Annotated in this window: 53 protein-coding genes and 1 pseudogene (2 of these 54 cut by a window edge); 41 read left to right on the top strand and 13 right to left on the bottom strand. The window is 37.1% G+C overall.

The window, feature by feature from the left end:
- The 3 genes from glmU to IGL93_RS00270 form a co-directional block, all read left to right on the top strand.
- Positions 1-1,138, top strand: partial view of a bifunctional UDP-N-acetylglucosamine diphosphorylase/glucosamine-1-phosphate N-acetyltransferase GlmU gene (gene glmU / locus IGL93_RS00260; RefSeq protein ID WP_002356067.1) — the 3' portion only. 248 nt of this gene lie to the left of the window's left edge; 1,138 of the gene's 1,386 nt are visible here — the last part of the coding sequence; its start codon lies off the left edge, out of view; its stop codon occupies positions 1,136-1,138.
- 440 nt (positions 1,139-1,578) lie between these two features.
- Positions 1,579-5,640, top strand: a complete 4,062-nt coding sequence (locus tag IGL93_RS00265; protein WP_430600015.1) for a 5'-nucleotidase C-terminal domain-containing protein — start codon at positions 1,579-1,581, stop codon at positions 5,638-5,640.
- Between the two features lie 135 nt (positions 5,641-5,775).
- Complete coding sequence (locus IGL93_RS00270; RefSeq protein WP_002361487.1) at positions 5,776-7,455, top strand: peptide ABC transporter substrate-binding protein; 1,680 nt, start codon at positions 5,776-5,778, stop codon at positions 7,453-7,455.
- A 46-nt stretch (positions 7,456-7,501) separates the two neighbouring features.
- Here IGL93_RS00270 and IGL93_RS00275 read toward each other — a convergent pair whose 3' ends face one another.
- A complete protein-coding gene (locus IGL93_RS00275) occupies positions 7,502-7,726 on the bottom strand; it encodes a DUF896 domain-containing protein (RefSeq protein ID WP_002356070.1) in 225 nt (74 codons plus the stop codon).
- Positions 7,727-7,740: 14 nt separating this feature from the next.
- Complete coding sequence (locus IGL93_RS00280; RefSeq protein ID WP_010775472.1) at positions 7,741-8,727, bottom strand: LLM class flavin-dependent oxidoreductase; 987 nt, start codon at positions 8,725-8,727, stop codon at positions 7,741-7,743.
- A 400-nt stretch (positions 8,728-9,127) separates the two neighbouring features.
- Here IGL93_RS00280 and IGL93_RS00285 point away from each other — a divergent pair, with 400 nt between their 5' ends.
- The 3 genes from IGL93_RS00285 (at position 9,128) to ruvB (ending at position 11,992) form a co-directional block, all read left to right on the top strand.
- Positions 9,128-10,102, top strand: a complete 975-nt coding sequence (locus tag IGL93_RS00285) for an Abi family protein (protein ID WP_002407578.1) — start codon at positions 9,128-9,130, stop codon at positions 10,100-10,102.
- A 246-nt stretch (positions 10,103-10,348) separates the two neighbouring features.
- The gene (gene ruvA, locus IGL93_RS00290) at positions 10,349-10,963 is read left to right on the top strand and encodes a Holliday junction branch migration protein RuvA (RefSeq protein WP_002359241.1); all 615 of its coding nucleotides are present in this window, start codon (positions 10,349-10,351) and stop codon (positions 10,961-10,963) included.
- 12 nt (positions 10,964-10,975) lie between these two features.
- Complete coding sequence (gene ruvB, locus IGL93_RS00295) at positions 10,976-11,992, top strand: Holliday junction branch migration DNA helicase RuvB (RefSeq protein WP_002383488.1); 1,017 nt, start codon at positions 10,976-10,978, stop codon at positions 11,990-11,992.
- Positions 11,993-12,118: 126 nt separating this feature from the next.
- On the opposite strand, the gene IGL93_RS00300 is transcribed toward ruvB, so the two are convergent.
- The gene (locus tag IGL93_RS00300; RefSeq protein ID WP_025192084.1) at positions 12,119-12,556 is read right to left on the bottom strand and encodes a hypothetical protein; all 438 of its coding nucleotides are present in this window, start codon (positions 12,554-12,556) and stop codon (positions 12,119-12,121) included.
- Between the two features lie 212 nt (positions 12,557-12,768).
- On the opposite strand from IGL93_RS00300, the gene IGL93_RS00305 reads away from it, so the two are divergent.
- From IGL93_RS00305 to IGL93_RS00315, 3 genes are all read left to right on the top strand, one after another.
- Complete coding sequence (locus tag IGL93_RS00305; protein ID WP_002370615.1) at positions 12,769-13,467, top strand: N-acetylmannosamine-6-phosphate 2-epimerase; 699 nt, start codon at positions 12,769-12,771, stop codon at positions 13,465-13,467.
- Between the two features lie 178 nt (positions 13,468-13,645).
- A complete protein-coding gene (gene ygjK, locus IGL93_RS00310; RefSeq protein WP_284954723.1) occupies positions 13,646-15,985 on the top strand; it encodes an alpha-glucosidase in 2,340 nt (779 codons plus the stop codon).
- A 545-nt stretch (positions 15,986-16,530) separates the two neighbouring features.
- Positions 16,531-17,448, top strand: a complete 918-nt coding sequence (locus IGL93_RS00315) for a helix-turn-helix domain-containing protein (RefSeq protein WP_010713649.1) — start codon at positions 16,531-16,533, stop codon at positions 17,446-17,448.
- A 45-nt stretch (positions 17,449-17,493) separates the two neighbouring features.
- On the opposite strand, the gene IGL93_RS00320 is transcribed toward IGL93_RS00315, so the two are convergent.
- The 3 genes from IGL93_RS00320 to IGL93_RS00330 all read right to left on the bottom strand — a co-directional run bounded on the left by IGL93_RS00320 (position 17,494) and on the right by IGL93_RS00330 (position 18,905).
- A complete protein-coding gene (locus IGL93_RS00320) occupies positions 17,494-17,931 on the bottom strand; it encodes a type II toxin-antitoxin system HicB family antitoxin (protein WP_010707936.1) in 438 nt (145 codons plus the stop codon).
- A gap of 33 nt (positions 17,932-17,964) precedes the next feature.
- The gene (locus IGL93_RS00325; protein WP_002367585.1) at positions 17,965-18,147 is read right to left on the bottom strand and encodes a type II toxin-antitoxin system HicA family toxin; all 183 of its coding nucleotides are present in this window, start codon (positions 18,145-18,147) and stop codon (positions 17,965-17,967) included.
- 104 nt (positions 18,148-18,251) lie between these two features.
- Positions 18,252-18,905 (bottom strand): Crp/Fnr family transcriptional regulator, encoded by a 654-nt coding sequence (locus tag IGL93_RS00330; RefSeq protein ID WP_002356081.1) that lies wholly within the window; start codon positions 18,903-18,905, stop codon positions 18,252-18,254.
- A 273-nt stretch (positions 18,906-19,178) separates the two neighbouring features.
- Here IGL93_RS00330 and IGL93_RS00335 point away from each other — a divergent pair, with 273 nt between their 5' ends.
- From IGL93_RS00335 to IGL93_RS00370, 8 genes are all read left to right on the top strand, one after another.
- A complete protein-coding gene (locus IGL93_RS00335; RefSeq protein ID WP_010775474.1) occupies positions 19,179-20,072 on the top strand; it encodes an SDR family oxidoreductase in 894 nt (297 codons plus the stop codon).
- A gap of 12 nt (positions 20,073-20,084) precedes the next feature.
- A complete protein-coding gene (amaP, locus tag IGL93_RS00340; RefSeq protein ID WP_002381343.1) occupies positions 20,085-20,657 on the top strand; it encodes an alkaline shock response membrane anchor protein AmaP in 573 nt (190 codons plus the stop codon).
- Positions 20,658-20,669: 12 nt separating this feature from the next.
- Positions 20,670-20,861: a DUF2273 domain-containing protein gene (locus IGL93_RS00345; protein WP_002356087.1), complete on the top strand. Its 192-nt coding sequence runs from the start codon at positions 20,670-20,672 to the stop codon at positions 20,859-20,861.
- 12 nt (positions 20,862-20,873) lie between these two features.
- Positions 20,874-21,386, top strand: a complete 513-nt coding sequence (locus IGL93_RS00350; protein ID WP_002383483.1) for an Asp23/Gls24 family envelope stress response protein — start codon at positions 20,874-20,876, stop codon at positions 21,384-21,386.
- Between the two features lie 58 nt (positions 21,387-21,444).
- Positions 21,445-22,005, top strand: a complete 561-nt coding sequence (locus IGL93_RS00355) for an Asp23/Gls24 family envelope stress response protein (protein ID WP_002356090.1) — start codon at positions 21,445-21,447, stop codon at positions 22,003-22,005.
- Between the two features lie 23 nt (positions 22,006-22,028).
- Complete coding sequence (locus IGL93_RS00360) at positions 22,029-22,271, top strand: GlsB/YeaQ/YmgE family stress response membrane protein (RefSeq protein WP_002356092.1); 243 nt, start codon at positions 22,029-22,031, stop codon at positions 22,269-22,271.
- A gap of 366 nt (positions 22,272-22,637) precedes the next feature.
- Positions 22,638-23,873 carry an MFS transporter gene (locus IGL93_RS00365; RefSeq protein WP_002356101.1) on the top strand — a complete coding sequence of 412 codons (1,236 nt, stop codon included), beginning with the start codon at positions 22,638-22,640 and terminating at the stop codon, positions 23,871-23,873.
- Between the two features lie 20 nt (positions 23,874-23,893).
- A complete protein-coding gene (locus IGL93_RS00370) occupies positions 23,894-24,073 on the top strand; it encodes a hypothetical protein (RefSeq protein WP_002381345.1) in 180 nt (59 codons plus the stop codon).
- A gap of 155 nt (positions 24,074-24,228) precedes the next feature.
- Here IGL93_RS00370 and IGL93_RS00375 read toward each other — a convergent pair whose 3' ends face one another.
- Positions 24,229-25,713 (bottom strand): helix-turn-helix domain-containing protein, encoded by a 1,485-nt coding sequence (locus IGL93_RS00375; RefSeq protein ID WP_010775475.1) that lies wholly within the window; start codon positions 25,711-25,713, stop codon positions 24,229-24,231.
- Positions 25,707-27,194 (bottom strand): helix-turn-helix domain-containing protein, encoded by a 1,488-nt coding sequence (locus IGL93_RS00380; protein WP_010775476.1) that lies wholly within the window; start codon positions 27,192-27,194, stop codon positions 25,707-25,709. The genes IGL93_RS00375 and IGL93_RS00380 overlap by 7 nt, the downstream gene beginning before the upstream one ends.
- A 728-nt stretch (positions 27,195-27,922) precedes the next feature.
- Here IGL93_RS00380 and IGL93_RS00385 point away from each other — a divergent pair.
- The 7 genes and pseudogenes from IGL93_RS00385 to IGL93_RS00415 all read left to right on the top strand — a co-directional run.
- Positions 27,923-28,363, top strand: a pseudogene (locus IGL93_RS00385) (SpaA isopeptide-forming pilin-related protein); the annotation flags it as partial.
- Between the two features lie 273 nt (positions 28,364-28,636).
- On the top strand, positions 28,637-29,551 hold the full coding sequence (locus IGL93_RS00390; protein WP_010707947.1) for a diacylglycerol/lipid kinase family protein: 915 nt from the start codon (positions 28,637-28,639) through the stop codon (positions 29,549-29,551).
- A gap of 81 nt (positions 29,552-29,632) precedes the next feature.
- Entirely contained in the window at positions 29,633-31,138 is a 1,506-nt protein-coding gene (locus IGL93_RS00395) for a helix-turn-helix domain-containing protein (RefSeq protein WP_010775478.1), read from the top strand.
- A 344-nt stretch (positions 31,139-31,482) separates the two neighbouring features.
- Positions 31,483-31,722 (top strand): hypothetical protein, encoded by a 240-nt coding sequence (locus tag IGL93_RS00400; RefSeq protein WP_002356115.1) that lies wholly within the window; start codon positions 31,483-31,485, stop codon positions 31,720-31,722.
- A complete protein-coding gene (locus IGL93_RS00405) occupies positions 31,719-34,751 on the top strand; it encodes a glycosyl hydrolase family 28-related protein (RefSeq protein WP_010775479.1) in 3,033 nt (1,010 codons plus the stop codon). Before IGL93_RS00400 ends, IGL93_RS00405 begins: the two co-directional genes overlap by 4 nt.
- Before the next feature lie 176 nt (positions 34,752-34,927).
- Positions 34,928-35,689, top strand: a complete 762-nt coding sequence (locus IGL93_RS00410; RefSeq protein ID WP_002389593.1) for a formate/nitrite transporter family protein — start codon at positions 34,928-34,930, stop codon at positions 35,687-35,689.
- Positions 35,690-35,844: 155 nt separating this feature from the next.
- Positions 35,845-36,630 carry a lipoprotein gene (locus IGL93_RS00415; protein ID WP_010713639.1) on the top strand — a complete coding sequence of 262 codons (786 nt, stop codon included), beginning with the start codon at positions 35,845-35,847 and terminating at the stop codon, positions 36,628-36,630.
- A gap of 58 nt (positions 36,631-36,688) precedes the next feature.
- Here IGL93_RS00415 and IGL93_RS00420 read toward each other — a convergent pair whose 3' ends face one another.
- On the bottom strand, positions 36,689-37,309 hold the full coding sequence (locus tag IGL93_RS00420; RefSeq protein ID WP_002383467.1) for a helix-turn-helix transcriptional regulator: 621 nt from the start codon (positions 37,307-37,309) through the stop codon (positions 36,689-36,691).
- Positions 37,310-37,625: 316 nt separating this feature from the next.
- Between IGL93_RS00420 and IGL93_RS00425 the strand changes: the two genes are divergently transcribed.
- From IGL93_RS00425 to serS, 4 genes are read left to right on the top strand one after another with little or no spacing between them, the layout of a single operon-like run.
- On the top strand, positions 37,626-38,732 hold the full coding sequence (locus tag IGL93_RS00425) for a PTS sugar transporter subunit IIC (protein ID WP_002383466.1): 1,107 nt from the start codon (positions 37,626-37,628) through the stop codon (positions 38,730-38,732).
- Positions 38,719-39,414 (top strand): L-serine ammonia-lyase, iron-sulfur-dependent subunit beta, encoded by a 696-nt coding sequence (sdaAB, locus tag IGL93_RS00430; protein ID WP_002387470.1) that lies wholly within the window; start codon positions 38,719-38,721, stop codon positions 39,412-39,414. Before IGL93_RS00425 ends, sdaAB begins: the two co-directional genes overlap by 14 nt.
- Positions 39,415-39,428: 14 nt before the next feature.
- Positions 39,429-40,322 carry an L-serine ammonia-lyase, iron-sulfur-dependent, subunit alpha gene (gene sdaAA / locus IGL93_RS00435; protein ID WP_002356122.1) on the top strand — a complete coding sequence of 298 codons (894 nt, stop codon included), beginning with the start codon at positions 39,429-39,431 and terminating at the stop codon, positions 40,320-40,322.
- A 26-nt stretch (positions 40,323-40,348) separates the two neighbouring features.
- Positions 40,349-41,620: a serine--tRNA ligase gene (gene serS / locus IGL93_RS00440; RefSeq protein ID WP_010775481.1), complete on the top strand. Its 1,272-nt coding sequence runs from the start codon at positions 40,349-40,351 to the stop codon at positions 41,618-41,620.
- Between the two features lie 36 nt (positions 41,621-41,656).
- Here the strand turns inward: serS and IGL93_RS00445 are convergent, their stop codons facing one another.
- The gene (locus tag IGL93_RS00445; RefSeq protein ID WP_016618549.1) at positions 41,657-42,607 is read right to left on the bottom strand and encodes an alpha/beta hydrolase; all 951 of its coding nucleotides are present in this window, start codon (positions 42,605-42,607) and stop codon (positions 41,657-41,659) included.
- Between the two features lie 212 nt (positions 42,608-42,819).
- Here IGL93_RS00445 and IGL93_RS00450 point away from each other — a divergent pair, with 212 nt between their 5' ends.
- The 5 genes from IGL93_RS00450 (at position 42,820) to IGL93_RS00470 (ending at position 46,955) form a co-directional block, all read left to right on the top strand.
- A complete protein-coding gene (locus IGL93_RS00450; RefSeq protein ID WP_002367605.1) occupies positions 42,820-42,969 on the top strand; it encodes a hypothetical protein in 150 nt (49 codons plus the stop codon).
- Between the two features lie 86 nt (positions 42,970-43,055).
- Positions 43,056-43,517, top strand: a complete 462-nt coding sequence (locus IGL93_RS00455; RefSeq protein ID WP_010713637.1) for a hypothetical protein — start codon at positions 43,056-43,058, stop codon at positions 43,515-43,517.
- Between the two features lie 15 nt (positions 43,518-43,532).
- Positions 43,533-44,210, top strand: a complete 678-nt coding sequence (locus IGL93_RS00460; protein WP_002383460.1) for an ABC transporter ATP-binding protein — start codon at positions 43,533-43,535, stop codon at positions 44,208-44,210.
- Positions 44,207-44,839 carry a hypothetical protein gene (locus tag IGL93_RS00465; protein WP_010713635.1) on the top strand — a complete coding sequence of 211 codons (633 nt, stop codon included), beginning with the start codon at positions 44,207-44,209 and terminating at the stop codon, positions 44,837-44,839. The genes IGL93_RS00460 and IGL93_RS00465 overlap by 4 nt, the downstream gene beginning before the upstream one ends.
- On the top strand, positions 44,832-46,955 hold the full coding sequence (locus IGL93_RS00470; RefSeq protein ID WP_010775483.1) for a peptidase domain-containing ABC transporter: 2,124 nt from the start codon (positions 44,832-44,834) through the stop codon (positions 46,953-46,955). The genes IGL93_RS00465 and IGL93_RS00470 overlap by 8 nt, the downstream gene beginning before the upstream one ends.
- A 155-nt stretch (positions 46,956-47,110) precedes the next feature.
- On the opposite strand, the gene IGL93_RS00475 is transcribed toward IGL93_RS00470, so the two are convergent.
- Entirely contained in the window at positions 47,111-47,590 is a 480-nt protein-coding gene (locus IGL93_RS00475; RefSeq protein ID WP_002356125.1) for an arginine repressor, read from the bottom strand.
- 218 nt (positions 47,591-47,808) lie between these two features.
- On the opposite strand from IGL93_RS00475, the gene IGL93_RS00480 reads away from it, so the two are divergent.
- From IGL93_RS00480 to IGL93_RS00505, 6 genes are all read left to right on the top strand, one after another.
- A complete protein-coding gene (locus IGL93_RS00480) occupies positions 47,809-48,321 on the top strand; it encodes an arginine repressor (RefSeq protein ID WP_002387472.1) in 513 nt (170 codons plus the stop codon).
- A 296-nt stretch (positions 48,322-48,617) separates the two neighbouring features.
- The gene (gene arcA, locus IGL93_RS00485) at positions 48,618-49,844 is read left to right on the top strand and encodes an arginine deiminase (RefSeq protein WP_002356129.1); all 1,227 of its coding nucleotides are present in this window, start codon (positions 48,618-48,620) and stop codon (positions 49,842-49,844) included.
- 26 nt (positions 49,845-49,870) lie between these two features.
- Positions 49,871-50,893, top strand: a complete 1,023-nt coding sequence (gene argF, locus IGL93_RS00490; protein WP_161299076.1) for an ornithine carbamoyltransferase — start codon at positions 49,871-49,873, stop codon at positions 50,891-50,893.
- A 105-nt stretch (positions 50,894-50,998) separates the two neighbouring features.
- A complete protein-coding gene (gene arcC, locus IGL93_RS00495; protein WP_002356132.1) occupies positions 50,999-51,931 on the top strand; it encodes a carbamate kinase in 933 nt (310 codons plus the stop codon).
- A gap of 24 nt (positions 51,932-51,955) precedes the next feature.
- Positions 51,956-52,648, top strand: a complete 693-nt coding sequence (locus IGL93_RS00500) for a Crp/Fnr family transcriptional regulator (protein ID WP_002363490.1) — start codon at positions 51,956-51,958, stop codon at positions 52,646-52,648.
- 47 nt (positions 52,649-52,695) lie between these two features.
- Positions 52,696-54,147: a YfcC family protein gene (locus tag IGL93_RS00505; protein ID WP_002383451.1), complete on the top strand. Its 1,452-nt coding sequence runs from the start codon at positions 52,696-52,698 to the stop codon at positions 54,145-54,147.
- 90 nt (positions 54,148-54,237) lie between these two features.
- Here IGL93_RS00505 and IGL93_RS00510 read toward each other — a convergent pair whose 3' ends face one another.
- On the bottom strand, positions 54,238-54,918 hold the full coding sequence (locus IGL93_RS00510) for a type 1 glutamine amidotransferase domain-containing protein (protein WP_010707958.1): 681 nt from the start codon (positions 54,916-54,918) through the stop codon (positions 54,238-54,240).
- A complete protein-coding gene (locus IGL93_RS00515; RefSeq protein WP_010775484.1) occupies positions 54,915-55,250 on the bottom strand; it encodes an ArsR/SmtB family transcription factor in 336 nt (111 codons plus the stop codon). The genes IGL93_RS00510 and IGL93_RS00515 overlap by 4 nt, the downstream gene beginning before the upstream one ends.
- Before the next feature lie 180 nt (positions 55,251-55,430).
- Here IGL93_RS00515 and IGL93_RS00520 point away from each other — a divergent pair, with 180 nt between their 5' ends.
- Both IGL93_RS00520 and IGL93_RS00525 read left to right on the top strand, forming a co-directional pair.
- Positions 55,431-56,447 carry an NADP-dependent oxidoreductase gene (locus tag IGL93_RS00520; RefSeq protein WP_010775485.1) on the top strand — a complete coding sequence of 339 codons (1,017 nt, stop codon included), beginning with the start codon at positions 55,431-55,433 and terminating at the stop codon, positions 56,445-56,447.
- 209 nt (positions 56,448-56,656) lie between these two features.
- Positions 56,657-57,671, top strand: partial view of an EndoS/ChiA family endoglycosidase gene (locus IGL93_RS00525; RefSeq protein WP_010775486.1) — the 5' portion only. It continues 1,493 nt past the right edge of the window; only the first 1,015 of its 2,508 coding nucleotides appear in the window; it begins with the start codon at positions 56,657-56,659; the stop codon falls past the right edge of the window.

Here is a 57,671-nt window from a genome sequence, read left to right on the forward strand (position 1 = left end):
GCATGCAGTCATGCAAGCACAAGAGTTATTAGGTGGTAAACAAGGAACAACATTAGTTATTACAGGGGATACGCCGTTATTAACTGCGGAAACCTTGAAAAATTTATTCGATTACCATCAAGGTAAGAATGCAAGTGCGACTATTTTAACAGCGCATGCGGAAGACCCAACAGGCTATGGTCGAATTATTCGTGACCATGTGGGCATTGTTGAACGAATCGTGGAACAAAAAGATGCCAGTGAAGAAGAAGCACGTGTTCAAGAAATTAATACAGGAACCTTCTGTTTTGATAATGAATCATTGTTTGAAGCGTTAGCGAAAACAGATACAAACAATACACAAGGGGAATACTATTTAACAGATATCATTGAAATTTTGAAAAAAGAAGGCAAAGCTGTCGCTGCTTACCAAATGGCAGACTTTGACGAAGCAATGGGTGTAAATGATCGCGTCGCTTTATCCACTGCTAATAAAATTATGCATCGTCGTTTAAATGAAATGCATATGCGAAATGGTGTTACATTTATTGATCCAGATACAACGTATATTGATGAAGGCGTGGTAATTGGTTCAGACACAGTCATTGAAGCGGGAGTCACTATCAAAGGAAAAACAGTGATTGGCGAAGATTGCTTGATTGGCGCACATTCAGAAATCGTTGATAGTCACATCGGCAATCAAGTGGTTGTTAAACAGTCTGTGATTGAAGAAAGTGTGGTTCGCGAGGGGGCCGATGTGGGTCCGTATGCACATTTACGTCCTAAAGCAGATGTGGGGGCAAACGTACACATTGGTAACTTCGTGGAAGTAAAAAATGCAACAATCGATGAAGGAACAAAAGTGGGCCATTTAACATACGTTGGTGATGCAACATTAGGCAAAGATATTAATGTCGGTTGCGGCGTTGTTTTTGTTAATTATGATGGCAAAAATAAACACCAAACAGTCGTGGGTGATCACGCGTTTATTGGCTCTGCAACGAACATTGTTGCGCCAGTCACGATTGGTGATCATGCGGTGACTGCTGCTGGTTCAACCATCACAGAAGATGTCCCTTCAGAAGATTTGGCGATTGCCCGGGCACGTCAAGTGAATAAAGAAGGCTATGCTAAAAAGTTACCTTATATGAAGGATTAACCTCAAATAAAAAAGAACGCTCTTTTGCTTAAGCAAAAGAGCGTTCTTTTTCCTCCTTAAAGACTAGACCAATTGCTGCTAGTATTTGTTTAGAGACATTCAAGGGCTAGACCAATGCTGTTTATTCGGTATTTTTAGTTATTTTTTTCAAAAAAATAGTTTTTGTTCCGCTTTTCCAATATAAAAAGACTTTCTTTTTTATAAAGTTCGTGTTTTGGTCAAAATGACTATTTTTTTCACAAACAAATTCGCTATATTGTCCAAAAATAAAAACAATTTACAGGAAAAACATCTTATTTTAACGGAATTTACTGTTTTTTATTTAACGGATATATTATGATAGGAAAAGAAGAGCAGCGTGATGGGGGAAGGCTCTTTTTGTTGTTTGTTACTTTGACAATTGTTTGTTGCAAATGGGTTGAAACACAAGGAGGAAATTTGTGAAAAAGTTGAGCTTTAAAAAAGTGAAGTGGGGCATGCATTTTTTAATGGCTGTTGCGTTGATAGCGCCAAGCGTTACTAGTACGGCATATGCAGTAGAAACAACGAGTCAACAAAGTTCAGAAGCAGTAACAAGTACCACCGATTCAAGTAGAAAACAAGAACCAATCATCACACAGGAAACAACAGACATCAAGCAAGAAGCACCAAATCAGGCTACGAGTGACAGTGTCAAGCAGTCACAAGAAACCACAGCACCAACAGAGACGACGAATTTAGAAACGTCAACCGCTGAAAAAGAAGAAGCGAGCACGCCGCAAAAAATAACAATTTTAGGTACGTCAGATGTTCATGGTCAATTATGGAATTGGTCTTATGAAGATGATAAAGAACTACCAGTTGGTTTGTCCCAAGTAAGTACAGTCGTCAACCAAGTCCGGGCACAAAACCCAGCAGGCACCGTTTTAATTGATAATGGCGACAATATTCAAGGCACTATTTTAACAGATGACTTGTATAATAAAGCGCCTTTAGTGAATGAAAAGACCCATCCAATGATCACCGCCATGAATGTCATGAAGTATGATGCAATGGTTTTGGGAAATCATGAGTTTAATTTTGGTTTACCGTTAATCCAAAAAATTCAAAAAGAAGCCGCTTTTCCAATTTTGTCTGCGAATACCTACAATAAGGAAGATGGTCGTCGTTTTGTTAAAGGGACTACCACGAAGGAACTTGATTTTAATCAAGATGGGCAGCCAGATTTAAAAGTTGGGATTATCGGCTTAACAATCCCGCACATTCCTTTGTGGGATGGCCCTCGTGTTACTTCGCTTAATTTTTTACCTTTGAAAGAAGAAGCAGAAAAAGCAGTTACTGAGTTGAAAGCTAACGATCAGGCTGACATTATTGTTGCCTCGATTCATGCGGGACAACAAAATAGTGATCCGGCTGCCAGCGCCGACCAAGTAATTGAAAATGTCGCGGGGATTGATGCGTATATTCTAGGTCATGACCACCTTTCTTTTACCAAGCAAGGAGCAGCGCCGAATGGAAAAACTGTACCGGTAGGGGGACCGAAAGATACGGGGACAGAAGTTGTCAAAATTGATCTTTCAGTTGCTAAAAATGCCGATAAGTGGGAAGTGCAAGAAGGTACAGCAACGATTGTACCAACAACGAATGTTCCAGCAGATGAAGCAGTTAAGGCAGCGACAAAAGAATACCATGAGCAAACGCGAGCGTTTATTCAGGAGGAGATCGGCACAGCAACAGCTGATTTTTTACCAAAACAAGAAATTAAAGGAATTCCCGAAGCACAATTACAACCAACAGCGATGATTTCTTTAATTAATAACGTTCAAAAAGAAGTAACAGGTGCACAATTAAGTGCGGCAGCGCTGTTTAAATACGACAGTAAATTACCTGCGGGGAAGATTTCCTATGCCACGATTTTTGATATCTACAAATACCCGAATACCTTAGTGAGTGTTCCCATTAACGGTGAAAACTTACTGAAGTATTTAGAAAAACAAGGGGCGTACTATAACCAAACACAGCCAGATGATTTGACCATTAGTTTTAATCCAAACATTCGTGTATATAACTATGACATGATTTCTGGAGTGGACTACAAGATTGACATTTCAAAACCAGTGGGTGAACGAATTGTAGATGCGAAAATTGACGGCCAACCGCTGGATCCTGCCAAAGAATATACGATTGCTATGAATAATTATCGTTACGGCGGTTTAGCTAGCCAAGGGATTCAAGTAGGGGAACCTATTAAAAATTCTGATCCAGAAACCTTACGAGGAATGATTGTTGATTATATTAAGAAAAAAGGAACGCTTGATCCAGAACAAGAAATCGAACGAAATTGGTCAATTATTGGGACAAATTTTGATGAAAAATGGCGTACCAAAGCAATCGAATTAGTGAATGACGGCACTCTTCAAATTCCGACTTCTCCTGATGGACGTACACCAAACGCCGCCGCTATTACGAAACAAGATGTCCGTAATGCGGGCTTTGATTTAGATAATGCATATACCATTATGCACACAAATGACGTTCATGGCCGACTAGAAGCAGGGAAAGGCGAATTAGGTATGGCGCGTCTAAAAACCTTTAAAGACCAAGAAAACCCAACCTTGATGGTGGATGCAGGAGATGTTTTCCAAGGATTACCAATCTCCAATTTCTCCAAAGGCGCGGATATGGCCAAAGCAATGAATGAAGTTGGTTATGATGCCATGGCGGTGGGAAATCACGAGTTTGATTTTGGTTTAGAGATTGCACTAGGTTATAAAGACCAACTGAATTTTCCGATTTTATCTAGTAATACGTATTACAAAGATGGCAGTGGACGGGTTTTTGATCCGTATACAATCGTAGAAAAAGCTGGGAAAAAGTTTGCCATTGTAGGTGTGACGACCCCAGAAACAGCAACGAAAACACACCCGAAAAACGTGGAGAAGGTAACATTTAAAGACCCGATTCCAGAAGTAGAAGCAGTGATTAATGAAATTAAAGAGAAGTACGCGGATATTCAAGCTTTCGTGGTTACTGGGCATTTAGGCGTAGATGAAACGACGCCGCATATCTGGCGTGGTGATACGCTAGCAGAAACCCTTAGTCAAACATATCCTGAGTTAGATATCACTGTGATTGATGGACATTCGCATACAGCCGTCGAAAGCGGCAAACGTTATGGCAAAGTGATCTATGCTCAAACAGGTAATTATTTAAATAATGTTGGGATCGTCACAGCACCAGAGAGTGAACCAACTAAGAAAACAGCAAAATTGATTTCAGCAGAAGAGTTGCTAGGATTGCCAGAAAACCCGGCAGTTAAAGCCATCGTTGATGAAGCACGAACGAATTTTAACGCTGAAAATGAAAAAGTAATTGTCGATTATATTCCATTCACATTGGATGGACAACGAGAAAATGTGCGCACACGAGAGACCAACTTAGGGAATTTGATTGGTGATGCGATTATGTCATATGGCCAAGACGCGTTTAGCCAACCTGCTGATTTTGCAGTAACCAATGGTGGCGGCATTCGCGCTGATATTAAACAAGGGCCAATTAAAGTTGGGGATGTCATTGCTGTGTTACCTTTTGGCAATAGCATTGCGCAAATTCAAGTAACCGGCGCTCAAGTTAAAGAAATGTTTGAAATGTCTGTTCGTTCGATTCCACAAAAAGATGAGAATGGCACAATTTTACTAGATGATGCTGGCCAACCAAAACTTGGCGCAAATGGTGGTTTCCTACATGTTTCAAGCTCCATTCGTATCCACTATGATTCCACAAAACCAGGTACTCGCTTGGCTAGTGACGAAGGCAATGAAACAGGACAAACGATTGTCGGTAGTCGCGTATTAGGAATAGAAATTAAAAATCGGCAAACGCAAAAGTTTGAACCATTGGATGAGAAGAAACAATACCGGATGGCTACCAATGATTTCTTAGCTGCTGGTGGTGATGGTTACGATATGCTAGGTGGTGAACGAGAAGAAGGGATTTCACTAGATGCTGTCTTAATTGAATACTTGAAAAGTGCAACCAGCTTGCGGTTGTATCGTGCAGCAACGACGATTGATTTAGCACAATATAAAGAACCATTCCCAGGCGAACGAATTGTTTCTATTTCGGAAGAAGCTTACAAAGAGTTAATCGGTGGAGGAGAGACGCCAAAACCAGATCCAAAACCAGATCCAAAACCAGATCCAAAACCAGATCCAAAACCAGATCCAAAACCAGATCCAAAACCAGATCCAAAACCAGATCCAAAACCAGATCCAAAACCAGATCCAAAACCAGATCCAAAACCAGATCCAAAACCAACACCAGAAACACCAGTAGCAACTAATAAACAAAACCAAGCGGGAGCAAGACAGAGCAATCCATCCGTAACAGAGAAGAAAAAGTATGGCGGCTTTTTACCTAAAACGGGTACAGAAACAGAAACGCTTGCATTATATGGTTTACTGTTCGTTGGACTTTCTTCTTCTGGCTGGTATATTTATAAACGACGTAACAAAGCTAGTTAGTCATTTTTTAAGAACCGTCCTTCGGGATTGGTTCTTTTTTTATTTTAATGCTTGCCATTTGTTTTTAATTTTAGTATTATAAGAATATTCTAAAAATTAAAAAATGAAGAGTTTTTTCTGTGAAGGGAGAAAGGCATGAAAAGTAAACGTATAAAAGGACTTATCGGGTTAAGTTTAACAACGCTGTTAGTTTTAGCTGCTTGTGGTGGTGATGGGGGAGCTGGCGCCGAAAAAGCAAAGGGCGGATCAGAGAAAACTGCCGCTAAACAAGAATTTAAAGTAGTAGTTCAACAAGAAATGCCTTCTGCAGATTTATCTTTAGGAACAGATACAATTAGTTTTACGGCACTGAATAATGCGTATGAAGGAATTTATCGTTTAGATGATAAAAGCAAGCCGCAACCAGCAGGGGCTAAAGAAAAAGTGCAAGTCAGTGATGATGGTCTGACGTACACAGTGAAACTAAGAGAAGAAGCAAAATGGTCCAATGGTGATCCTGTCACAGCTGCCGATTATGTTTTTAGTTGGCAACGTACAGCAGATCCTCAGACTGGCGCTGAGTATGCTTATTTTCTAGAAATGATTGAAAACGGTGCAGATATTGTAGCTGGTAAGAAACCAGTCTCTGAATTAGGCATTAAAGCAAACGGAGATTACGAGCTAGAAATTAAACTGGCAAAACCAACACCATATTTTGATTATTTACTGGCCTTTCCACTATTTTTCCCGCAACATCAAGCAACCGTAGAGAAATATGGCAAAGATTACGCTGCTTCCAGTGAAAAAGCAGTCTATAATGGTCCGTTTGTCTTAGCTAACTTTGAAGGGGCTGGCTCAGATACCAATTGGACTTTGGAAAAAAATGAAAACTATTGGGATAAAGACAATGTCAAATTAGATAAAATCAATTTTGATGTCGTCAAGGAGGCACCAACTGCCTTGAACTTATTCCAAGATGGTCAAGCAGACGATGTTATTTTAAGTGGCGAATTGGCCCAGCAAATGGCGAAGGATCCAGAATTGGTTATCGAAAAAGAAGCACGAACCAGCTATTTGGAATTTAATCAGCGAGATAAAAATTCACCGTATAATAATGTGAATTTACGCAAAGCAATTTCAGCAGCGATTGATCGCAACGCATTAGTAGATAAAATTTTAGGCGACGGCTCAGTAGTCGCTACCGGCTTAATTCCAGAAGGGATGTCGTATTCGCCGACAGATGACAAAGATTTTGCTGATGAAAATAAAAAAATTGTTGAATATAGCCCAGAAAAAGCAAAAGAATATTGGGCAAAAGCGAAGAAAGAATTGGGCATAACAACACTCAAAATGGATATTGTTGCCGATGATGTCGATTCTACGAAAAAGTTAGCGGAATATATTCAAGGTACGTTAAAGGATACTTTAGAGGGCATTGATGTAACAGTGAGCCCAGTGCCGTTTTCAGTTCGAATTGATCGAGGTAGTCGCGGCGATTTTGAGACAATCTTAGGTGGTTGGGCTGCGGATTACGCAGATCCAAGTAGTTTCTTAGACCTTTTTGTTACTGGTAATAACTATAATCGCGGGCGTTTTTCAAGTAAAGCCTACGATGAGTTGATTGAGGCTTCAGCTACAAGAGATGCTTCAGATCCTGAAAAACGTTGGGAAGACATGGTTAAGGCTGAGAAGTTATTGATTGGTGAAGAGACCGCTTTGGCACCACTTTATCAAAAGGCGACTGCCCATCTACGCAGTAAAGAAGTGAAAGGCGTCGTTGCCCATGGTGCTGGCGCACAATATGATTATAAGTGGACATATGTGACAGAAGAGTAGTTAAAAAGAGACACAGAATAGTCAAATCGACTGTTCTGTGTCTCTTTTAATCAAAATATTTCTGCTGTTCTTCTTTTAATTTTTCTGGGGTCACATCTTCACCAGTAGGATCATAAATAGTGACGCCCATTAATGTTTTATTGAATTGTTCACGAATGGTCCGCAAATATTCTTGTCGCAAATCGACACGAAGAGCTTGTTCTTCAGATGTTAAACCTTGTTCACGCTCTTTTTGTGCAAGCGTATTAATTCTTTTTAAAACCTCTAACATTTCTCATTTCCTTTCTATAATAATTCTTTTGCTAGGCGTTCAAACGATTGAAAGCGCGTTTGTTTGTCATAACCTGGGGTGATTAGCATCGCTTCTGTCAACCCTAGTTCTTCTTGTTGGTGGAAAAACTCCGCAACTTCTTGGCTACTGCCAATGACAAAGCGTTGTTTATTTTGTTCTAAAACCAGTTTGTCCATTTCACTGTAAGGGAAAGCTAGGGCTTCTTCTGGCGATAAAAATTTATTTGGAAGCCCATGTTCGGTGGCAAAGATATAATGCTCGAAACTAGCCGCATGGTATTCTGCTTCTTCTTTCGTGTCGGCGGCAAAAGTGAAATACGCAGCGCTCACTTGAGGCTCTTGTTGTTCAGTTACTGGTCGGAAATACTTGTAATATGCTGACAATACTTCTTTGGGCAAATGTCCATGAATAAACTGCGCAAAGGAAAAATTAATGCCATATTCACCAGCTGAACGTGCGCTTTCTTTACTAGCACCTAGTAACCAGGGTTGTGGTAATAGAACTTCCCGCGGAACAGCTGAAATTTTAGAATATAAATGATCTTCAGGAAATTCCTCTCTTAAAAAGAGTAAAATTTCAGGTAATTTATCAAATTGGTCTAGCTGAGGTGGCTGACCATTATTTAACGCCAACGTAGTTAAAGGGCTGCCACCAGGCGAGCGGCCCATGCCTAAATCGATTCGATCAGGATATAAAGCTGCTAACGTTTTAAACGTTTCTGCGACTTTAAATGGCGCATAATGCATGGTCATGATGCCACCCGCGCCAACACGAATTTTTTCGGTGGCACTAGCAATATGTGCAACTAAAATTTCTGGCGTTGCACTGGCAAAGGCGTCTGAGCCGTGATGTTCGGCATACCAAATTCTTGTGTAGCCAAGTTTTTCCGCTAATTGAGCGAGCTCTTTGGCTTCTTGTAATGTGTCGCTTGCTGATTGATTTTTAGGAACCGTTAATTGATCTAAGATACTTAATTTCATGTATGTAGTCTCCTTTTTGGTTATTTTTTTTGAAGCTACCGCTATTATTACGCAAGCATGTTAAAAAAAACAGTACGCACTTTTTAATTCCCTAGTGAGCGAAAAGTAACAAATAGATGTAGCCAAGGTCGATGATAAAAAATTCTCCGCTATGGCTGTGTGCATTTTGATTTTTTGGACAATGTATAGAAATATATTTAATATTTTTTCTGTTTTTATACAACGTATTGTATTTTTTAGTATAAAAAGCATTTTCTTTAGAAAGTTGGGCTATTGACTAGCTACAAAACAAATGATAGCATAGAGATAACCTTAAAGAAGAGCTGCTGTGCGGCTAACCAAGAACGTCTATTAGTTTTTCTAATAGACGTTCTTGTGCTAATTAATAGGAGAACAGTATATGAAGCCTTTTAAAACATTAGATGAACAATTAGCTATTTTGGAAGCTCGAGGATTGGTTTTCTCGGATAAAGAAAATGCAAAAAAGAAATTATCTTTTTATGGCTATTATGAGATTATCAATGGCTATAAAGACTTCCTTTTGGAAAAAAAGCAAAAAATAACTGACCATCAAGAAGAATGTTTTATAGAAAACAGTACATTTGATCATATTTTTTCTTTATTTATGATGGACAAAACAATAACTTCATCTGTAATTGATGCGACATGTGATGTTGAGATGTATGTAAGAGCAGCTATTTCTTACGTTGTCAGTAAAAATATAGGTGAACAACAAATAGACTATTTGAATAGACGTCATTATCAAAGTGGAAAGAAAAACAAAAACGGACAAGGATATAAAGTTGATCAGCTAATTACAAAGTTTAAAAAGATTATCTACGATGATATAGAACCCATGAAACACTATCGTGGTTATCATGGAAACGTTCCACCTTGGATTATGTTAAAAGGAACAACATTTGGAAACCTGGCTAATTTTTATAAATTACAAAAAAGTGAAAATAAAAAAGAAGTTATAGCGATGATTCTAGGAATACCTAAAGAAATCGTGGATGAAGGGATTACCAATATGTTTACTGACATTATCTTTTTATGTCATAGTTATAGGAATAGAGCTGCACATGGTGGACGAATGTATAACTATCGGTCGGCTAAAGCAGTTATTAGATATAGTGAAAATTTTCATCCCCGAGCAAATATTACTCAGGCAGAGTATAGAAAAGGCAAAGGAATATCCTGTTTAGGTACCCTATTTCATGCATTGACATGGATGGATAATAAAGTAGCTTTAGCAAGGTTACAAGCAGGGGTATCTGTTGCGTTAGATCAGCACTTAAAAGTTTACCCAGAAGATTATGATTTAGTTTTGTCTGAAAGTAATATCAATCCTAAATTTTTACAGCTTTCTAGATAGAATTATTAGACTGAGTTGTACATAAAATTATTGTCTCTACTAGGGAGAGCGTGTTAATCTGTCTTCTGTTAGTTATTAATTATTGTTTGCTTCATCAATAGAAAGCTGTTTTATAAAGAGTGTTTTCAGGCTATTAGTATAGATTGCTCATAGGAATATTTGCAAACGATGAAGATATCGCTTAAAATAAATGAATCAAGTAAAATGGAACATATGTACGCAATCAGCAATTGGAAAGGTGACAACATGTACGAATATATTATTGGAAAAGTAACGTTTGTTAGCCCATACTATATTGTCGTTGAAACAAATGGCATTGGCTATCAGATTTCAGTCGATAACCCGTATCGCTATTCAGGAAAAATGGATACGGATATTAAACTATATCTTCACCAAGTCGTGCGGGAAGATGCACAACTTTTATTTGGTTTTGGCAGTTTAGAAGAAAAACAATTGTTCTTAAAATTAATCAGTGTCTCTGGAATTGGCCCTAAAAGTGGCTTAGCTATCATGGCTTCTGTGGCTGATCATGGTGGTTTAATCAATGCAATTGAAGGGGAAGATGTTACATATTTAACGAAGTTCCCAGGTGTTGGCAAGAAAACAGCCCAACAAATGATTTTAGATTTAAAAGGAAAATTAGGCGAATTAGAGTCTTCCGAAGCAGCGGTTGCGGCCATGACCGCAACCGAAGCGGTGACAACAAGCAATCAAGCATTGGCAGAAGCGTTAGAAGCATTAAGTGCCCTAGGCTACAGTGACCGAGAGATTAAGCGTATCACTAAGCAATTGGAAGCGTTAGGTGAGACAACGACAGATGTTTATTTAAGCAATGCGTTAAAATTCATGATGAAACGCTAAGGAGGAATAACGATGACAGAAGAAGAACGGTTGCTTTCAGCTGCAAGTCAAGAAGCAGAAGCTTCAATTGAAAAATCGTTACGTCCACAATTTTTAGCACAATATATTGGTCAAGACAAAGTAAAACAAGAACTAACGATTTATATTGAAGCGGCGAAAAATCGGAATGAAGCGTTGGATCATACTCTTCTTTATGGTCCGCCAGGTTTAGGGAAAACGACAATGGCGATGGTCATCGCCAATGAAATGAATGTGAACATTCGTACCACAAGTGGACCAGCCATCGAACGGGCGGGAGATTTAGTCGCTATTTTGAACGAATTAGAGCCTGGTGATGTGTTATTTATCGATGAAATTCATCGTTTGCCGCGAGTGGTGGAAGAAATGCTGTATTCCGCAATGGAAGATTTTTACATTGATATCATGGTCGGTCAAGGAACCACGGCACATCCCGTTCATTTTCCGTTACCGCCTTTTACTTTAGTGGGCGCTACCACACGGGCAGGGATGCTTTCAGCGCCATTACGAGATCGTTTTGGGATTATTTCTCACATGGAGTATTATCAAGAGCAGGATTTAAAAGAAATCGTTCTCCGTTCCGCGGATATTTTTCAAACGGAGATTTTTGAGGAAGGTGCCTTTGAAATTGCGCGCCGCTCAAGAGGAACCCCCCGAATTGCTAATCGTTTGTTAAAACGTGTCCGTGATTTTGCCCAAGTCCAATCAGATGGCAAAATCGACCGAGCGATTGCAGACAAAGCGTTAACCTTGCTGCAAGTGGACCATCAAGGCTTGGATTATGTCGATCAAAAATTGTTGAAAACAATGATTGATTTATACGGCGGCGGTCCAGTTGGTTTAAGTACCTTGTCTGTAAATATCGGTGAAGAAACCGAAACGGTGGAAGATATGTATGAACCCTATCTTATTCAAAAAGGTTTCATTAAACGAACACCACGAGGACGAATTGCAACGCCATTTGCGTATGCACATTTTGGGTATGATTATTTAGAGGGTCATAAAAATTAAAGGGTTAAATAAGAGAGAAGGGCCTTCAACAGGATATAGTATGTTGAAGGTCTTATTTTTCATTTTTTCAAAGTTTATGTAACGGAATAAATATTCTTTTTTTTTTGATAGACCACTATAAGTATATTAACGAATAATTTTTAAAAGTTTCATCTCTTGATAATATAAATCTTTGTAAGATAAATCAGACAGTGTACGAGTAACTATTTTTGATATCGGTTTGTTTTCAAAACCATTTAAAGCGGACAAAATATATAACTTAGTTGTGCAGGTATTTTTAAAATGATTTCGGATGTAGCCAAGAAGAGCGACTGCTGAGGGTGTTTCAATATTTTGATTATCTGACGGTAGAGAACACATAGAGCAAACCTGATAATTCAATGTTTTTAAATAGTTGCTGTATGAAAATTTACCTGGTGACTCACCTTCAAAATCATTTATAAAAAAGAAGAACTCTTTATTTAATAGATTGCCCGTGTGATTGCTCAGTCCATTTAAAGTTATACTGCCTGTAGATAAAGGTTGCTCGCTAGCTAAGTAGATGTATTCTGTCAATTTTATCACCTCTTTCTTATCGATATGAATTATCGTATCATGATATAATCAAATCCGCTATATTTTAAGGTGAAATGCTAAATGGGAACAAAAGAAAGAAAGCCTTAACCGCTTGCTTTCTTTTGTTTCACGTGAAACGTTTGTTCTTATTTGGGAGAGTGGCATATTTCAGCTGTTGTAGGTATACTGTGTTTGTAATCGCTTTTAAATTGGAGGGATCAATGTTGAATAAAGAAATCAAAGGGGCATTAATTGTTTCTTGCCAAGCGTTGGCAGACGAACCGTTGCATAGTTCTTTTATCATGTCCAAGATGGCTTTGGCCGCTAAACAAGGAGGGGCTAAAGGCATTCGAGCAAATTCTGTGGTAGACATTCGAGCAATCCGGAAAGAGGTAGATTTACCAATCATTGGGATTATTAAACGAGATTATCCTGACGCAGAAGTATATATTACCGCAACTATGCGTGAGGTAGATGAATTAATGGCTGTTCAGCCAGAAATTATCGCTCTCGATGCAACCCATTCGAAACGACCAAATGGCGAAACGTTAGCCACATTTTTCAAAAGAATAAAAGAAAAGTATCCTAACCAAGAATGGATGGCAGATTGTTCCACGCTGGAAGAGATGATTGAAGCGGCGGAGTTAGGCTTTGATTATATTGGCACAACGTTAGTCGGCTATACGCCGCAAAGTGAAAATCAGCGGATTGAACAAAATGATTTTGAACTGTTAAGAGAAGCAAAGAAGCATTTTACTACACCAATCATTGCAGAAGGAATGATTGATACGCCAGCAAAAGTCCAACGTGTTCTGGAGCTAGGTGCTTATAGCGTGGTGGTGGGATCTGTTATTACACGACCGCAAAAAATTACTGAAAAATTTGTGGAAGCTACGAAAATAAAACAGAATCAAGCATAAACTAAATACACTATCGATACACTCGTTATTTTTTGATCAATACACTTCGATACGGTCGCTTTTTTTCTAGAGAAAGTTGAATCTTTCAATAATAAAAAGGGATACACTCCATTTGGCATAGTCCTTGCTGATAATAAATCAGTGTATAAAGCGCTATCATTTTTATAGGAGGGGTTTTATGAAGGGTTTATCAAAAAAGAAACGGGTGTCTACTTGGTTAGCGTTAGGAATCACCGTAGTCAGCTGTTTTGCGTTAAGCGGGGAAGTGCAAGCAAGTGTTGAAAGAACAAAAGTTGATGAATTTGCGAATGTTTTAGATGTGAGTGCATCACCAACCGAACGGACGAATGGCGTATACGATACCAATTATTTTAATAATTTTTCTGATTTAGGTGCATGGCATGGCTACTATTTACCTGAAAAAAGCAATAAAGAGCTACTGGGTGGTTTTGCGGGGCCATTGATTATTGCGGAAGAATATCCAGTAAACTTGGCGGCAAGTTTAAACAAATTAACGGTCAAAAATAAAAAAACGGGAGAAACCTATGATTTAAGCCAAAGCAACCGCATGGACCTGTCTTATTATCCTGGGCGCCTAGAGCAAACCTATGAATTAGACGATGTAACGATTCATTTAGCTTTAATTTTTGTCAGCAATCGAACGGCGCTTATCCAAACGACACTTGAAAACACTGGTGAAGATCCCTTGTCACTTGAAGCAAGCTGGACAGGTGCGGTCTTTGACAAAATTCAAGAGGGAACGGAAACCTTAGATATTGGTACTCGTTTAACTGCTAAAGACAATGACATTCAAGTGAATTTTGGTGAAGTCAGAGAAACGTGGAATTATTTTGCTACGAAAGACACAAAATATACGATTCATCATGCGGATAAAGTTTCAACAAAAATTGATAATCGGAATTATACAGCGACCGCTGAACCAATTGAATTGAAGCCTAAACAAACGTACAACACCTATACGACAGAAAGCTATACTTTTACAAAAGAGGAAGAGGCAAAGGAACAACAACAAGCACCCGAATATACCAAAAATGCGGCGCGCTATTTCAAAGAGAACAAGCAAAGATGGCAAGGATATCTAGATAAAACGTTTGATCAAAAGAAAACAGCAGAATTTCCTGAATATCAAAATGCGCTAGTCAAATCGATTGAAACGATTAATACCAATTGGCGAAGTGCGGCAGGTGCCTTTAAGCATGACGGGATTGTTCCGTCCATGTCTTATAAATGGTTTATTGGTATGTGGGCTTGGGATTCGTGGAAAGCGGATGTAGCAACGGCTGATTTTAATCCTGAGTTAGCTAAAAATAATATGCGGGCCTTGTTTGATTATCAAATTCAAAAAGATGATACTGTACGTCCACAAGATGCAGGAGCGATCATTGATGCTGTCTTTTACAATCAAGACAGTGCGCGTGGTGGTGAAGGTGGCAACTGGAATGAACGAAATTCTAAACCACCATTGGCTGCATGGGCAGTTTGGCATATTTATCAAGAAACCAAAGATAAGGAATTTTTAAAAGAAATGTATCCCAAACTTGTGGCTTATCATAATTGGTGGTATACCAACAGAGACCACAATAAAAATGGGATAGCAGAATATGGAAGCATGGTCAGTGATGCTCACTGGCAAAAAGACGACAAGGATCAAATCATTAAAGATAAAAATGGCCAACCTAAAGTGGATGATGATGCTGTTATTGAAGCAGCCGCGTGGGAAAGTGGCATGGATAACGCTACACGGTTTGACAAAGAAGGTGTGGGCAAAGGCGACGTTGGAGTTAAAGTTTTTGAAAATAAAAATAAAGGAAAAGTAGTGGGGTATTCGATTAATCAAGAATCAGTGGATTTGAATGCGTATCTCTACGCTGAAAAGGGCTATTTAGCTTCGATAGCAGAAGAACTAGGCAAAAAAGAGGACTATAAGAACTATCAAAAAGAAGCGAAGAAACTAAAAAAATATATTCAAGAAAATATGTTTGATGAAAAAACAGGCTTCTTCTATGACTTACAAATAAATGAAGACGGCTCGAAAACAAAATTGTTAGTCAATCGTGGCAAAGGAACAGAAGGCTGGTTGCCGCTTTGGGCAAAAGTAGCGACCAAAGAACAGGCGGCGGCAGTTAAGAAAAACATGATGAATCAAGAAATGTTCAATACCTTTATGCCATTCCCAACAGCATCCAAAGACAATGAAAAATTTGTTGCAACGAAATATTGGCGGGGACCAGTTTGGCTTGATCAAGCCTTGTTTGGTGTAGAAGCTCTTCAAAACTATGACTATACAAAAGAAGCGAAAGAAATGACACAAAAACTCTTCTTACATGCCGAAGGATTGATGGGAGAAGGACCTATTCATGAAAATTATGATCCACTAACAGGGAAGGGCCTAAGTACGAAAAACTTTAGTTGGTCAGCGGCAGCGTACTATTTACTGTATAAAAACACCTTATTAAGTAATAACCCCACAACGCAAACCGCTTTTGAAATAAAATAGAAAAACAGCTCTTGAGAAAATATCACTCAAGAGCTGTTTTTTTCTTCACTTGCTACAATCTGTTTCCTTCTGATTTAATTGAATGTAATTTATTTGTTTTAATAAATATATTTCATTTAATTAAAGAAAATATCCGAAAATAAAAATATATGTACTTTTATTAAAAATGTTATTTAATAAAAATGAAATAGATATTCAAGGAAATTGATTGTACAATGGTTAGTGAAGAGTGGGTTTAACGGAACCGAGTAATAAGAAATAAACTAATATTGAAACCAAACATTGCGACACCTCCTGCTCTGAGTTATATTGAATTTCATTATAAGACAGATATCTTAGTTTCTTCAAGAACGAATTAGAAAAGTTTTTTTAAAATTTGTTGATGTCTAACAATTATAATGTGCGAAAAAATAATTCAAACAAATATATTATTCGATTATTTGATAATATTAAAGTTCATAGAAATAATTTTTTAGAAAATAGTATATTTTAGTTAATAAAAAAATAACACTTAATATTAACTTATTAATAGAAAGGAGCATATTATGGATGTGTTAGAGGCATTAAAGTATTTTAGAAAAAAGAAAAAAATTGCTCAGAAAGATGTTTTACCAAAAAAAGGGAAACAAACCTATCGAAGAATCGAAATTGGTGAAGCCAAGCTAAGTTACGAGGATTTAATGACAGCATTACAGTCACTTGGGATTACCTTTAATGAATTTTTTCATATGGTCTCTGAAACAAGAAGTACGGCTTCATCTAAAATTATGCATCAAATTGAATGTTGTCAAATGGGGTTGAACAATACAAGTGAAAAAAAGAACCTGATTCATTACTTTTATCAATTAGAGCGCAATCCCCAAAAAAACGCAGTAGAGATGTCTATTTATACAGATATTAAGCTAACTTTCAGTAATGATTGGGAGGAAATTCCAGAATTTGATGAAACTGATCGAATGGCAATTCTCGCACTTATCTCTAGCAAAAGCTACTATACATATTACGATTATCAAATGGTGACTAATACAGGGGCGTTATTTTCTGAAAACGAAGTCCTTCAGATTCTTGAGCAGATGTTTCCTGTCAAAGATGCTGAATTACGTGATACCCAAACATTAAATGTCGCCTATGGTTTTTACCTAAATATCATTACAGCGCAACTTTATAAGAAAAATTATGCGAAAGCCCGGGAATATTTAGCGCTAATGAGTGTTACCACGATTCCTGCCGAAATCTACTATATTCATTTTAACTTACGTTATTTAAAAAATCTTACGTATTATCTGTACACTGGCAAAATGAGATATTATAAAGAAGTAATCACCGTTATTGATATGATTGAAAGTTTTGGGGATGCACGTTTGGCGGAAGGCATGAAAAAAGAAATGCTTCAGCTGACGGCTGGTCGGACATTTAATTTAGATTATGGACAATTTCCTGTGAATATTGTCACTGAAAAATAAAAAACACCCCCGCAAGGTCAAGCGTGCGGGGGTGCTTTCTCAAGGCTACTTTAAAACATGTAGCGACTTTTCAACGATGGCATCGGTCAAGGTTTTAGAAAAATTCAATTTATTTTTTTTCCCGAGTTCATCAGACCACTTGGGAATGGTGACGGTTTTTTTGACTAACGTATTTGTTCCTAAATAATCATTTAGTTCTACATTTACCATAGAAACAAACGAGTCTGCAAGGTTAAAATTAAAGTCATCGTCATCTCTAAAGGGATTATTATCTTCTAATGACAACGTATTGATAGGAGATGGCTGGTGGATTGTTCTTTGATGTTCAATATCATCAGATAACATCATACCTAAATAATCGGAAGCCATCGCAATTGCATCAGGAATTGTATCTCCTTGCGTACCAGAACCACCTATATCTGGGAAATAAACATAGTAACCATTCTCGACACTGTAGAAACATGCAGGATAACTAATTAGCATGAATGATGCCTCCTTATCAATCATTGAGGAAGGCTATTTCAGCCCTGCCTCTTTTAAAATCCCTATTTCGGTTCCTTTTTTCAATTCTCCGTGTGGGATAATGATGGGTCTTTTGCCAGACATCTCCATTTTTATATGGGAGCCTTTTCCACCATCGGTTGGTAACCAACCGTGCTTTTTTAGCAATTTGACCATTTGTTTTTGTGTCATTGGCATGTGCACAATACCTCCTGACAGGATATATTTTAATACGTGTAATACGTGTTGTCAAGTGGATGAAAAAGTACCCCCGCAAGGTCAAACTTGCGGGGGTACTGATGTTAAACAATAATGTTATCTCTAATCATATCTAAATCTTTAATCAAAATTTTGCGGTTACGTAGTTCAATTGCCCCTAACTCTTTTAGTTGCTGCATCATCCGGTTAACGCTACTAGCAGAAGTTATCCCGCAAAAATGCGCAATTTCTTCATTGGTCACCACGAAATCAATTAAAATACCTTCCTCTGTTTCTACGCCAAATGAATCGTACATTTCATAGATTTGTGTACAAACGGCCCCAAATTTGCCATTCATCAACATTTGCTGCATCTTTTTCATGGAATGCATTAAACGGTCCCGATAGTATTCTTTGACATACATTTGCAAGTCTTTACTATTATTGATATCCCGCCAAAATTGAACACGGTCGATTTGGTAAAGTTCTGCTTGTGGAGATTCGATGCGAATATTAAAAGGTGCATCAATAAATTCTGAATATTCATCACGTAGCAATGAAACAATTTCCAAATTGTTGATATAACGTAAATTAAATTCACGACCGTCTTTGGAAATAACGCTAGTTTTGATGATGCCACTTTTTAAAATATAGGCATAACGATCTTGCAGTCCTTCATAAGTTAAATAATTTTTCTTCTTTTTTACAACGACTCGAAAGGAATGTTCATCTAAGTAGTCTTGTAAAACATTTCTCATTGGCGGTAACTCCTCAATTATCTCTAAATATTTTTGTTTTTGCCTGTTGGGCTTCTTTCTTATTTAAGCGAATTGGACATCATATGTCAATAACAAATGTTGATAAAAAAGGTCAATTAAACGCTATTTTGAAAAATAAAATCAGCTTTTAGATAATTTTGCCAAAAATTTCGCTTAATGAGTATTAAAAATATTTTTTTTATTTTATGTGCTCAAATATTTTTCAAAAAGAAAAAATTGTATTAAGGTAATAGTAGAAAGGGAGGAGATTTAATGACAGAACCAAACTTAAAAGACCCAAGAAAGTTATTTTATAGTGATGGATTTCCGCAACAAGATCAAGAAACTCCCGCATTACAGGACAAAATGGTCCCTAAACCAGATTGTGGGGAAGACAGCTATGTCGGAAATCACAAATTAGAAAATCGTCGGGTATTAATTACAGGCGGTGATTCTGGGATTGGACGAGCTGCGGCGATTGCTTTTGCTCGCGAAGGCGCAGATATCGCCTTACATTTTTTCCCAGGTGAAGAAAAAGACGCCGAAGAAGTGGCGCACTATATACGAGAAGCTGGCCGAAAAGTCATTCTTTTGCCAGCAGATTTAAGAGATAAACAGGCACCTGAAGAATTGGTTGCACAAGCTCGTGAAGCATTAGGCGGCTTGGATACCCTTGTTTTAAATGCTGCCCAACAAATTTCCTGTGCCGCTATTGAAGAATTACCAATGGAACAAGTGATAGACACTTTCCATGTCAATATTATTGCGATGTTTGGCATTGTCAAAGCAGCAGTGCCTCACTTGCCTGCCGGAAGTAGTATTGTGACAACGACTTCCGTCCAAGCCTTTAATCCCAGTGAGCATTTGTTGGATTATGCAGCAACGAAGGCATCAATTGCCAACTTTACCGTTGGTTTAGCAAAACAACTGGCACCAAAAGGCATTCGGGTAAATGGCGTGGCTCCAGGACCAATCTGGACACCGTTACAGTTAGATCATGGACAACCAATTGAAGAGTTGCCAGAATTTGGGCAACATTCTTTACTGGAACGTGCGGGCCAGCCTGCTGAATTAGCCCCTGTTTATGTTTTCTTGGCGTCCAATGATGCAAGTTATGTTACGGCTCAAGTTTATGGCGTAACTGGTGGAGAAGCAATTAATCTTTAGGAGGGATGTTCCGTGAATAAAGTTGTTAAAATACTTTTGCTTCTAGGTTCACTGATTTTAATGGCATTATTTGGCGCGGTGGCCATTACCACTTGGTCAGCCGATACAGCTTGGCAACCACCAGATAATGTCCAATGGTTCTTGCAAGACAACGAGTACGCACGTCAAGCAATTTTTTGGGTAGCGCTGGTTTTACTAGGAATTATGCTCTTTCTATTTTTATTCATTCTTTTATTCCCAAGAAGAAAAGGCACGTTTGAATTAAAAGAAGAGCAAGGAAAGTTAGTGTTACACCGTAAAGCCATCGAAGGATTTGTACGCTCTAGCTTGCAAGACAGTGACTTTCTGGAAGCACCAACCATTCGTGTAAAGGCGACAAAACGGCGCATTAAGGTCAATGTCAAAGGCACACTGAAACGAACGGCAGATTTAATTGGACAAACAGAAGCTTGGTCAAAAACAATGGAAGAACGGCTTGCTCGTTTGGTGGGGACTGGTCACAAGATTACGATTGATGTTCATTTTGAAGATATTCAATCAATGAAACGACCACAACAACAGCAAACACAAGCACGTGTGGAGTAGGAGGGATGTACAATGGTTGAATGGATAAAACAATATGCCGTTCCGTTAATTGGTGGCCTAGTCGGCTTGGTTTTTGCAATCTTGTTTCTGTCAATCGGCTTCTTTAAAACATTGTTAGTAGTACTCCTGACAGGACTAGGTATTTGGCTAGGTTTGTATTTGGAACAGACAGGCATTGTCAAAAATTATTTTCATCATAAATAGGAGGTTTTGGCTATGGAAAATGCAAATGTATCGATTGTTAAAGGTGAGTTGACGTTTGAGGATAAAGTAATCCAAAAAATTATTGGCATTGCTTTGGAAGAAGTCGACGGTTTGTTAACTGTGGACGGTGGTTTTTTCTCGAATTTACGAGATAAAATGATTAACAGTGAAGATGTTACAACAGGCATTCACACCGAGGTCGGCAAAAAACAAGTCGCAGTGGATATGGACATTGTAGCCGAATATGGGAAAGATATCGAGACCATTTATGATCAAATGAAAGAGGTTATTACTCGTGAAGTCCAACAAATGACTCACTTGGAAGTAATCGAAGTCAATGTCAACGTAGTAGATATCAAAACACAAGCAGAGTACCAAGAAGAAAGTGAAACAGTCCAAGATAAACTTGGCAACGCCGCTGAAGCGACAGGTAGTTTTATGTCAAAACAAACCAATAAAGCCAAACATGCGGTAACTAAAGGCAAGACAAAAGTCAAAGAAAACACGGCACCTCGTGTTCAATAATTGGTTATTATTTTATTAAAAATAAAGCAATAATAGAAGAAACTAGGAGGAATGAACCATGAGTAACGAAAAATTCAATAATGTACCAAAACCAGCAGGAAACGGACCACACACACCAGAAGATCATGCAATCAAAGGTGAATTAACATTTGAAGATAAAGTCGTTCAAAAAATTATCGGTTTAGCCTTAGAAAATGTCGATGGTCTATTAACAGTCGATGGCGGCTTTTTCTCAAATATTGCTGAAAAATTAGTAAACACAGATAACGTCACAGCTGGTATTGATACCGAAGTTGGTAAAAAACAAGTCGCTGTTGATATGGATATCGTGGTAGAATACGGCAAAGATATTCAAGACATTTACGAAAAAATGAAAGAATTAATCAGCCGTGAAGTGAAAAAAATGACCCACTTAGATGTGATTGAAGTGAATGTTAACGTAGTTGATATCAAATCAAAAGAAGAATACGAAGAAGATAGCGAAACGGTTCAAGATAAAGTCACAGGCGCTGCCAAAAGTACCGGTGAATTTGCTTCTGAACAAACAGAAAAAGCAAAAAAAGCTGTGAATAAAGGAACAGAACAAGTCAAAGAAAATATGGAACCACGTGTAGAATAAACGGTTAAAGGGAGGAAACAATCATGGGCTTTATTTGGGCATTAATTGTCGGTGGGGTCATTGGGGCAATCGCTGGAGCAATTACTAAAAAAGGATCATCGATGGGCATTATTGCCAATATTATTGCAGGGTTAGTTGGTTCAACAATTGGTCAAGCCATTTTAGGCACATGGGGACCAAGCTTAGCTGGGATGGCTATTGTGCCATCGATTATCGGGGCAGTGATTTTAGTTGCCATCGTTTCATGGATTTTAGGACGAAAATAGAGAAAGTTTAAAAAAATAGGGCATAAGTCGTTTCGGCTTATGTCCTATTTTTCTTTTTCTATGTATGAGGAAGTTTCGTATGAAAAGTAAATTTTGAGCAATTAGCCAAGAGCTTATTTTAATTAAAATCATTAGTCATTTTGGCTTTTCAACAAAAATCAACAACATTTGTTGAAGTTATTTGTAGATAACGTTTATCATTCACAAATTTACATTTTTTTGTAACGGATATCTCGTATAGTAATAACTGCAAATGAATTTCAGAAAATTTTTTGATAAGTCATCAAAGTGAGGGGATAGCGGTCTTTTATTGAAAAATAGCAACACAAAATAAACAGAACAAAAGAGAGAGGAATTCAAAGAATTATGACAGAACAAACACCAACAAAGCTTTTGAATAAAGGCTTTATCAGTATTACAGTGATTAATTTCATTGTCTATCTTGTTTATTATTTATTAATGGTTATTATTGCGGTGATTGCGCAAGATAGCTTACACGCTACTTTAGGTCAAGCGGGTTTGGCCTCAGGAATTTACATCATCGGGACATTGCTTGCACGACTTTTCATGGGGAAACTCCTTGAACTGATTGGGCGCAAACAAGTCTTACGTTATGGGGCTTTGTTTTATCTTTTAACGACTGTTGCGTATATGTATATGCCAAGTATGGGCATTCTTTATCTGGTCCGTTTTTTAAATGGGTTTGGTTACGGAACCGTTTCGACAGCGACCAACGCAATTGTTACCGCCTATATCCCTAAAAATAAAAAAGGGGAAGGGATCAATTATTATGGTTTGAGTACTAGTTTAGCAGCCGGCATCGGGCCATTTATTGGGATGTTATTGTTAAATGTTTCCAACTTCCATGTCATTATTAACTTTTCAATTATTTTAATTTTGTTAACAACCATTGCTTGCTTCATTTTCCCAGTGAAAAATATTGAGTTAACACCTGAACATCGTGAAGCTTTATCTAAATGGAATTTTGATAGTTTTGTTGAAAAGAAAGTTTTATTTATTACATTTATCGCCTTTTTAATGGGGCTTGCTTATTCAAGTGTCTTATCTTTCTTATCTTCTTATGTCAAAGTAATCGATTTAGTTGACGTCAGCACCTTCTTCTTTATCGTCTATGCAGTCGTGATTACCTTAACACGTCCATCGACAGGTCGGATTTTCGATGTCAAAGGGGAACGCTACGTCATGTATCCGAGCTACATTTTCTTAACACTAGGCCTGTTCTTATTAAGTATGACTACGTCGGGTTGGATGTTATTAGTTTCAGGTGGGTTAATTGGCTTAGGTTATGGGACTTTCATGTCAAATGGCCAAGCGGTTTGTCTTCAAGAAAGCCCAAGTCCTCACCGTATCGGGATTGCTTTATCGACTTATTTCATTGGTTTAGACCTTGGATTAGGGGTTGGTCCGTACGTTTTAGGTGAATTACGTAACTTTATGTCATTCCAACAAATGTACTTCTTAGCAGGCTGTATCCCAATCGTTTGTACTATTTTATATATGGTCTTCCACAAAGCTAAAAATGATGCCAAAGATTTGTCTCTTGAAACGATTGAAGAGATTGAACACGGCTCAGAACTATAAATGGACAAGGAGTGATTTCAATGCCTAACGATGAACGGATTTTAAACGTTTTACAACAAACACTAACGGAAATTCAACGCATGAACACGCGTTTAGCTAAAATTGAAACAGAGTTAGCCGATGTCGATCAACATCATGCGACTTTGGATCATTACTTGCAAGAGCTAGAATTGGTGACAGAAAATAACAACGTCATGTAAAATGAGTAGTTAGTAAATGAATGTTCTACGTTTCGGTATCACTAGAGTGGAACATTGAAAATTTTCGTAAAAAACGCCAAAAGGTAGCAGTTTTTCTGCTACCTTTTGGCGTTTTTTGTAATTTTTATCACTTAAAATGTTTCACGTGAAAACTTTTAAAAGTGGCGTGGACTTTGTTTGGTGACAATTTGTGTATTTAAGTTTTCTAAGCTCTGCGCTAGTTCACCAATGCTAGCGGAAAAATCAACATAATAAGTAGGAATCGTTGATTTGACACTAATTTCTGAAAAGATATTTGTAATAATTACATCGAAAGGCTTTTCTGGTGAAGCGACAAAAATTAATTTTTTATCCACGGCTTTACTTAGCTTTTCATAAAGGGTATCTAAAATTAAGTTACTTTGGTTGGTCCGTACTAAGACACGAATCGGTGGTAAAGATTTCGTTTTCAGTGTACAGAAAAGAATGAACAAGCAGTCAACTAACAATTTTTCATTGCCCATCAATGTTGGAAGCATTTCAATTGTAAGTCGCTTCACATCTTTGTAGAGACTCGGATTTTTTTGAAGTGCTTCTTTTAAAAAGCTTTCTTGCACAAATGGATTGGCAATCGTGACAAAGGTCTTAAAAAAGACACTTAAATTTTGGATAGAAGTATATAGATAAAGATACTCGTGAAATGTCAATTTAATTTGATAAAAAGACGTCAGTTGATAAATGATCTCTTTAATGGGTGAGCCTAATAGCTGGACCATATGCATCCGTGCTGCTGGAATTTCCAAGACATCTTGTGTGGCGTAGCTGACACTAATCGTTAATAAGAAAAAGGCAAAAAGCCCTTCTTTTTGTATAAATTTTGTTGGAACTTGGTGTAAGGCTTCTTCTTTAAAAAACAATTCAAATTCACTCAGATTAACAAAGGGATTAACAATCGCTTCTTCCTCTACGAAAGTTTCTTTGATAAAAAAGCCCTCTTTCCAACGCGCTAAAATCACCGCAGAAAAAATCAAGTCTTTTGTAAAATCTTGTGTTGTATTGAAGGAAACAGAATGTTTTAAACGTCGAAAGAGACTATGGACTTCTTTTTTTGTGATTGTATGCAATGGCCAATCCTCTTCAGAGTAATTGTTCCAAAAAAGCATCATAAAGAAAATCCGAATATCTTTTTCTTTGCCCACCAACACGTTGGTACGTTTTAAATTGATTTCAATCTGATATTTTTGGAGCCATTGGTTTAGTTGACCAATTTTTCGTGTAAAGGTTGACGAAGAAATTTCTAAAACTTTTTCAAAATGTTTGCTATCAATTGCATTATGGTTAAAGGCATAGGTCAGCACTTGATACGCGAAACTTTTTTTGACAAAGTAGGGCATCAAAAACGACAGTTGGAAATAGGGTGCAAACCAAAATGTGATTTCTTTAGCAGTTGCTGATAAAGAAAATAAGTTCTCCCAGCCGTTTTTTTCAATTTCTGTTTGGAGCAAAGCTACAGATTGTAGAATGGTATTTTGTTGCATTTTTAATTGAGTGGCTAAAGTAGAAATCGCCAATGTTTGCTCTTCTGCTTCACGACGTTCGAGTAATTCTTCTAAAAGAGCAAAACTTTTACGATAAGGTACATCAAGTAATCCTGTTAACATCCGATTCCCTCCAAACTGTTTTCCCCACGTAATTTGGCAAAATAAATTTTGCGGACGACTTGTTTTAAGTTATGGTATTCGTCTAAATAAGGAACGGGATGCCAATAAAAGGTTTTACTGGCGTGAAAAAGCGGATTATTTTTGTCAGTAATGACTAAGTCAGGCACTTCTTGAATATGATTAACAAATTTCAAAGGAACATCGCAATAATTATTGATTTCCTTCGCTAACCAATTTTCTTGTATCTGATTAATAGATGAATGAAGTAAAATTTTAACAGGAATTTGTTTATTTAATAAAACGCTCCGAATAATTAGAAAAATGGTTTCTTTAAATAACGCATCTAGTGGATGTTGTTTGTCAAAAGGCAAACGCTTTAAGAAATAGTTGGTTGTTCGTGAAACATTTGGGTATTGTTTTTCATACAAAGAGACATTAGCAACCTCATAGCTCAATTCCTCTTCCACAGGGAAATGAATCAGTCGTTCACTGGCATTGGATAAATTAACCAACAAAAAGACTACTTCTATTGCGCTTAAATCCAACTGTAATTGCGTACATTTTTCAAAAATCCAGGTGACATGGGGACTTTCATCCATGCCCATAATCGCTAAGTTGGCAAAGTTGACTGTTTCTATTTGTTCAAGTGAATACATCGTTAATGTACTGAAAAAATCATAGTAGAAACGAATTTCAGCCCGCCATGTGTCGGGTTCTTTTTGTTCATTAATAAAACAATCATTCACTAATAATTGAAATTCTGAATAAGGAAAGGCTAAATTGATCGTAGCAATTTCAGGATAATCGCTGATTGTAAAATCAGATTGGTAACGGAGTAAACCTATGGACATAATTAATTTTAATTTGCGTAAATCGGTATATGTAAAGTAAGGATAACGGTTTTTGATGATTTCAATAAAATTCTGCAATTGCGCTTGATTGGTTTTAGATAAAAAAGGAACGAGAGAAGTTCCTGAAATGAAAAATAAGGAGTAAAAGAAACTACGAAAATCTTTCTCTTTGCCACAAATTTTTTCTCGCCTTTTTAAATTTAAATAACAATTAAATCTAGCTAGATAATTGTTTAAACGGTCACTGACTTGTTTGAAAATAGAAAAGTTAATGAAATGCTCTTCACAAAAATCTTTGGCTGAAGTATAGCGTTTTAAAAGTAAATCTAAGGCTAACATATAAGTTAATGACCCGCGAACTACGGCTTCTTTCATTAACTCAATCGGGATATTTTCATCGGCGACTAATTCTATGGACTGTTGATTATTAATAATGCGAATATGTACATTTTCATGTGTATTGACTCGAGAAATTAATAAAGTTAATTGATTCAATAAATTGTTGATATTGTAATGGGAAAATTCATATTTTCGCCGGAGTACTTGCATGGGGACTTTTTCTTTACTGTCATACAAGTATTCAATTAGGGAAAGTAACTGAATTTCCTGTTTGGTTAATAAGTTATGCATAATAACCACCTTTCTAATTGGTTACGCTTGTTTGATTTTTCAGATAATACAGATAAAACATTCTTTTCTAAGCGACATTGACAATTGCCAGTGAAAGAACTAGTTGTTCTTATGCTACTGTATCTATTCTTAAAAATCAAGAAGAACTAAATGTGTTAAATAGAAGAAAATGCGGATAAAAAATGATAGAGCAAAAAATTATTAAGAAAAACAAATGGTTTATATAAAACATTTAAATAACAAAAATGATAATTTGAGTCTATTGATTTTTTAGCTTAAATAGCTTATACAAATAGGCTTTTTTGTCTGGTTAGTTCTTATGAAAAAAAATTAAAAAAACGGTATAGTGGAAGAAGGACTAGTACAAATAAAAAAGGATTAAAGGAGTGTTTTCATAAAGATGAAAAGGGTTTCTGGGATTTCATCAACTTTTTCTATTTGGAGGAGAAGTTGTTGATAATTTTTGCTGAAAAATCTCGTTATACTCTTCTTATTCTTATAGAAGAGTCTATAGGAAAAAGCAGAAAATGAATCCGCATTCGAAGTAAGAGTGCGTTTTGAGGAGATAAAAAGAAAAGGTGTGTTGGCTGTCTGTTTTAGCAAGGAAGAAAGACAACAGAAGAGCACTCACTTATTTGGTTTAAAATAAAAAATTGGTACGAAGTGAACGTTCTCTTCTATGTGTCGTTAGTAGAGGAAGGATGAAAGAAATGAGAAAGAATGGTCCAATTGATCAGCAAAAGAATGCCTTAGCAGGTGCTGAATTTAAAGTGACAGATGCAGAGACAGGGCAAACTGTCGCTCGTTCATTACGTTCTGACAACCAAGGGTTAGTTCAAGTGAACCACTTACAACCAGGAAAATATACCTTTGTGGAAACAAAAGCACCGGATGGTTACCAACTGTCTAAGCAAGCAGTCGCATTCACTATTGCGGCAACAGCGAAAGACAAACCTGAACTCGTGGATGCGGGCACGTTTGTTAACGAGAAACAACCTGTATCCAAAAAAACAAAACCAAATCAGCCAACAACGAAACAAGCAGCTAGAGAGACAGGTTGGCTTGGTTTACCGAAAACCAACACACAAGTCAATTACTTCTTTGTCTTTATCGGCCTCCTGTTGGTCAGTTTGGCAAGTTGGCTCTTCTATAAAAAGAGCAAGAAATAAGCAAAAGCTATAAAAAAACAGGCCATCCGTCCTTTCGACGGATGGCCTGTTTTTTCATCTTAAGCTAATCAACTGAACAAAAGTAGCTCCTTCTTATTGACATTCTCAGGTAAGCCTTCATCGCAGTTTAGCCTTTGAACAGAACTTACTGAGTTCTTGGAGCAAATCGCTTGTGCCTCAGCCTTTGTTTTTCGATGCTATCTTTAGGTATTTTGGCTAAAATATTGTACACTTTACATGTGCAAGAAATTTAGTTAGAGATATGAGGATAGAATGATGAAAAAGATGATGGTTTTATACAACGAAACTTCAGGAAGTAGTGAAAGTAAAGAGATTGCAGAACGCTTTAAAAAAGCTGCAGAAGCGAAAGGGGAAGCGGTTATTTTGCAACCTTCCAATCCAGACATTGATCCTGAAGAAATGCGGAAAAATGCCAAAGAAAATCAAGTGGGTGTCTTGGTCGTCATTGGTGGTGACGGGACCATTCATCATGCCGTTCAAAATTTTAAAGACACCATTCGTGACTATCAAATAGGGATTATTCCAGGTGGAACAGTCAATAATTTTGCGCGTGTGTTAAGTATTCCTTTGAAAGAAGAAGACGCCTTTGAGACCATTTTGGCAGGACAGACCACGCCAGTTGACTTTGGAATGGTAAATCAAGATGTGATGATTTCGACCTTAACGATTGGACTATTAGCGGACACAGCAGCAAATGTGACCCAACAGGAGAAACAAAAATATGGTCCTTTAGCCTTTACAAAGCAATTTTTCCGCTTATTAATGAAAAAGAAAAAGTACAAACTAAAAATTGATGGCGATGAAAGACGTTGGCATGGCAAAGCCCAATTATTAACGATGACCATGACGAATTCTGCTGGCGGCTTTACCAATTTCGATGCCAATGCCACGCCAGATGACGGCGAAGTGCACATTATCATTTTGCCTAAGTTAGTTTTTTACAAGTTTGTCTATTATTTACCTAAAATTATCAGAGGACAATTAAATGAAATTCCTGGTGTCGTGTATTTCTCTGGGAGTCAATTTAAAATTAGGGGCGAAAAAGACAAGAAAGTCCAAACACGAACAGATGGCGATCCTACCGATGATTTACCGATTAAAGTAACGGTGGAAGCTGGGGGACTCAACGTGTTTGTTCCTGAAACGTCCACATCTACGAAAGAATAAAAGAAACAACTGTTATTTTTTCGTGGAATAGATTTCTCATTTTGTGTACAATAGAACAGAAGAGAGGCAGTTGAGTGAACAGTGAAATGGGATGAATATGTTGATATATTCGATACAGATGTCGTTTCTAAAATTATTATTTTAAGAAACTTGCCAATTAATGAAGGCTGGATTGACATCAATGAGTTAGCAGAAGAATTACAATTAAACAAAAAATCAGTCAAAAAATACGTAGAACTCCTAAAAGATGACATTACGTATTATGCTGTGGATAATGATGCTTCTTTGGCTTTTGAAAAGGGGCATGGCTATCGCTTGAACTTGGCGTCTAGCCAAGCGTTCCAGAAACTTTATACAGCAATTTTTCGGGATAGTTTAACTTATCAAGTAATGGAAGATTTATTCTGGGGTCGATTTAATGGGATTGTGCCAGCGACAGCAAAATATCATACCAGTGATGCCACGATTCGGCGCTTGCTCAAAGGGTTTACAGAAATTTTAGCACCATTGGGGTTAGTGATTAATAAAAGCACATGGAAAATTGAAGGCAATGAAGCGTATTTGCGCCATTTTGCTTACACTATTTTTATGGACTTAATCCGTGATACTTGGCCTTTTGACTATATACAAGAAACGGAAGTCGCACAAACTGTCCAAAAAATGATGGCTTTTTTCAACGTAGAAGTTGCGGAAACGGTGATACGCCGAGTTAAATATATGGTCGCTATCTCAAAAGTCCGTAGTGCGCAAGGCGCCGAATATCGACCTTCAGCCGAGCAAGAAACTTATTTAGAAGGTAATAAACATTACCAAGCCTTTATAGAAGAGATGACAGCTACAACCCTTTTCCTTAACAAAAACGATTTAACTTTTGTGTACTTTTTCTTGTTAGCCAATGACCAATTTTATCAAGATGAAACCACTGCACAAGCAATTTTAGCGCATTTTGATGAGTCTGAAGCGCCTGTTTATATGTTGACTCATTTAGTCCAACATTTCTTATTAGAAGAAATACAAATGACGCCGCAATTGGAAAAAATTCGTCCGCAAATTTTTTATTATTTGTTTGCTACACATTTATTTGCCGAACTTTACTATGTCCAAAATGTGAAAATGTATAATGTCTTTTGGAATAAAGTCAAAGAAAAATATCCGGTTCTTTTAGAAGAATTAAGCCAAGGCTTAAATCAACTTTACGAACAAACAGGCAATGAATTATTTACAAATAAAGAATTTTTGGCTTTGCGTTATTCTAGTGTTTTGGCGCTTTCTAATGATTTAATTCATCGTGAACAAAAAATTGTTTTAGGGTTAAAATCAGGCTTGCCAGTACTGGAAGAAGAACGGGTGAAACTTTCGATTGAAAATAATTTTCGTCGGTTTTATGCATTGGAAGTTTTACGATACAGTGAAGCAAGCAAAGAAGAATGGCAAAATATTGATTTACTATTAGTGACTTCTTTGGCAGATGTAGAAACGGGCCATCCAGAGATCTTTTTACTTTCAAGTGAGTTAACGTTTGAGCAATATAATCGTTTGAACCAAAAAATAGTAAAAATTAACGAGAAAAGAACCACGTCACTTTAATAAAAAATCAAAAAAATGGGCTTTTTTGATGCATATGTCCGATAAATTGTAAAAAAATTTTTCTAAAAAGTAAAAAAAGACAAGAAGAAAACGTCAATAAGTAGGTGTTGATTACCTACTTATTGACGTTTTCTCGTTGTTTTTTAATAAATACTGCGTCAATTCTTCTGAAAATTATGTCAAAAAGGTACTTTTTTTGCTTTTTTTATCGTAAATAATAGATGGTTAGCTATTGATAGCAAAGGAACTACTACTTTTTTTAACAGTCAGTTAAAAAATATTGAGGGTTCTCACAAGAATTTTTCTATATAATAGAAAGAGCAAGGGAAGGAAGGCGGGATGAGATGAAAAAACGGATGGAACAAATTGAAGAAATTTTAAGTTGTGAAGAAAATAGTGCCGGTGTTCGCTTAAAGGAATTGGTTGAGGCTTTAGAATTAGAAGTCACAAATCAAAACTTGTTAAAGGTAACAAGTATCTTACATATGAATCCAAAATTTAAAAAAATTTATGCATACGAAGACAGTCGTGTTATTACGCTGTATCAACTTTTACAAAATAAGCCGTTGGAAGTAACGGAATGAAAAGTGGGAAACACATGAAGAAAACAATGCTCATTCTTCTATTTGGTTTATTGACAGTGGTGGGTCTACCAATGGTGACTGAAGCGGTTGAACCAGTTAACGCAACAGATACAACGATTTTTGGTGCGCAAGCGATGATGCCTAATAGCACAGAGGATCAAACAGAGAAGTTACAGACGTTGCTGAGTCAGACAGCAAGGGAAGGACGGGCATTATTTTTACCACAGGGAAGTTATGCTCTGTCAAAAGATATTGTGATTTCTTCAAATTATCAATTAATTGGCGATACAACAGGAGCCACTATTTTACATAATGCTACAGGTGCACCGATTCAGCTAACAGACACAACGTACGGGACGAAAACCAATGTACGACTTCAAAATATTGCTTTTGACGGCATCAATGTGACCTTAAAATTGACGAATCAATTAACGCTAGCAAACAATATCTTTTATAATCCATTAAAAGGATTCGTGGTCAATTTAAATGCAGATATTGGCGTTAAAATTTCAGGTAATATTTTCATGCGAGACACGGCACATATGCAATCGGGAGGTGATTTTAACCGAGCGATTTACATTGGTGGTTATTCAACGCCAAGTCGCTTCCAGTATATGTCAGATGTAGACATCGTGGACAATCTATTTGGTTTAAAAGTGACAGAATTAGATGCGATTAAAAGTACCAGTTGTTCAGACTTAGCAGCGACTATTACACGTTTGCAAACAGCCATTGAAGCCGGTGCTATTTCAGTACCTAATGAACAAAACTATCTATCCACCGGGGTTAATTCTTTTAATATGCTGAAGGATGTAACTGTTCAACATAATTTTTTCTATTCACCTTATGATAATGAAGACTTGAATGGTCTGGTGGGAGATCATGCAATTTATTTCCGTGGCGCTCAAAACATCACGGTGGTGGGGAATCATTTACGTGGACTACAAAATGGTCCAGCTGGCGGATTTAAGTTTAAATCAGGTCGTAATATTACGATTATGAATAATTATTTGCGAAATACAGGCCTCATTATGTATGGAACACCAGAGATTGGTTTGGCAGAAACGCAAGCAGAGGGAGCTATTTCAGAATTATCCAACTGGTTAGTGGCTAACAACATTTTTGATTGGAAGTATTGGGACAATCAATATGCAATTGGAATGGAGTACAATCGACATACAGGAAATAACAATGTGTTCAATGGCGTATTTATCAACAATCAGTTTGTTAACTACCATAATATTCCGCAAAATCGACGTCGGGAATTGTTAATCGCTAGTGGCGGTGGTTTCCGACCAGAAACGAGTTTTGTGAAAGACAATACTCGAGATGATGGCCTTAAAAACGGCCAATTATTGGTAGAAAATTGGACAGAGGCGGACTATCGCTTAATGCCAGCAACATGGGAATCGTTGGTTTCACCAACACTTTACGAGCAATATAAAAATACGCCAATTCCGGTTAGAAATACTTTAGCAACCCCTGTGGCTACAACGATTGTGCAAGGACAATCAATCGATCCGCAGCAACTGGTTGCTAATACAAATGACGCGGATGAAGCAGTCCCAGCCGCTAAAATCGTCAATCCAGAGGTCTTAAATGAAATCGGCCAACAAAAAGTGACTGTTCAATTAACTTATGAAACAGGTTCATTGGTAACAGTGAACGTACCGGTGACGGTAGAGGCTCCGGCAAAAAAGCTTGATTTGTCCCAGCTACAAACCGTTTATGCTTCGATTGGTGAAGCAAACCAATATACAGTTTACTCTTGGCAGCTATTCACTGCCATTGGGCCTAAAACAATTGTTCCTTCCTATTATCAGCAGGCGACACAATTGTTAGCAGAAGGTCAGGAGAGTCAGGACAAAACCCAAGAGCAAGTGGATCAGTTAACAAGTAATTTGCAATCTGCAATGAAAGTATTAGTCAAAAAAGCCGATATCACGCTAGAGCGTACAGAAGCAGAAAATGAACTTGCAAGCGTTCATAAATTAGACGAATCTGTATATACCAAAGACTCTTGGCAAGCCATGCAAGAAGCCTTAATAGATACAACAACTGGCGAAGGAAGCTCTAAGCAGTTACAACAACTGCTTGCTTGGTCAGATGAAGAATTATTAGAGCCAACACTTGGTGGCTTTAAAACGCCCGTAGATGCACAAAAGCGTATTAATCAATTAACACAAACCATAAAAACGGCGTTACTTCTGTTAGTTGAAAAATCAACAGAGACAACTAGTAACACAAGCGAAAGCAGCACCTCAAGCACAACCAGTGAAACCAGTAATACCAGCGAAAGCAGCACGCCAAGCACGACAAGTGAGAGCAGTAGTACCAGCGAAAGCAGCACCTCAAGCACAACCAGCGAAACCAGTAATACCAGCGAAAGCAGCACCTCAAGCACGACAAGTGAAAGCAGTAGTACGAGTGAAAGCAGCACGCCAAGCACGACAGGTGAGAGCAGTAGTACGAGTGAAAGCAACACGCCAAGCACAACAGGTGAGAGCAGTAGTACGAGTGAAAGCAACACGCCAAGCACAACCAGCGAAAGTAGTACCTCAAGTACGACAAGTGAAACAAGCAATACAAATGAAAGCAACACACCAAGTACAACCAGTAAAACAAGTAGTACCAGCGAAAGTAGTGCTTCAAGTACGACCAGCGCAACCAACAGTACAAGTGAGAGTAGCACCCCAAGCCCTGTAAACGAAAGCAGCCAAAACAAAGGCCAGAATTCTGTCATTTACGCGGTAGAGTCTAATCAAGATCCTAATGACGCTCAAAGTAATTCCAAGCCCTCTGCCAAGGCTAGTCAAACAAAGGAATCAGTAGCAGAAAACCAAGCAACTAAACAGATACAGACAAATAAAGAATCGTCAGGAACAGTCAAAAAAGCGGATAATACGACCAAAATTGCCAAGAAAAAATTCCCCAAAACAGGGGAACAATCTTCAGCAGTTGGGAGCTTCCTAGGCCTGAACTTTTTATCGTTAGCCATAGCAACCTATTGTTTTAAAGTGAAAAGATAACTCTTTAAAAACGGATAAGTAAACATCCTGAAACAAGAAATAGGACTTGTTTCAGGATGTTTTCATATAAAATTAAAAGAACTACAGTTTTTAGTGAAAAAATACACAAAAGTACTTGAATTTCTGTGATATAAGGGTAAAGTAAAGGAGGACAAAAAACAAAGGAAGTGAAATGTTTGTATACACCAGATGAAATTTTAAGTATTAGTATTGAAAATGGTCAGAAAAAAATTCAAAAGCCTTTGGTAGCAAAACTCATTTTAGGATTTATCGGCGGTGCCATGATTTCCCTCGGCTATTTGGCTTATGTGCGTGTTTCCGCCTCTATTCCAGCAGATTTAGCCAGTGTTCAAGCTTTAGTGGGAGCTGCGGTTTTCCCAATTGGTCTAATTGTTATTTTAATGGCTGGTGGTGAGTTAATCACAGGAAATATGATGGCGGTGAGTACGGCTTGGTTTGCTAAAAAGGTCTCTTTCAGAGAATTACTCGTGAACTGGGTCACAATTACATTGGCAAATATGGTTGGCGCCCTATTTGTTGCCTATTTTTTTGGCCATTATTTAGGTTTAACCAGTAGCGGCGCCTATTTAAATCAGGTTCTTTCTCTTGCAGAACATAAAGTTGCAGCAACTTGGCTTCAAGCAATTATTTCAGGTATTGGCTGTAACTGGTTCGTAGGTCTGGCCTTATGGCTTTGTTATGGTGCGAAAGATGCAGCGGGGAAACTATTAGGCATCTGGTTTCCAGTAATGATTTTTGTTGCAATTGGCTTTCAGCATAGTGTGGCGAATGCATTCATCATTCCAGCCGCAATTTTTGAAGGCGGCGTTCAGTGGGGGGATTTTTTCCGTAATTTTATTTTTGTTTATTTAGGTAATATCATTGGTGGTGCCATTTTTGTTTCTGGCTTTTACTATTTAAGCTATCGCAAACATTAAATCCATTTAGCAGATAAAAACCTACACAAAGGCTAAATGCCTTTGTGCAGGTTTTTTCTTTTTAAACAAAAAGGAAAACGGTTGAAAAATTATTGCTAGATTTTTAAAACAATGTTACATTAATGTTACAAAAAGATTTCTGGAGGTAACGAAAAATGAAAAAAATTGCTTTGTTCAGTATGTTAACGTTCAGTGTATTGTCTTTAAGTCTAGCAGGATGTGGAAACAAAAAAACAGCAAGCACAAATGATTCTAAGCCAAAGCAAGAAACAAAGAAAGCCACGCAGAAATCCTCTAGTCAACAAGAAATGAAAAGTAGTCATTCGTCTGTCACGGGTCAAAATTCTAATGTGACAGGGGAAAATCCGTCAGAAAATGCCACGCAGCCTTCTGCAGGAACTGATGGAACGAATGAAGTCCCTCAAAACCAAGCACCTGATACAAACATTACAATTACCAATGTTGTTTTCAATCCTGAAAGAAATGAAATTAATGGTACTACATTACCTAATGCAACCATTACAGCAACGGTAGTCGGTGATGCTTCTGCACAAGCAGGTGTTTTTTATGCGGATGCCAATGGCAATTTTACAGTAATTAGTCCCAGAGCGGGAGCGACTACTCAATTAATCGCAACCGTTGATCAACGGAATAGTGCACCTGTCCAAATTGACATTCCAAGTTCAGGACAAGAAGCAGCGCTTTCTTTTAGCAATATTACGATTGATCCGAAACAAGGAACAATTTCTGGTAAAACAGCACCGAATGCAACTATTTTAGTGTCACGTGCAGATGATGCGCGGGTGATTTTAGCAAGTTTTACTGCGGATGCCCAAGGGAATTTCACAGCCAGTAATTTAGTTCCCGGCACAAAAAATCGCTTAGATGTTACGTTAAATGGAGAAATAGGGACACCTTACTTGTTTGATTTACCAAATTAAAATAGAAGAGAAGTGATCAAAGCCACCAACGCTAGTTAGCGTTGGTGGCTTTGATGTTTTAAGCTTCTTCTTTTTTATGATTGCGGATATGTAAATAGATGGTATTTTTTGAAATACCTAATCGATCGGCAATCTTTATGACAGAATCTTTGAGATTAAAAATTCCTTGATCATATAAACGAATAACAATTTCTTTATTTTGATTCAAATGTGATACATTTGGATCGCTTTCTACTGCTTGTTTTACTTTTGTCAGTGAAGTAGTGATTAATTCGTCAATATTGTCAGAAAAATGTTCAGAATTTTTAAGCTCTTGGGACATATCATTTTGTTGTCCTGAAGGTAATAAGTCTTGCAAGTAATCAATTAATGGCATTTCTAAATGCATATTGATACAGATCAATCCAATAATACGATCATTTTCACCGATAACTGGAATGGTGGAAGATTTTAAAATAACCCCTTTTTGATTTTTATTGTAGTAGGGTTTCACAGCGTAATCATGTTCCGACTCTACTTGACTTAACATTTTTAACGCCATATCAGTAATGGGGGCACCTTCCTTGCGGTTACTGAAATGGCCATTGATGACTTTGATAGCTGAACTTTCCAAATTTTCTAAACTATGAAGAATGACTTCATGGGTACTACCAAAGAAGTTCCCTAATCCATCAAGCATTAAGGCATGTGAATGTAAGATTTGTTTATCTACTTCACTTAAACGTAAATATGACTCCAAGTGATATCCTCCCCTACACTGAAATTAATTTTAGTGTAATACTTTTTTAATGGAAAAGCAATAAGATTCTTTACGTTAAAAAAATACATTGACTAAACTTTTGTTTAGTCGTATACTCTGAATGTGGAATGAAATTTTTGTTACTCATTGTACTTTAGTTCATCGAAATGTTCGCTCATTCTTTCACTTGTTGAGCAATAAAAATTTTATTCAGGAGTACCATCCGTTATAAAAAAATATAGTTGGAGGCAAAGAAATGAAAACGTTATCAGGAATCTTGATGTTAGTCTTAGTTTTATGTGGCATGTCCCTATTCTCTTTTAAAGCACCGCGAGGGAAAAAATCTTTAAGTGCTTTGTCTGGTGCAGCTTGTGCCACCTTTCTACCAGAGGCATTTTTGCGGTATGCAGTAGGCGGCGTTTTTCATTTAGATTATGTGTCGCAAATTGGTGAAACTATGGGTAGTCTAGGTGGTTTAGCAGCTGGAGCTCTTGTGCCGCTGGCTTTCGGGATTAGTCCAGTTTTTTCAATTATTTTAGGTCTGTCATTGATTAAAGTCAGCTTGTTACCAGCTTTTATTACCGCGTATCTTTTATCTTTTGTTGTTGAGCAGATGCAAAAACGTATTCCAGAAGGGATTGACTTATTAGTCGTTATTTTAGTCATTCCAGTCGCTGCTTCGTTAGTTGCTGGTTTTATTCAACCCGTTGTATTAGGTGTCCTAGAAGTTATTGGGGGCACGATTTTAAGTGCAGTAGATGGCAATCCATATGTGATGGGCGCAATTTTAGGTGCTATTATCCCGATTGTTGGTATGACACCGTTAAGTTCAATGGTTTTAACTGCCTTGATTGGTTTGACTGGTGTACCAATGGCTGTCGGTGCGTTGACTTGTTACGGCAGTTCCATTGTCAATGCGGCGCTATTTAAAAAGTTAAAACTAGGCACAGCTTCAACTCCGTTAGCTGTGGCAATTGAGCCATTAACACAAGTCGATATCATCAGCTCCAATCCAATACCTATTTACGCAACGAATTTATTTTCAGGAATGGTTAGTGGTATTGTAGTGACTTTCTTTGGCTTAAAAGTACCTGTGACAGGAATGGCAACACCGTGGGCTGGTTTACTTGTGACATTAGGTAACAATGCCATTCAAACGACTTTACTAGCAGTAGCGATTATCACAGTGGTCAGTCTGATGTTTGGATTTTTAGGTGCGCTGGTCTTTAAACGTTACAGAATTGAAGCGGTGGATAATACACCAGAATTTGAAGGAACGACGGAAGTAACCAGTGAAAAAGAAAAAGAAGCAGTAAAAACCAAAGGAGGAGTTACGTATGAACACAGCTATGGCCATCAATAAACCTAAAAAAGTGAACAAAGTAATGAACTACAAAAGTTGTTTTGACATTATCGGTCCTATTATGATTGGTCCTTCTAGTTCGCATACAGCTGGGGCCTTAGCAATTGGCTTAGCGGCAAGAAAGTTATTCGGCGGAACGCCAGAAAAAATTGTGATTAAATACTATGAATCTTTTGCAGACACGCATAAAGGACATGGGACTGATTTTGCAATTATTGGTGGAATTCTTGGACTAGCAGCAGATGATGCCAACGTAACACAATCCATTGAACTTGCGGAAGAACAAGGAATCGAGATTCAATTTTTAGAAATGAGTGAAGAAAGTCCAGTGAAGCATGCTAATACAGCATGTGTGACACTCAGTGATGCAACGCACGAAATCCATTTAACAGGAATTTCTGTAGGTGGCGGTACTATCGAGGTGAAATACATTGAATTAGACGGTTTCAATGTACAACTACATGGTCCTTTACCTATTTTGTTAGTCATTAATCAAGAAGAGCAGGCGATGCAAGCTTTTAAAGATACGTTACAAAAAAATAATATTCAAGTGAATGCGGTGTCTCGTTATGTGGAAGGGAATCAAATTTTATTCATCTTTGACTTAGATTCGGCACCAATTTCCTCGGTGAAAGAACAACTGTTTTCACTAGATGACACATCGAAAATAATCTTATTATGATAGGAGTTTGACATATGTACCTTTCGATTGAAGAATTTATCGATAAAGCTGAAAAAACAGGAAAAAAAATCTCTGATTTGATGATTGAGCAAGAAATGGAGCGTAGCCAAAAAAGCTATGAAGAAATTTGGACACAGATGGGTCAAAATTTGGATGTCATGGATGCTGCTGTCAAACGCTCGCAAGAAGGAGCAGGCGTTTTTTCTCCTACTGGGTTAACGGGCGGTGATGCGGCACGTTTAAAAAAATACCGCGCAGCTGGCAAAACGTTATCAGGTGATTTAATGATGTCTGCAGTTCAAGCCGCACTAGGTACTAATGAAGTCAATGCAGCAATGGGCGTTGTTTGCGCAACGCCAACCGCTGGTGCAAGTGGCACCTTACCAGGGGTTTTAACAGCGATTAAAAATACCTTGAATTTAACGCGTGATCAACAAATTCGTTTCTTATTTACCAGTTCTTTATTTGGAATGGTCACAGCCAACAATGCGATGATTGCTGGTGCTGTTGGTGGATGTCAAGCCGAAGTAGGCAGTGCTTCAGCGATGGCCGCCGCTGCAGCTGTTGAAGCGGCTGGCGGAACACCACGCCAATCTTCTGAAGCTTTTGCTATGGCTTTAGGGAATTTATTAGGTTTAGTTTGTGACCCAGTGGCTGGGTTAGTCGAAATTCCTTGTGTCAAACGAAATACAGTAGGTGCAGGCAATGCGTTAATCGCTGCAGATATGGCTTTAGCTGGAATTGTAAATAAAATACCAGCAGATGAAGTGGTGGAAGCCATGAATAAAGTCGGCCGTCAATTACCACGAGAATTGAGAGAAACGGGTTTAGGTGGCTTAGCTGGCACAGCGACTGGCCAACGAATGAAGAATGAAATTTTTGAAAAAGTAAAATTCACCATTGTTTAAAATTTAATCATGAAGAGGGAAATAAGATGCTGGATATGAAAAAAATTCGCCAAAATGTAGAAGTGGTACAGAAAAAGTTAAAAACACGTGGTGTGGACGAGGAAGTTTTATTACGCTTTTTGGCTTTAGATGAAGAACGGAGAGCGTTACTTGTTAAAGTTGAAGAACTGAAAAAACACCGTAATCAGGTATCAGGAGAAATTGCACAATTAAAGCGTGCACAAAAAGATGCTTCACAACAATTGCTAAATATGCAAGAAGTTAGCGAGCAAATTAAAGTTTTAGACCAAGAAGTTGTTCATTTGCAAGAACAATGCACAGCCATTGCAGAACGTCTGCCTAACTTACCTCATGGGAGCGTGCCTGTTGGCGCAGATGAAGCCGCCAACGTAGAAGTTCGGCGGTGGAGTACGCCGAAAACTTTTTCATTTGAACCGAAACCACATTGGGAAATCGGTGAAGCCTTAGGAATTTTAGATTTTGAAAGAGGCGCGAAAGTATCTGGTAGCCGTTTTCTTTATTACAAAGGCTTAGGGGCTCGTTTAGAACGAGCGGTCTATAATTTTATGTTAGATCAACATGTTAATGAACATGGTTATACCGAGGTGATTCCTCCTTATTTGGTCAATAGCAAAGCAATGTTTGGCACCGGTCAGTTTCCTAAGTTCAAAGAAGATGTTTTCCAAGTTGCAGAAAGTGATTTGACGCTGATCCCCACAGCGGAAGTCCCATTAACTAACTACTATAATAATGAAATTTTAGAGGCGCAAGAGTTACCGATTTATTTTACTGCTTTAAGTCCTTCTTTTCGTTCGGAAGCGGGTAGCGCAGGCCGTGATACCCGAGGATTAATTCGTTTACACCAGTTCCATAAAGTAGAAATGGTTAAATTTAGTGATGCAGAACACTCCTATGAAGAATTAGAAAAAATGACCAACAATGCTGGAGACATTTTAGAAAAATTGGGCCTCCCTTATCGAGTGATTACTCTTTCGACAGGTGACATGGGCTTCTCGGCAGCGAAAACCTATGATTTAGAAGTTTGGATTCCGGCACAGAAAACGTACCGAGAAATTAGTTCTTGTTCAAACTGTGAAGACTTCCAAGCACGTCGGGCGTTGATTCGTTATCGTGATAAAACGGGTCAAGTTCAATATGCCCATACTCTTAATGGGTCAGGACTTGCTGTTGGTCGAACAGTGGCGGCCATTTTGGAAAATTATCAAAATGAAGATGGCACCGTAACGATTCCAGAAGTTCTACGTCCTTATATGGGCGGTTTAACGAAAATAGATTAAAAAAGAAGGTTGATGTTGTGACATCAACCTTCTTTTTTAATTCGTTAAATCCGTTAACCAATGCCCAATTTCTTGAAAAACTGTTGCTTTTTCCATTTCTAATAAAATTTCATGACGCAATGTGGGAAATAGTCGTAACGTCACGTGCTGAAAACCTGCATGCTTTAATTGCTTTTGAATTTTCGCTGGCCCCTTGCTGAAATCACCAACTGGGTCTTCAGCGCCACTAATGATTAAAATAGGCAATTCTTTTGGGATCGCTTGGTACCAATTCCTTTGATTTGCTCGTTTAACAAGTGAAAAAAGGGTAGCAAAACCATTGTTGGTAAATACGAAGCCCATTAATGGGTCATTTTCATAGTCAGCGACATTGGCTTGATTTTTAGAAAGCCAATTAAAGGAACTTGCTTCAGGAAATTTTTTGCTAAAAGAACCAAATGCCAGCTTATCAATGAACGGAGCTGGTTTTTTCGGCTGTTTCTCGGCCATTTTTTTAATAAAAGGCAATGCGGCGGTTAAAGGTAACGGACTTGTTCCAGTGCCCATGAAAATGACTCCTTGCATAGTCACAGGATAGTCTTGCAGATAGTTGCGCAAGGCGAAAGACCCCATGCTGTGACCCATCATAAAATAGGGCAATTGTGGATAGTGATTCATAGCCCATTGTTTCACTTGATGAATATCTGTAACGACATTTTCAGGCCCTTGTTCTCCAAAAAAACCATAGATCGGTGCGCTTGGTTGTACAGATTCGCCATGACCTAGATGATCATGCCCAATTACGGCAAACCCTAATTGATTTAAAAAACGAGCAAATTCATCATAACGTTGGATATGCTCTGCCATGCCGTGAATCAATTGAACTACGGCTTTGGGTGAAGGACAGGGCCAATGACGTACATTGAGCTGAGTTTGTTGATCGTTTGAAGTGAGTATGAATTGTTCAGTCATAAGAAACCCTTTCTTTGCTTTTTGATTATTATACAAAAAAAAGACGGTGTTCAAAAGAAAAATTCATTATTTTATTAGAATAAAATTACATTACAGCTTTTATTCTTTAATAACTAAATGCAAAGGTTGACCAAAAAATAACTTTATATACAAGCTTTTGGACAAGCAATGTTTTTTAACATTAAAACAATTGACATTGTTTTCTAATTATAATATATTTGTTTTATAATTTAGGAAGGAGTGATAAAATGAAAAAGATTAACGAAACGGTTGCAAGAGAAGTTAAAGCTGGTTTTCATTGGCATTGTTGGTTGTGTAATGCAGGTGGTGGAAGTAAAGCAGGTTACTTAAGACATGTGCAAGTATATAACCATATTTTTGTTTCATATTGGAGATAAAATGTTGTCTTTTCAAAAGAATACAGTTTTAGTCAACAAAAATTGTATTCTTTTGAAGTTGCACAGATAATATGAGGATTGTACGAATGAAAAATATGAAGGTATTATACAATATCTTAGCTTTGTTAGTTATTACAGGATGTGCTGCACCTGAGTCTCTAGTGCATAAGCAAGATGATGACTCGGCTATCGATGTGGTTGAAACGTATTCAGAAGCAGAACAAATAGCCTTTCCCTATTATTATGTTCAGTTAGTTGAAGTAAGTAAATTAAAAAAGGAAGCTAACAATAGTATAAAATTAACACTTAATTTATTGAATGATGGAGTTCCTCAGAATACACAGATAAAAGATATATTTTCAGTTAAGGCTTTACAAGGTGAAGTTAATTTGAAAAATTTATCCACTAAAATTGAGGGAGATAAATTTTTAAAAACGAGCACAGTAGTTGTTGAATTTCTGTTAGTATCTGATGAAGAAGTAATATTTGAATTTACTTCCACATACAAAGAACAAATAAAAAAACATTATAGCGTATTTTTAGAATGAATTGCAGGTTAGATAATGAATATTAAGTTGATAGATGTAAAAGTACTGACTCAAAAAAATTTTTTTCTTTATCAAATTGATTTTGTTGAATTCTCTAGTAAAGAAGTCTCTTTTATTATAGGAAAAAGCGGCGTAGGTAAATCAACGCTTTTAAACATACTCGCAGGTGAACATCCGTATTTTACGGGAGAATTTGTTCTAGATGAAAAAAAAGTCTGTTTAGATACGAGGAAAAAATTGATATCGTATAGGCGGAGCATAGGTTATGTTCACCAAGATTTTCAACTAATTGAATGGTTAAGTGCGTATGAAAATATTGCTTATCCCTTAAAAATAAAAAAAATTCCTAGTCAGATTATCAAAAAACAGGTCGAGAAACTAGCTGTGGAGTTAAAAATTACAGAGTTACTACACACGAGAATCTCTCTTCTTTCAGGAGGAGAGAAACAACGGGTTGCTATTGCTAGGGCAATTATAAAAAATCCTGAACTTATTTTGGCAGATGAACCTACAGGAAATTTAGATCCAGATACATCAAAAAAAATAATGAATATTTTATACCGTGTAAGTAATAAGTATAATATCCCTCTAATCGTGGTTACACATGACTATGATCAGATTCCATCAATAAAGAAGAAGATTTACGAAATAACAGAAAAAAAATTGAATGAAGTTATAGAGGTGGAGAATTGACTATAAATAGGTCTAATTACTTATTAAAAATAAAATCAATCAGTAAATATTTCTATTTTTCAATGTTTATTAACTTATGGATTACTGTATTTGTCCGATTATATTTTTATGTCTATTTATTTAAAAAGAGCCAAGAAAAGGATGCTCAAAACATCTCTCCAATTTTCCGTTTGTTTAATAATGATACTTCAGAGGAATTAATTTTCTTGTTAGCAATGCTGGAAGTGAGTTTGTTAGTATTAATAATTGCATTATTTTTATTTTTTATTTTTTACATAGTTATGCAATTAAAGAGACGATTCTTGTTGTCACAACAAGAACTACAGATAAAAACATCCCTTGGGTGTAGTCCGCTACAATTGACTAAAGAGTTTTGTTTAAAATTATTAACGGGTACATGGATAGGAAGTGGTATAGGGATATCTATAACAAGTATTTCATATTTCTATCTGTATAACTTTTTAATCGATACTCGTGCTCAAGTTTTTTTAATTACTCCTTTCAATTTTTTCTTATTCTATGATTTGAAACTATTTTTAGGAGTACTTATTTTTTGTGGAATTCAATTTATTTTTGTATATCGAAAAGTAATATCTAAATATTTCAAAATAGGGGGAAGATATGTTTAAAAGGATAAGACAAACAGAAATAAAGGATTGTGGACCAGCTTGTTTAGCAACCATCGTAAACCTTTCTGGTGGGAAGCTATCTCTGGTGACAGCTAAAGAATTAACAAAAACAAGTGAATCTGGGACTACGATTCAAGGAATGTTGGATGGCTCAAGAAAATTAAACCTAAATCCTGAAGGGCTTGAAGGTAATTGGGCTGAATTAATTGAAGGTATACAAAATAATGAAATACATCTGCCTTTTATAGCACATATCATTACAAAATCAGGTTTAGCTCATTTTGTAGTAGTGGAAGCTATAAATAAAAAGCATATCAAAATCTTTGACCCAGCTCTGGGGATTTTAAAACAAGAATTAAAAGATTTTCAATCTACTTGGACAGGAAGAATAGTGAACTTTGATATAGATAAAATAAAAAATTCTGTTCCTAAGATGAAAAATCACAATTTTTATTATGAGAGCTTAAAGCAAGAAAAAGGAACCTTGAGCATTGTTTTATTTTTTTCAATCATAATGGCATTAATTTCTTTTATAGGAAGCTTCTCTTACCAAAAATTTATAGATACTTTTATATTACAGACAGAAAAAAGCGTGCAGAAAATACATACATATAACTTTTTTGAAAAAATCTATCTAAATATACTTGATAATTTTAATTATTTATTTATGGCTATCATTTTGTTATATCTATTTCAATGGATTTTAGGAATAGTACGTACGTTGTTTATAGCTAAAATGTCAAAGCGTATGAATGATAGCTTGTTCTCAGTTTTTTTGAATAAGCTTATAAATATGGAGATAGTTAACTTAAAAAGTAAAAACAGTGGAGAAGTGCTGACAAGATATAATATAGCTACACAAGTACAATCAATATTGACTAGACTAGTACTATCGCTGTTTTTGGAATTTTTTATAGCATTAGCAGGTGGAGCTATCTTATTTGTTATAAGTAAGGAACTTTTTAGTATTACCTTAGGAATATTTTTTAGTTATTTATTAATTACTATATTGTTTATTAAGCCTTTAAATAAAGTTAATACTAAAATTATAGACATAAATTCAAGAACAATTACTTCATTAAATGAGATTTTAAATGGATATGAGACAGTTAAAGTTTTTCAATTAGAAAATTTTTTTACTAGAAAATTTTTAAAAAATGCAAAAAAACTGACTTCTCAAGAAAAAATTAGTGTAATTTATCAGAACGTACAATCTAGTATCATTATTTTGATCGAATCAGTAGGCACACTTTGTGTATTATGGCAAGGGGGGATATTAGTAATTAATGGAGGTATAAGTATTGGGCTACTAATAGCCTATATATCACTGATAACTTATTTTACTTCACCAGTAAAAAACATCATTGAATATCAAAAAGAGATACAAAACGTAGTTGTTATGGTTAGAAAGTTAAATGATATCATTCATGTGACAAAAGAAGAAACTGAATCTATCGCAAAACAAATAGACTTCAATAATTCAAAAAAATTATCTGTAAAGAAACTTCGATTTTCTTACGGAGCTACTTCTTATGTTTTGAAAGATTTTTCAGAAGAATTTTATTTTGGAAAAACATATGGTATCTACGGTAAAAATGGCAGTGGCAAAAGCACTTTAAGTAATATCTTAGCATCACTTTATAAACCAGACCAAGGACATATATACCTTGGTAACAACGATATTTTCAATAATATAAGTTCCTATAGAAAAGACGTTATCCAGATAACGAGCAGACCGTTTATAATGGCTGGAACAGTAAAAGAAAATCTGTTCTTAGAAGCTGATTCATTCGATGATGAATATATTTATGATATTTTAAAAAATATAGGATTGGAAGAAGTAATAAATTCCTTTCCTTTAGGATTAGATACAGTAATAGCAGAGGGTGGAATTAATTTATCAAGTGGACAAAAACAAAAAATAAATTTGGCTAGAGCATTGTTAAGGAAGCCAAAAATACTTATTTTAGATGAGGCCATGAGTAATTTGGATCAGAGCAGTAAAAGGAAAATATTAGAATATATCAGAGATACATTACCAAAGAGTTTAAGGATATATATAGCTCATGACGAAAAATCTTTAGATTTTGTGGATGAGAAAATTATATTGAATTGAACTGTTTAATTTTATGTAAATAGTTATCTGATAATTAGTAGTAAGAGATTCAATGAAATAATTGTATCTCCAGAGGAAAGTATCCTCTGGAGATTTTTATCTTTAATAAAAATAGCAATGATGTCAAAAAATAGTCGATTTTACTAAGTGATGAATTATGGGTGGTACAAATACTGCTGGAAATAGTTGTTAACTTCAAGGGCATCTTCTTTATTTTTTGAAAGAATTAAGATGGTATCATCCCCAGCGATGCAGCCCAAGATATGAGGGTTGTGGATACGTATGCGATCAATTAAAACCCCAATGGCTTGCCCGTTGCCAGGTAAGACGGTTAAAAGATTTGTGAACTCTATTTGTGTTAAAGAAACACCAGTTTCAATAATAATGTCAACAAGACGTTCTTCATCTGTTTTATATTTTGGACGAAGGGCAGAATTATTCAAGATACGATAATAGGCTTCTCCTTGACCATTGTCTACTTTGTTTAAATTCAGCTCACGAATGTCACGAGAAATAGTTGCTTGTGTGGTGTGAATATTTTCTTTTTCCAATAATGCTAGTAATTCACTTTGTGTATGGATTTCATTTTCTGTGACCAATCGCTTAATCATCGTTTGGCGTTTTAATCGGTTCATTACTTTCCTCCAGTTCAGTTAATCATGCAAAAAAACATCATTGCTGTTATTTAAAACGGTGCCAGTAATTCCCTAAAATCACTGTACAACGTTTTACTAAATTGTGCAAGTCTCACTTTTTTAAATGCGAAATATCCGACGAAATCAATGAGAATCTTTTAGCTAAACGACCCTTTTTCTATTCTAATTAGAGAGATTCTGCTAGTATTGCTTTGTAAATGTCTGGAGGAAGGGTGTTATTTGTGAATAAGCAAACACGCCAAAGTTTGATTAAAGAAATCATTCAAACAACCGTAATTCATAGTCAAAATGAGTTGTTAAGAGAATTAAAAAAGCGCGAGATAAATGTCGCACAAGCAACGATTTCACGGGATTTATGGGAATTAAAAGTCGTCAAAGCATTAGATGAGTCTGGCGAGATGCGGTTAACGATTTTTGAACAATTCACTTCTTTAGAAGAACGAAAAAAAGAACAGTTGATACAAGCAATTCGTGAGGTAGTGACCAAAGTTGAACGTGTCGCCTTTTTACTAGTGGTTCATACATTACCAGACAACGCAACATTGTTTTCAGCTGTACTTGATGAAGTGTCTTTGTGTGAAAAGAAATGTTCTGTCGCTGGCTTCGACACTGTTATTATTGTTTCATCATCCGAGGAAAAAGCACAAGAACTAGAGCAGTATTTTCAACAATTTATTCAGCCAACACCTTTGTCAAAAAGTAACGCATAAAAGGAAGGGAGCCAGAAGTCGTTTTGACTTCTGGCTCCCTTCCTTTTACCTCTATAAGATTATAACTTTATGAAGTACATGGAGAAATAATTTTTTTTGAATAAATGCATTTTTTTTTATTTAATTATGCATTATTTTTTTAGAATATCTATGAAAGCGCATTCTTTTAGGCTAGAAATATGCATAAGAAAGAATACCGTTGTATATTTGGTATTTTGTTTGGCAAATGGCTCACGTCCTAGGTTAATCAGGTCTGTTATTCTGTGTTTGTAATTAAGTTGAGGAGGTTATTTCACATGAGTCATCCAATTAATGTATTTTCTGAAATCGGGAAATTGAAAACAGTGATGTTACATCGTCCAGGTAAGGAATTAGAAAATTTAATGCCAGATTATCTGGAGAGACTGTTGTTTGATGATATTCCGTTTTTAGAAAAAGCACAAGCAGAACATGATGCATTTGCAGAGTTGTTACGATCAAAAGATATCGAAGTGGTCTATTTAGAGGACTTAGCTGCTGAAGCGTTGATTAATGAAGAGGTCCGCCGACAATTTATTGACCAATTCTTAGAAGAAGCCAATATTCGCAGCGAATCAGCAAAAGAAAAAGTTAGAGAGTTAATGTTAGAAATTGACGACAACGAAGAACTGATTCAAAAAGCGATTGCTGGCATTCAAAAACAAGAATTACCTAAATATGAGCAAGAATTTTTAACAGATATGGTTGAAGCGGATTATCCATTCATTATTGATCCAATGCCTAACTTATACTTCACGCGTGATAACTTTGCGACAATGGGGCACGGGATTTCTTTAAATCATATGTATTCAGTAACTCGACAACGGGAAACCATTTTTGGGCAATACATTTTTGATTATCATCCTCGTTTTGCTGGAAAAGAGGTTCCTAGAGTCTATGATCGTTCAGAATCAACCAGAATTGAAGGTGGCGATGAATTAATTCTTTCAAAAGAAGTGGTGGCCATTGGGATTTCTCAAAGAACGGATGCCGCGTCAATTGAAAAAATTGCGAGAAATATTTTTGAACAAAAATTAGGATTCAAAAATATCTTGGCTTTTGATATCGGTGAACATCGTAAATTCATGCATTTAGATACCGTTTTTACCATGATTGACTATGATAAATTTACGATTCATCCAGAAATCGAAGGTGGTTTGGTTGTTTACTCGATCACTGAAAAAGCAGATGGAGACATCCAAATTACAAAAGAAAAAGATACATTAGATAACATTTTATGCAAATACTTGCATTTAGACAATGTTCAATTAATCCGTTGCGGCGCTGGGAATTTAACCGCAGCAGCCCGTGAACAATGGAACGACGGTTCAAATACATTAGCAATTGCCCCTGGGGAAGTTGTTGTTTACGATCGGAATACGATTACGAATAAAGCGCTAGAAGAAGCAGGCGTGAAATTGAATTACATTCCAGGAAGTGAACTAGTACGTGGCCGTGGTGGCCCTCGTTGTATGAGTATGCCACTTTACCGTGAAGATCTTTAAAAAAACACCCAAAAATAGGAGGAATCATCATGAATTCAGTATTTCAAGGACGTAGTTTATTAGCAGAAAAAGATTTTTCAAGAGCAGAATTAGAGTATTTGGTAGACTTCAGTATTCACTTAAAAGAATTGAAGAAAAAAGGGATTCCACATCACTATTTAGAAGGAAAAAATATCGCTCTTTTATTTGAAAAAACTTCGACACGGACACGCTCTGCATTCACGACAGCAGCGATTGATTTAGGGGCACATCCTGAGTATTTAGGCGCCAACGATATTCAATTAGGTAAAAAAGAATCTGTTGAAGATACAGCGATTGTTTTAGGTAGTATGTTTGACGGGATTGAGTTCCGTGGGTTTAGTCAAGAAGTAGTGGAAGATTTAGCGAAATATTCTGGTGTTCCTGTTTGGAATGGTTTAACGGATCAATGGCATCCAACACAAATGATTGCGGACTTTATGACAGTGAAAGAAAACTTTGGTCGTTTAGAAGGAATCACTTTAGTATACGTCGGCGATGGCCGTAATAACATGGCAAACAGCTTGTTAGTGACAGGTGCTATTTTAGGCGTAAATGTTCGCATTTGTGCACCAAAAGAATTGTTCCCTTCTGATGAAGTCGTTAATTACGCAAAAGAATTTGCGAAAGAATCTGGTGCAGAATTAATGATTACAGACGACGTTGCTAAAGGCGTTAAAGGAGCCAACGTGTTATATACAGACGTTTGGGTGTCCATGGGTGAAGAAGATAAATTTGAAGAACGTGTCAATCTGTTGAAACCTTATCAAATTAATATGGCTATGTTAGAAAAAACCGAAAACATGGATGGCGATTTAATTGTATTACACTGTTTGCCAGCCTTTCATGATACGAAAACACAATACGGTGAAATGGTTGCTGAAAAATTTGGCATTACTGAAATGGAAATTACGGATGAAGTCTTCCGCAGTAAATATGGTCGTCAATTTGAAGAAGCAGAAAACAGAATGCATTCCATTAAAGCGATCATGGCAGCTACTTTAGGCAATTTATTCATTCCTCGTGTGTAGGAAGCAACTGAAAAAACATTGAAAAAAGAATAGTCGTTTCGCCCTTTAAGAGATTCTTTTGAAGGGCGGCCTATTCTTTATTATGATAGGAAAGAAGGATTTGTAATGGGGAAAAAAATGGTCGTTGCACTAGGCGGAAATGCCATCCTTTCAAATGATGCTAGCGCACACGCACAACAGCAAGCATTAGTTCAAACATCTGCCTATTTAGTTCATTTAATTAAACAAGGGCATCGGTTGATTGTTTCACATGGCAATGGTCCACAAGTCGGAAATCTATTATTGCAACAACAAGCAGCTGATTCTGAAAAAAATCCAGCGATGCCGCTAGATACGTGTGTTGCTATGACACAAGGAAGTATCGGCTACTGGTTGTCCAATGCGCTTAATCAAGAATTAAACAAAGCAGGAATCAAGAAACAAGTGGCTACTGTTTTAACACAGGTGGTCGTAGATCCAGCAGATGAGGCATTCAAAAATCCAACAAAACCGATTGGTCCATTTTTAACAGAAGCTGAAGCCAAAGAAGCAATGCAAGCAGGTGCTATTTTTAAAGAAGATGCAGGACGTGGCTGGCGCAAAGTCGTTCCAAGTCCTAAGCCAATTGACATCCACGAGGCTGAGACTATTAATACCTTAATAAAAAATGATATAATTACCATTTCATGTGGTGGTGGTGGCATCCCTGTCGTAGGACAAGAATTAAAAGGTGTCGAAGCAGTAATCGATAAAGATTTTGCTTCTGAAAAACTGGCAGAATTAGTGGATGCGGATGCACTAGTTATTTTAACTGGCGTGGATTATGTGTGTATTAATTATGGCAAACCAGATGAAAAACAATTAACCAATGTCACTGTAGCAGAGTTGGAAGAATACAAACAAGCGGGTCATTTTGCACCAGGTAGTATGTTACCGAAAATTGAAGCCGCCATTCAGTTTGTAGAAAGCCAACCCAATAAACAAGCAATTATCACTTCTTTGGAAAACTTAGGAAGTATGAGCGGCGATGAAATCGTAGGAACGGTTGTGACAAAATAAAGTATAGTATTTAGGAGAATTAAGATGATGATAGAGAAAATAATCACTAAAAATAATCAAGATTTTCAATACTTTTCTGAATCAGAACTAACAGAATTGCGCAACGAGAGTTTCGTTCGCTCCTATAAAAAAGGCCAAGTCCTTTTTTATCCAGGTGATCCGAGAAATCATTTGATTTTATTGGTTTCGGGTGTCATTAAAATTGAAAAAAATGATCGCAGTGGTAATTTTTCCTATCTGCATTTTATGAAAAAGCAGGCTCTTTTTCCGAGAATCGGACTGTTTCAAGATGAGGTTCATTACGACTCCGCGATTGCCTATACGGATATTGAGGTTGTGTTTGTGCCAGTTAAACTGTTTGAGCGTTTTCTCCAAAATAATCCCCAGCAATTGATTCATTGGATTCAAGAACAATCGGTCCTTTTAAAAGAAAGTATGATCAAAATCCAAAAAGGAACAACCAATGATGCATGTGAACGGATTGTGACATCACTGGCGATGTTATTAAATGATTTAGGAGAACGAATTGACAACAGAGAACGCGTTGCAATTGCTTGTCCAATTACCATTAATGACATTGCACGAATGAGTGGAACCACGCGGGAAACAGCAAGCAGTGTTATGAAAAAATTAGTCCAAATGAACCGTATTAGCTACAGTCATAAATTCTTAACTTTTCTAGATACGCCATTCTTTATTGATCGATTGAGTAATTAATCATAGAGAAGGGAGATACAGGAAAGTAGGTTCCTGTATAAAAGGATATGGCAGAAAAAAAGAAGAAAAACAAAAAACAGCTTTCGTCTTTTAGTATTTTATTTATTATTTTAATTGTTTTAGGTATCGTAACGGTCTTGCTAAATGGCCAGCCATTTACCCCAAGAGAAATTGATGGCAAAATGGTTGACCACGTGGTAGGGGCCAAATTATCGGATATTATCATGGCTCCATTCAATGGGTTTAAAGATGCCATTGAAATTAATATTTTTATTTTAGTACTCGGTGGCTTTTTAAATATTGTGACGCAAACTGGGGCTCTTGAAGCAGGGATTCAATCAGTCGTTAAAAAGTTAAAAGGGAACGAATTGAAAATCATTCCGATTTTAATGATTTTATTTTCTATTGGTGGGTCGACTTATGGAATGGCAGAAGAAACAATTCCTTTTTATGGTTTATTGAGTGCCACCATGGTCGCCGCTGGTTTTGATACGTTTGTCGCAGTGGGGACTGTGCTATTGGGTGCAGGATCAGGTGTTATCGGTTCAACGGTTAACCCTTTCTCCACAGGGGTAGCGATGGATGCGTTGCGAGGTATTGGCATTCAGCCGAATACAGGAATTATTTTAATTGTCGGTGCTATTTTGTGGGCGGCCTCTACCAGCTATTCTATTTTCATTGTGATGCGTTATGCGAAAAAAGTGAAGGCGGACAAAGGTTCAACAATTTTATCTTTACAAGAACAAGAGGATATGGAAAAAACGTATGGACAAGCAGCGTCGAAAGAAATGCCATTTACGAATCGTCATAAAAAAATCTTAATGGTATTCGCTTTCTGTTTTGTCGTTATGATTGTTTCCTTAATTCCATGGAACGACTTTGGAGTGACGATTTTCAAAGGCTGGACGTCTGTTTTAACAGGCAACAGTTTCGGTGACTGGTACTTTGGCGACTTAGCGATGTGGTTCTTCCTTTTAGGGATCATTGCTGCCTTGATTGGTCGCTTTACTGAAAAAGAAACCATTGAAGCATTTATCGACGGTGCCAAAGATATGTTATCCGTTGTTTTAATTATCGTAGTTGCTCGCGGGGCATCTGTTTTGATGTCTAAAACGTATTTAGATTCATTTATCCTTGATAAAGCGGCAGGCTTATTACAAGGACTCTCCCCAGTCTTATTTGTCATCGGTGCCTTTGTTTTATACTTAGGTTTATCTTTCCTAATTCCTTCAACTTCTGGTTTAGCGTACGTTTCTATTCCTGTAATGGGTGCGTTAGCTAAAAACATTGGTTTAAGTCCAGAAGTGATGGTTATGATTTTTGCTTCAGGTTGTGGCTTGATTAATTTGATCACGCCAACATCTGGTGTCGTAATGGGTGGTTTGGAAATTTCCAAAGTTCAATATGCCACTTGGACAAAATTCATGGCCAAACCAATGATTGTCTTAGGCTTAATTAACCTAATTATCTTAATTGGCGCGATGTTACTCTTTAGCTAATCAAAAATTTTTTATGTTAGGGCTTCGGCTTTCGGAAAAAAGAAGAAGCAATGAAACAACAGCGACTACCTAAAAGTAGTCGCTGTTGTTTCATTTTGATAGTTGTTGAATTAACAATCTTGCGACAGCGCGGACAGAAAAAGGATTTTGCCCAGTGATTATACGGCCATCTTGATACGCAAATTCTTTATAGGGACGCTTTTTCGCAAAAGTAGCACCATGTTCTTTGGCAATTGTTTCGTTTAAGAAAGGAACAACTGCTTTTTTCATGGCTAAAATTTCTTCTGCAGTAGTGAAGCCAGTAATGGTTTTATCTGCAATCAAATAATTTCCTGACGCATCTTTGACATTTAAAAGACCAGCAATTCCGTGACAAACAGAAGTTAGGTACTTGCCCTGTTCGTAAAGGCTACGAGTGATTGCTTGCAACTGAGGATTATCAGGAAAGTCCCACATAACGCCATGGCCTCCTGTAAAGTAAATCGCTGCGTATTCATCTGGCTCAATTTCTTCAAGAGAGAGGGAATGCGCTAGCGCTCGTTCTTGAAAATCGGCACTTTCATAAACCGCCATAATGGATGAATCTACATATTTCATACTCCGGGGATCCAAAGGGACATAGCCTCCTTGGGGACTAATATAGTCAACTGAAAATCCTGCTTTGGTTACTTCTTCCACGAACTCCGTGGCTTCACCTAGCCAGAGGCCCGTTGGTTCTTCGGTGCCGTGATAACGGGAGACGTTTGTGAGGACCACGAGAATTTTTTTCATGCTTGCTTCCTCCCTGGCTTAATCGACGTAATGTGGGTCAATAGTTGTTGGAGTTGCTCAATTTTGGTGGTATCGTGAGAAAGTGAGTAATAATTTTTAGTTCCTTCACTGCGACAATCAATTAATTTGGCTTGTTTCAAAATTTTTAAGTGGTGAGAAACAGCGGGGCGTGAGAGTTGTGTCGCCTCTGTTAACTCAGTGACACGACGGCCAACACAGGCCTGGTCTTCTAGCAGTGCAATAATAATTGCTTGGCGTTTTTCATCACCCAATGCGATTAAAAAATCACTAAGCGCAGTAAATTCTGTTTGAATTCCTTCTAATTCTTTCATAATCTTTCGCCTCTTTGGTTCGTATTTTTAAACGATTAAACCATTTTTCGTGTTTTTTGTCAATAAAATACGCTGAGGGCTGAAACTTGACGTGGATCCCATTTTTCGTTAAGATACTAATTGATTAAAGGTTTAAACTTTTAAACCGATAAAAAGGATAGTAAAGAGAGGAAAGATTCAATGATGAAAGCCGCTTTAATTCATAAATACGGACAAAAAGAATTAGCAATCGAGGAGGTGCCCTTACCCACCATTCATGACAACGATGTTTTGGTCAAAATTATCGCTGCCAGTATCAACCCGATTGATTTAAAAACAAAAGATGGCAAAGTAAAGATGCTTTTAAATTATCAAATGCCACTGATTTTAGGCAGTGATTTTGCTGGGATTGTTGTCTCTGTTGGAAAAAAAGTTCAAAATTTTAGGCTGGGCGATGCAGTTTACGGGCGAGTACCCAAAAATTGCGTGGGAACTTTTGCTGAATATATTGCAGTGGATCAAGCGGCTGTAGCTATGAAGCCGAAAAATTTAACGTTTGAAGAAGCTGCGGCCATTCCGTTAGTCGGTTTGACAAGTTATCAAGCGCTACATGATATTATGAATGTGCAGCCAGGCCAGAAAGTCCTGATTCAAGCAGGTTCAGGAGGGATTGGAACCATTGCGATTCAATTAGCAAAACTAGCAGGCGCTTACGTTGCCACCACAACGAGTAGTAGAAATAAAGAATGGGTTCAAGCGTTGGGAGCAGATGAAGTGATTGACTATCGGACACAAAATTTTGAAGAAGTTTTATCCGACTACGATTATGTGTTTGATACAATGGGGGGGACAATCTTAGAAAAAGCTTTCTCAGTGGTTAAACCTCAGGGAAAAGTCGTTACATTGTCAGGCATTCCCAACGAACGTTTTGCTAAAGAGTATGGCTTGCCGCTTTGGAAACAATGGGCTTTTAAAATAGCTACTCGCAAGATTCATCGCTTGGAGCAAGCCACAGATGTTAGTTATCATTTTTTGTTTATGCGTCCCGATGGCGAGCAATTAGCTTTACTCACTGAGTTCATTGAACAGGGAAAATTACAGCCGATAATTGACCGAGTCGTTCCTTTTAGCCAAATTCAAGAAGCGGTGGATTATTCACTGACAGGACGAGCACAAGGGAAAATTGTTGTGAAAATCGCCGATGTTGATCACGACTAAGTAAAGGAAACTTGCAAGAAAAATAGGCCTATTTTTCTTGCATGTCTCAAAATTTACATTTAAACGCCGTCTAACAAAAGTGATTTTAGGCGGGAAAAGATTTTTATAGAAAATCCTCATTTTTCCAGTTTCTATTTTGCAAATTCGTTATTTTTTGTTATTCTATTGATGGTTGTGTATGCGCTTTCTTTTTAGGTGGATACACCAAAATGAACGGAGTGCAGAAAGGAATGGTGTTCAAAGTGGGGAACAATTTATCGACAAGAAGAGGAGAAAACAGAGAAACAATTGTCAGTTGGCTAGGTCTTTCGTTATTGGTTGGCTTGGCGTTTATCTTATTTAGTCTGTTTCATCAACCAATGGTCAGCCAAGCCAATGAACCGGACCAAGAGAAACATTTTATGGTTTACTATCGGGCTTGGCGTGACAAAACGATGCAAGGAGTTAATACAACATTGCCAGATGAAAATTGGCTAACGATGCACGATATTCCTTATGGTATTGACATTGTGAATGTCTTTAGTTATGTGCCAAAAGGACAAGAAGCACTTGCACAGCCATTTTATGATACGTTAAAAAATGAGTATGCGCCAGCATTACATGCACGAGGTGTTCGTTTAGTTCGTGGGATTGATTACAGCGAGCTATTAAAAGTTCCTTACGCAGGAACAACGCCTACAGAAGCAGAATTTGATGCTTATGCGAAAGAGCTGTTAACCAAATTTGTCGATGATTTAGGAATTGATGGGTTAGATATTGACATGGAAACTCGTCCAAGTGAAAAAGATATTGTTCTATCTAATGGTGTCATTCGTGCATTATCAAAATACATTGGACCGAAGTCGGGAACGGATCGTCCATTTTTGTATGATACCAATGCAGAATATTTACCACCTTTACAAGATGTCAGTGACTGTTTCGATTTTCTCGCGTATCAACAGTATGGCAGCGATGACCAACGCACGCAACGAGCATTAAATAATTTAAGTCCGGTTCTCAATGGGGAACGATTTGTTCCAGGATTAACTTTCCCAGAAGAGCAAGATCGCAACCGCTGGTATGACACAAAAGAGCCGTATATGGAAAGTAACATGTATAAAGTAGCTCGTTATTCTTATGAAAATAATTTAGGGGGCATGTTCCTCTATGCCTTAGATCGCGATGGTCGCACCTATAATGAAGACGATTTAAATCAGATAAAACCTTCTAATTTACTTTGGACAA

This window comes from Enterococcus sp. DIV1328a, from assembly GCF_050536905.1.
Classification (GTDB): domain Bacteria; phylum Bacillota; class Bacilli; order Lactobacillales; family Enterococcaceae; genus Enterococcus; species Enterococcus faecalis.

Coding starts and splice junctions, on each gene's coding strand:
- IGL93_RS00270 (WP_002361487.1), top strand. CDS start 5,776: ATGAAAAGTAAACGTATAAAAGGACTTATCGGGTTAAGTTTAACAACG.
- IGL93_RS00275 (WP_002356070.1), bottom strand. CDS start 7,726: ATGTTAGAGGTTTTAAAAAGAATTAATACGCTTGCACAAAAAGAGCGT.
- IGL93_RS00280 (WP_010775472.1), bottom strand. CDS start 8,727: ATGAAATTAAGTATCTTAGATCAATTAACGGTTCCTAAAAATCAATCA.
- IGL93_RS00285 (WP_002407578.1), top strand. CDS start 9,128: ATGAAGCCTTTTAAAACATTAGATGAACAATTAGCTATTTTGGAAGCT.
- ruvA (WP_002359241.1), top strand. CDS start 10,349: ATGTACGAATATATTATTGGAAAAGTAACGTTTGTTAGCCCATACTAT.
- ruvB (WP_002383488.1), top strand. CDS start 10,976: ATGACAGAAGAAGAACGGTTGCTTTCAGCTGCAAGTCAAGAAGCAGAA.
- IGL93_RS00305 (WP_002370615.1), top strand. CDS start 12,769: ATGTTGAATAAAGAAATCAAAGGGGCATTAATTGTTTCTTGCCAAGCG.
- ygjK (WP_284954723.1), top strand. CDS start 13,646: ATGAAGGGTTTATCAAAAAAGAAACGGGTGTCTACTTGGTTAGCGTTA.
- IGL93_RS00315 (WP_010713649.1), top strand. CDS start 16,531: ATGGATGTGTTAGAGGCATTAAAGTATTTTAGAAAAAAGAAAAAAATT.
- IGL93_RS00320 (WP_010707936.1), bottom strand. CDS start 17,931: ATGCTAATTAGTTATCCTGCATGTTTCTACAGTGTCGAGAATGGTTAC.
- IGL93_RS00325 (WP_002367585.1), bottom strand. CDS start 18,147: ATGCCAATGACACAAAAACAAATGGTCAAATTGCTAAAAAAGCACGGT.
- IGL93_RS00330 (WP_002356081.1), bottom strand. CDS start 18,905: ATGAGAAATGTTTTACAAGACTACTTAGATGAACATTCCTTTCGAGTC.
- IGL93_RS00335 (WP_010775474.1), top strand. CDS start 19,179: ATGACAGAACCAAACTTAAAAGACCCAAGAAAGTTATTTTATAGTGAT.
- IGL93_RS00345 (WP_002356087.1), top strand. CDS start 20,670: ATGGTTGAATGGATAAAACAATATGCCGTTCCGTTAATTGGTGGCCTA.
- IGL93_RS00350 (WP_002383483.1), top strand. CDS start 20,874: ATGGAAAATGCAAATGTATCGATTGTTAAAGGTGAGTTGACGTTTGAG.
- IGL93_RS00355 (WP_002356090.1), top strand. CDS start 21,445: ATGAGTAACGAAAAATTCAATAATGTACCAAAACCAGCAGGAAACGGA.
- IGL93_RS00360 (WP_002356092.1), top strand. CDS start 22,029: ATGGGCTTTATTTGGGCATTAATTGTCGGTGGGGTCATTGGGGCAATC.
- IGL93_RS00365 (WP_002356101.1), top strand. CDS start 22,638: ATGACAGAACAAACACCAACAAAGCTTTTGAATAAAGGCTTTATCAGT.
- IGL93_RS00370 (WP_002381345.1), top strand. CDS start 23,894: ATGCCTAACGATGAACGGATTTTAAACGTTTTACAACAAACACTAACG.
- IGL93_RS00375 (WP_010775475.1), bottom strand. CDS start 25,713: ATGTTAACAGGATTACTTGATGTACCTTATCGTAAAAGTTTTGCTCTT.
- IGL93_RS00380 (WP_010775476.1), bottom strand. CDS start 27,194: ATGCATAACTTATTAACCAAACAGGAAATTCAGTTACTTTCCCTAATT.
- IGL93_RS00390 (WP_010707947.1), top strand. CDS start 28,637: ATGATGAAAAAGATGATGGTTTTATACAACGAAACTTCAGGAAGTAGT.
- IGL93_RS00400 (WP_002356115.1), top strand. CDS start 31,483: ATGAAAAAACGGATGGAACAAATTGAAGAAATTTTAAGTTGTGAAGAA.
- IGL93_RS00405 (WP_010775479.1), top strand. CDS start 31,719: ATGAAAAGTGGGAAACACATGAAGAAAACAATGCTCATTCTTCTATTT.
- IGL93_RS00415 (WP_010713639.1), top strand. CDS start 35,845: ATGAAAAAAATTGCTTTGTTCAGTATGTTAACGTTCAGTGTATTGTCT.
- IGL93_RS00420 (WP_002383467.1), bottom strand. CDS start 37,309: ATGCTTGATGGATTAGGGAACTTCTTTGGTAGTACCCATGAAGTCATT.
- IGL93_RS00425 (WP_002383466.1), top strand. CDS start 37,626: ATGAAAACGTTATCAGGAATCTTGATGTTAGTCTTAGTTTTATGTGGC.
- sdaAB (WP_002387470.1), top strand. CDS start 38,719: ATGGCCATCAATAAACCTAAAAAAGTGAACAAAGTAATGAACTACAAA.
- sdaAA (WP_002356122.1), top strand. CDS start 39,429: ATGTACCTTTCGATTGAAGAATTTATCGATAAAGCTGAAAAAACAGGA.
- serS (WP_010775481.1), top strand. CDS start 40,349: ATGCTGGATATGAAAAAAATTCGCCAAAATGTAGAAGTGGTACAGAAA.
- IGL93_RS00450 (WP_002367605.1), top strand. CDS start 42,820: ATGAAAAAGATTAACGAAACGGTTGCAAGAGAAGTTAAAGCTGGTTTT.
- IGL93_RS00455 (WP_010713637.1), top strand. CDS start 43,056: ATGAAAAATATGAAGGTATTATACAATATCTTAGCTTTGTTAGTTATT.
- IGL93_RS00460 (WP_002383460.1), top strand. CDS start 43,533: ATGAATATTAAGTTGATAGATGTAAAAGTACTGACTCAAAAAAATTTT.
- IGL93_RS00470 (WP_010775483.1), top strand. CDS start 44,832: ATGTTTAAAAGGATAAGACAAACAGAAATAAAGGATTGTGGACCAGCT.
- IGL93_RS00475 (WP_002356125.1), bottom strand. CDS start 47,590: ATGAACCGATTAAAACGCCAAACGATGATTAAGCGATTGGTCACAGAA.
- IGL93_RS00480 (WP_002387472.1), top strand. CDS start 47,809: ATGTCTGGAGGAAGGGTGTTATTTGTGAATAAGCAAACACGCCAAAGT.
- arcA (WP_002356129.1), top strand. CDS start 48,618: ATGAGTCATCCAATTAATGTATTTTCTGAAATCGGGAAATTGAAAACA.
- arcC (WP_002356132.1), top strand. CDS start 50,999: ATGGGGAAAAAAATGGTCGTTGCACTAGGCGGAAATGCCATCCTTTCA.
- IGL93_RS00500 (WP_002363490.1), top strand. CDS start 51,956: ATGATGATAGAGAAAATAATCACTAAAAATAATCAAGATTTTCAATAC.
- IGL93_RS00505 (WP_002383451.1), top strand. CDS start 52,696: ATGGCAGAAAAAAAGAAGAAAAACAAAAAACAGCTTTCGTCTTTTAGT.
- IGL93_RS00510 (WP_010707958.1), bottom strand. CDS start 54,918: ATGAAAAAAATTCTCGTGGTCCTCACAAACGTCTCCCGTTATCACGGC.
- IGL93_RS00515 (WP_010775484.1), bottom strand. CDS start 55,250: ATGAAAGAATTAGAAGGAATTCAAACAGAATTTACTGCGCTTAGTGAT.
- IGL93_RS00520 (WP_010775485.1), top strand. CDS start 55,431: ATGATGAAAGCCGCTTTAATTCATAAATACGGACAAAAAGAATTAGCA.